This window comes from Prosthecobacter sp., from assembly GCF_049294395.1.
Taxonomy (GTDB): Bacteria; Verrucomicrobiota; Verrucomicrobiia; order Verrucomicrobiales; family Verrucomicrobiaceae; genus Prosthecobacter.
Genome location: NZ_JBAQCR010000122.1, coordinates 1 through 57,671, shown reverse-complemented (window position 1 = coordinate 57,671; position 57,671 = coordinate 1). Strand labels below are relative to the sequence as shown.

General features: G+C 57.7%; 50 protein-coding genes and 1 tRNA gene (1 of these 51 running past the window's edge). 29 read left to right on the top strand and 22 right to left on the bottom strand.

The features are described 5' to 3' along the window. The 3 genes from WAW39_RS07905 to WAW39_RS07895 all read right to left on the bottom strand — a co-directional run. Window positions 1–283 carry the 5' portion of a hypothetical protein gene (locus tag WAW39_RS07905; protein ID WP_422317529.1) on the bottom strand. The gene continues 296 nt to the left of window position 1, outside the view, so only the first 283 of its 579 coding nucleotides appear in the window; its start codon is at window positions 281–283; its stop codon lies beyond the left edge, outside the window. Between the two features lie 82 nt (window positions 284–365). Beyond that, window positions 366–2,585, bottom strand: a complete 2,220-nt coding sequence (locus WAW39_RS07900; protein ID WP_422317527.1) for a DUF1549 and DUF1553 domain-containing protein — start codon at window positions 2,583–2,585, stop codon at window positions 366–368. Window positions 2,586–2,655: 70 nt separating this feature from the next. After that, window positions 2,656–3,222, bottom strand: coding sequence for a single-stranded DNA-binding protein (locus WAW39_RS07895; RefSeq protein ID WP_422317525.1), 567 nt, complete (start codon window positions 3,220–3,222; stop codon window positions 2,656–2,658). A gap of 87 nt (window positions 3,223–3,309) precedes the next feature. Between WAW39_RS07895 and WAW39_RS07890 the strand changes: the two genes are divergently transcribed. Then, on the top strand, window positions 3,310–4,203 hold the full coding sequence (locus WAW39_RS07890) for a tyrosine recombinase (protein ID WP_422317523.1): 894 nt from the start codon (window positions 3,310–3,312) through the stop codon (window positions 4,201–4,203). Here WAW39_RS07890 and WAW39_RS07885 read toward each other — a convergent pair. After that, window positions 4,188–5,090, bottom strand: a complete 903-nt coding sequence (locus WAW39_RS07885) for a phosphatidylserine decarboxylase (RefSeq protein ID WP_422317521.1) — start codon at window positions 5,088–5,090, stop codon at window positions 4,188–4,190. The genes WAW39_RS07890 and WAW39_RS07885 overlap by 16 nt on opposite strands. Before the next feature lie 103 nt (window positions 5,091–5,193). Here WAW39_RS07885 and WAW39_RS07880 point away from each other — a divergent pair, with 103 nt between their 5' ends. Then, window positions 5,194–7,080 (top strand): hypothetical protein, encoded by a 1,887-nt coding sequence (locus WAW39_RS07880; protein WP_422317519.1) that lies wholly within the window; start codon window positions 5,194–5,196, stop codon window positions 7,078–7,080. A 122-nt stretch (window positions 7,081–7,202) separates the two neighbouring features. On the opposite strand, the gene folP is transcribed toward WAW39_RS07880, so the two are convergent. Both folP and WAW39_RS07870 read right to left on the bottom strand, forming a co-directional pair. Continuing rightward, entirely contained in the window at window positions 7,203–8,024 is an 822-nt protein-coding gene (folP, locus tag WAW39_RS07875) for a dihydropteroate synthase (RefSeq protein ID WP_422317517.1), read from the bottom strand. Window positions 8,025–8,047: 23 nt separating this feature from the next. Then, window positions 8,048–8,860, bottom strand: a complete 813-nt coding sequence (locus WAW39_RS07870; RefSeq protein ID WP_422317515.1) for a histidinol-phosphatase HisJ family protein — start codon at window positions 8,858–8,860, stop codon at window positions 8,048–8,050. A gap of 69 nt (window positions 8,861–8,929) precedes the next feature. Between WAW39_RS07870 and WAW39_RS07865 the strand changes: the two genes are divergently transcribed. Both WAW39_RS07865 and WAW39_RS07860 read left to right on the top strand, forming a co-directional pair. After that, entirely contained in the window at window positions 8,930–9,583 is a 654-nt protein-coding gene (locus WAW39_RS07865; protein WP_422317513.1) for an HAD family hydrolase, read from the top strand. A gap of 58 nt (window positions 9,584–9,641) precedes the next feature. Further along, window positions 9,642–10,529, top strand: a complete 888-nt coding sequence (locus WAW39_RS07860; protein WP_422317511.1) for a L,D-transpeptidase family protein — start codon at window positions 9,642–9,644, stop codon at window positions 10,527–10,529. Between the two features lie 445 nt (window positions 10,530–10,974). On the opposite strand, the gene secD is transcribed toward WAW39_RS07860, so the two are convergent. The 3 genes from secD to tgt are packed head-to-tail and all read right to left on the bottom strand — an operon-like array spanning window position 10,975 to window position 14,926. Further along, window positions 10,975–13,392, bottom strand: coding sequence for a protein translocase subunit SecD (secD, locus tag WAW39_RS07855; protein WP_422317509.1), 2,418 nt, complete (start codon window positions 13,390–13,392; stop codon window positions 10,975–10,977). 41 nt (window positions 13,393–13,433) lie between these two features. Then, a complete protein-coding gene (gene yajC / locus WAW39_RS07850; RefSeq protein ID WP_422317507.1) occupies window positions 13,434–13,787 on the bottom strand; it encodes a preprotein translocase subunit YajC in 354 nt (117 codons plus the stop codon). Then, the gene (gene tgt, locus WAW39_RS07845; RefSeq protein WP_422317505.1) at window positions 13,784–14,926 is read right to left on the bottom strand and encodes a tRNA guanosine(34) transglycosylase Tgt; all 1,143 of its coding nucleotides are present in this window, start codon (window positions 14,924–14,926) and stop codon (window positions 13,784–13,786) included. Before tgt ends, yajC begins: the two co-directional genes overlap by 4 nt. Before the next feature lie 431 nt (window positions 14,927–15,357). Between tgt and ychF the strand changes: the two genes are divergently transcribed. Further along, on the top strand, window positions 15,358–16,473 hold the full coding sequence (gene ychF / locus WAW39_RS07840; RefSeq protein ID WP_422317503.1) for a redox-regulated ATPase YchF: 1,116 nt from the start codon (window positions 15,358–15,360) through the stop codon (window positions 16,471–16,473). A gap of 39 nt (window positions 16,474–16,512) precedes the next feature. On the opposite strand, the gene WAW39_RS07835 is transcribed toward ychF, so the two are convergent. Then, a complete protein-coding gene (locus tag WAW39_RS07835; protein WP_422317501.1) occupies window positions 16,513–17,040 on the bottom strand; it encodes a hypothetical protein in 528 nt (175 codons plus the stop codon). A gap of 182 nt (window positions 17,041–17,222) precedes the next feature. On the opposite strand from WAW39_RS07835, the gene WAW39_RS07830 reads away from it, so the two are divergent. Then, entirely contained in the window at window positions 17,223–18,602 is a 1,380-nt protein-coding gene (locus tag WAW39_RS07830) for a DUF1501 domain-containing protein (RefSeq protein WP_422317499.1), read from the top strand. A gap of 42 nt (window positions 18,603–18,644) precedes the next feature. Beyond that, window positions 18,645–20,837, top strand: coding sequence for a DUF1549 domain-containing protein (locus WAW39_RS07825; protein ID WP_422317497.1), 2,193 nt, complete (start codon window positions 18,645–18,647; stop codon window positions 20,835–20,837). Here WAW39_RS07825 and WAW39_RS07820 read toward each other — a convergent pair. Continuing rightward, entirely contained in the window at window positions 20,831–21,151 is a 321-nt protein-coding gene (locus WAW39_RS07820) for a type II toxin-antitoxin system RelE/ParE family toxin (RefSeq protein WP_422317495.1), read from the bottom strand. The two genes, WAW39_RS07825 and WAW39_RS07820, sit on opposite strands and share 7 nt — an antisense overlap. Then, window positions 21,148–21,372 (bottom strand): addiction module protein, encoded by a 225-nt coding sequence (locus WAW39_RS07815; RefSeq protein ID WP_422317493.1) that lies wholly within the window; start codon window positions 21,370–21,372, stop codon window positions 21,148–21,150. The genes WAW39_RS07820 and WAW39_RS07815 overlap by 4 nt, the downstream gene beginning before the upstream one ends. A gap of 93 nt (window positions 21,373–21,465) precedes the next feature. Between WAW39_RS07815 and WAW39_RS07810 the strand changes: the two genes are divergently transcribed. The 5 genes from WAW39_RS07810 (at window position 21,466) to WAW39_RS07790 (ending at window position 27,435) form a co-directional block, all read left to right on the top strand. Continuing rightward, window positions 21,466–25,044 carry a c-type cytochrome domain-containing protein gene (locus WAW39_RS07810; RefSeq protein WP_422317491.1) on the top strand — a complete coding sequence of 1,193 codons (3,579 nt, stop codon included), beginning with the start codon at window positions 21,466–21,468 and terminating at the stop codon, window positions 25,042–25,044. A 99-nt stretch (window positions 25,045–25,143) separates the two neighbouring features. After that, window positions 25,144–25,383 carry an addiction module protein gene (locus tag WAW39_RS07805; RefSeq protein WP_422317489.1) on the top strand — a complete coding sequence of 80 codons (240 nt, stop codon included), beginning with the start codon at window positions 25,144–25,146 and terminating at the stop codon, window positions 25,381–25,383. Further along, window positions 25,380–25,667, top strand: coding sequence for a type II toxin-antitoxin system RelE/ParE family toxin (locus WAW39_RS07800; RefSeq protein ID WP_422317487.1), 288 nt, complete (start codon window positions 25,380–25,382; stop codon window positions 25,665–25,667). The genes WAW39_RS07805 and WAW39_RS07800 overlap by 4 nt, the downstream gene beginning before the upstream one ends. 55 nt (window positions 25,668–25,722) lie before the next feature. Next, window positions 25,723–27,096, top strand: coding sequence for a Gfo/Idh/MocA family protein (locus WAW39_RS07795; protein WP_422317485.1), 1,374 nt, complete (start codon window positions 25,723–25,725; stop codon window positions 27,094–27,096). A gap of 102 nt (window positions 27,097–27,198) precedes the next feature. Continuing rightward, the gene (locus WAW39_RS07790) at window positions 27,199–27,435 is read left to right on the top strand and encodes a hypothetical protein (RefSeq protein WP_294398876.1); all 237 of its coding nucleotides are present in this window, start codon (window positions 27,199–27,201) and stop codon (window positions 27,433–27,435) included. Window positions 27,436–27,442: 7 nt separating this feature from the next. Here WAW39_RS07790 and WAW39_RS07785 read toward each other — a convergent pair whose 3' ends face one another. Continuing rightward, window positions 27,443–28,678 (bottom strand): glycoside hydrolase family 71/99-like protein, encoded by a 1,236-nt coding sequence (locus WAW39_RS07785; RefSeq protein ID WP_422317483.1) that lies wholly within the window; start codon window positions 28,676–28,678, stop codon window positions 27,443–27,445. A gap of 52 nt (window positions 28,679–28,730) precedes the next feature. On the opposite strand from WAW39_RS07785, the gene WAW39_RS07780 reads away from it, so the two are divergent. The 4 genes from WAW39_RS07780 to WAW39_RS07765 all read left to right on the top strand — a co-directional run bounded on the left by WAW39_RS07780 (window position 28,731) and on the right by WAW39_RS07765 (window position 32,225). Further along, window positions 28,731–29,780: a serine hydrolase domain-containing protein gene (locus tag WAW39_RS07780; protein WP_422317481.1), complete on the top strand. Its 1,050-nt coding sequence runs from the start codon at window positions 28,731–28,733 to the stop codon at window positions 29,778–29,780. A 73-nt stretch (window positions 29,781–29,853) separates the two neighbouring features. Beyond that, on the top strand, window positions 29,854–30,294 hold the full coding sequence (locus WAW39_RS07775) for a RidA family protein (protein ID WP_294398867.1): 441 nt from the start codon (window positions 29,854–29,856) through the stop codon (window positions 30,292–30,294). 66 nt (window positions 30,295–30,360) lie between these two features. Next, complete coding sequence (gene miaB / locus WAW39_RS07770) at window positions 30,361–31,719, top strand: tRNA (N6-isopentenyl adenosine(37)-C2)-methylthiotransferase MiaB (RefSeq protein WP_422317477.1); 1,359 nt, start codon at window positions 30,361–30,363, stop codon at window positions 31,717–31,719. After that, window positions 31,716–32,225, top strand: coding sequence for a GNAT family N-acetyltransferase (locus WAW39_RS07765; RefSeq protein ID WP_422317475.1), 510 nt, complete (start codon window positions 31,716–31,718; stop codon window positions 32,223–32,225). The genes miaB and WAW39_RS07765 overlap by 4 nt, the downstream gene beginning before the upstream one ends. On the opposite strand, the gene WAW39_RS07760 is transcribed toward WAW39_RS07765, so the two are convergent. Next, complete coding sequence (locus WAW39_RS07760; RefSeq protein WP_422317473.1) at window positions 32,222–33,148, bottom strand: FHA domain-containing protein; 927 nt, start codon at window positions 33,146–33,148, stop codon at window positions 32,222–32,224. The two genes, WAW39_RS07765 and WAW39_RS07760, sit on opposite strands and share 4 nt — an antisense overlap. A gap of 201 nt (window positions 33,149–33,349) precedes the next feature. Between WAW39_RS07760 and WAW39_RS07755 the strand changes: the two genes are divergently transcribed. Continuing rightward, window positions 33,350–34,078 carry a hypothetical protein gene (locus WAW39_RS07755; RefSeq protein ID WP_422317471.1) on the top strand — a complete coding sequence of 243 codons (729 nt, stop codon included), beginning with the start codon at window positions 33,350–33,352 and terminating at the stop codon, window positions 34,076–34,078. A gap of 52 nt (window positions 34,079–34,130) precedes the next feature. Beyond that, window positions 34,131–37,649: a DNA polymerase III subunit alpha gene (gene dnaE, locus WAW39_RS07750; protein WP_422317469.1), complete on the top strand. Its 3,519-nt coding sequence runs from the start codon at window positions 34,131–34,133 to the stop codon at window positions 37,647–37,649. A 609-nt stretch (window positions 37,650–38,258) separates the two neighbouring features. Here dnaE and WAW39_RS07745 read toward each other — a convergent pair. After that, window positions 38,259–38,912: a SanA/YdcF family protein gene (locus tag WAW39_RS07745; protein WP_422317467.1), complete on the bottom strand. Its 654-nt coding sequence runs from the start codon at window positions 38,910–38,912 to the stop codon at window positions 38,259–38,261. A gap of 92 nt (window positions 38,913–39,004) precedes the next feature. On the opposite strand from WAW39_RS07745, the gene rlmB reads away from it, so the two are divergent. Both rlmB and WAW39_RS07735 read left to right on the top strand, forming a co-directional pair. Continuing rightward, window positions 39,005–39,583 (top strand): 23S rRNA (guanosine(2251)-2'-O)-methyltransferase RlmB, encoded by a 579-nt coding sequence (gene rlmB, locus WAW39_RS07740; RefSeq protein WP_422317465.1) that lies wholly within the window; start codon window positions 39,005–39,007, stop codon window positions 39,581–39,583. Continuing rightward, a complete protein-coding gene (locus WAW39_RS07735; protein ID WP_422317463.1) occupies window positions 39,580–40,314 on the top strand; it encodes an NAD-dependent deacylase in 735 nt (244 codons plus the stop codon). Before rlmB ends, WAW39_RS07735 begins: the two co-directional genes overlap by 4 nt. Here WAW39_RS07735 and WAW39_RS07730 read toward each other — a convergent pair. The 3 genes from WAW39_RS07730 to WAW39_RS07720 all read right to left on the bottom strand — a co-directional run bounded on the left by WAW39_RS07730 (window position 40,303) and on the right by WAW39_RS07720 (window position 43,434). Continuing rightward, complete coding sequence (locus WAW39_RS07730) at window positions 40,303–41,094, bottom strand: intradiol ring-cleavage dioxygenase (RefSeq protein ID WP_422317461.1); 792 nt, start codon at window positions 41,092–41,094, stop codon at window positions 40,303–40,305. The genes WAW39_RS07735 and WAW39_RS07730 overlap by 12 nt on opposite strands. Window positions 41,095–41,220: 126 nt before the next feature. Continuing rightward, a complete protein-coding gene (locus WAW39_RS07725; protein ID WP_422317459.1) occupies window positions 41,221–42,951 on the bottom strand; it encodes an endo-1,4-beta-xylanase in 1,731 nt (576 codons plus the stop codon). Between the two features lie 66 nt (window positions 42,952–43,017). Next, window positions 43,018–43,434, bottom strand: coding sequence for a c-type cytochrome domain-containing protein (locus WAW39_RS07720; RefSeq protein WP_422317457.1), 417 nt, complete (start codon window positions 43,432–43,434; stop codon window positions 43,018–43,020). 113 nt (window positions 43,435–43,547) lie between these two features. On the opposite strand from WAW39_RS07720, the gene WAW39_RS07715 reads away from it, so the two are divergent. From WAW39_RS07715 to WAW39_RS07705, 3 genes are read left to right on the top strand one after another with little or no spacing between them, the layout of a single operon-like run. Beyond that, on the top strand, window positions 43,548–43,892 hold the full coding sequence (locus WAW39_RS07715) for a nucleotide pyrophosphohydrolase (RefSeq protein WP_422317455.1): 345 nt from the start codon (window positions 43,548–43,550) through the stop codon (window positions 43,890–43,892). Continuing rightward, on the top strand, window positions 43,889–44,929 hold the full coding sequence (gene rsmH / locus WAW39_RS07710; RefSeq protein WP_422317453.1) for a 16S rRNA (cytosine(1402)-N(4))-methyltransferase RsmH: 1,041 nt from the start codon (window positions 43,889–43,891) through the stop codon (window positions 44,927–44,929). The genes WAW39_RS07715 and rsmH overlap by 4 nt, the downstream gene beginning before the upstream one ends. Window positions 44,930–44,963: 34 nt before the next feature. Continuing rightward, complete coding sequence (locus WAW39_RS07705; protein WP_422317451.1) at window positions 44,964–48,137, top strand: LamG domain-containing protein; 3,174 nt, start codon at window positions 44,964–44,966, stop codon at window positions 48,135–48,137. A 399-nt stretch (window positions 48,138–48,536) separates the two neighbouring features. Here the strand turns inward: WAW39_RS07705 and WAW39_RS07700 are convergent. After that, window positions 48,537–48,611, bottom strand: a tRNA-Val gene (locus WAW39_RS07700). Window positions 48,612–48,704: 93 nt separating this feature from the next. On the opposite strand from WAW39_RS07700, the gene WAW39_RS07695 reads away from it, so the two are divergent. The 3 genes from WAW39_RS07695 to WAW39_RS07685 all read left to right on the top strand — a co-directional run bounded on the left by WAW39_RS07695 (window position 48,705) and on the right by WAW39_RS07685 (window position 51,553). After that, window positions 48,705–49,772, top strand: coding sequence for a tyrosine-type recombinase/integrase (locus tag WAW39_RS07695; protein WP_422317449.1), 1,068 nt, complete (start codon window positions 48,705–48,707; stop codon window positions 49,770–49,772). A 526-nt stretch (window positions 49,773–50,298) separates the two neighbouring features. Further along, the gene (locus tag WAW39_RS07690; RefSeq protein WP_422317447.1) at window positions 50,299–50,736 is read left to right on the top strand and encodes a hypothetical protein; all 438 of its coding nucleotides are present in this window, start codon (window positions 50,299–50,301) and stop codon (window positions 50,734–50,736) included. 298 nt (window positions 50,737–51,034) lie between these two features. Further along, window positions 51,035–51,553: a hypothetical protein gene (locus WAW39_RS07685; protein WP_422317445.1), complete on the top strand. Its 519-nt coding sequence runs from the start codon at window positions 51,035–51,037 to the stop codon at window positions 51,551–51,553. Between the two features lie 70 nt (window positions 51,554–51,623). Here the strand turns inward: WAW39_RS07685 and WAW39_RS07680 are convergent, their stop codons facing one another. Both WAW39_RS07680 and WAW39_RS07675 read right to left on the bottom strand, forming a co-directional pair. Next, window positions 51,624–52,397 (bottom strand): lipocalin family protein, encoded by a 774-nt coding sequence (locus tag WAW39_RS07680; protein WP_422317443.1) that lies wholly within the window; start codon window positions 52,395–52,397, stop codon window positions 51,624–51,626. Window positions 52,398–52,531: 134 nt separating this feature from the next. Beyond that, entirely contained in the window at window positions 52,532–52,735 is a 204-nt protein-coding gene (locus WAW39_RS07675; protein WP_422317441.1) for a hypothetical protein, read from the bottom strand. A 623-nt stretch (window positions 52,736–53,358) separates the two neighbouring features. Here WAW39_RS07675 and WAW39_RS07670 point away from each other — a divergent pair. From WAW39_RS07670 to WAW39_RS07660, 3 genes are read left to right on the top strand one after another with little or no spacing between them, the layout of a single operon-like run. Next, window positions 53,359–54,000, top strand: coding sequence for a TIR domain-containing protein (locus WAW39_RS07670; RefSeq protein ID WP_422317439.1), 642 nt, complete (start codon window positions 53,359–53,361; stop codon window positions 53,998–54,000). Window positions 54,001–54,009: 9 nt separating this feature from the next. After that, window positions 54,010–54,561, top strand: a complete 552-nt coding sequence (locus tag WAW39_RS07665) for a toll/interleukin-1 receptor domain-containing protein (protein ID WP_422317437.1) — start codon at window positions 54,010–54,012, stop codon at window positions 54,559–54,561. A 17-nt stretch (window positions 54,562–54,578) separates the two neighbouring features. Further along, window positions 54,579–56,618: a hypothetical protein gene (locus WAW39_RS07660; protein WP_422317435.1), complete on the top strand. Its 2,040-nt coding sequence runs from the start codon at window positions 54,579–54,581 to the stop codon at window positions 56,616–56,618. 139 nt (window positions 56,619–56,757) lie between these two features. Here WAW39_RS07660 and WAW39_RS07655 read toward each other — a convergent pair whose 3' ends face one another. Further along, window positions 56,758–57,534, bottom strand: a complete 777-nt coding sequence (locus tag WAW39_RS07655; protein WP_422317433.1) for a DUF932 domain-containing protein — start codon at window positions 57,532–57,534, stop codon at window positions 56,758–56,760. Window positions 57,535–57,671 lie beyond the last annotated feature (137 nt).

Sequence of the window (57,671 nt, the reverse complement as noted above, 5' to 3'; positions counted from 1 at the left end):
GCTTCATCTGGGCAAAGGGCACATAGCTGAAGGCACGGCTGTCATCCAACGCACGCTCCACTCCGCGACGCACCGCCTGATGCACACGCAGTTCCTCGGGGGTTTCAGATTTGAAATGGGTCAGCGGACGATCGCCCGGATGACTCCCGGTGGGCCCGATGCCGATGGCCCCCGTGCGCACATTTTGAAGACGGCCGAGATTGCCTTCCGTGCAGGAAGACAGAGCTGCTGCGGCGAGCAGACTGGCGAGGAGGAGGGCGACGCGTTGACGGATGAAAGACATGAGGCGTTATGCCACGAAGCCCCTGCTTTGTCATGCGGTAACGGTCCAGCTCAAGTCGTCATCCAGACACGAAGCGGCGTGCTCATCGGGCAAGCAAAAACTCCTTCGCATTCACCAGACTCCAGGTGATGTCCTCCAGCGCGAGTCGCCGGTCTTTGGCGGAGGCGAGAAGGGCTTCCATGACCTTGGCTTCGTCGGCGGTGGGGGCACGGGTCAGGAGGGCCCAGTAGAGATCGCGGGTGACGGCGCCGTTGTCGGGATTCTTGAGCAGCGAGCTGAGCCGGTTGTATTTCTGCGAGACGACGTTGCTGACGATGGGGCCGCTGATGAACTGGAAAATCTGACCGATGGAGGTGTCCGCAGCGCGTTCACATTCGCAGCTCAGCTCGCGTTTCGGGCGGCCAAATTGGGCGAGGAAGGCCTCTGGAGACGTGGGATTGGGACTCCCACGGCCATTGTCGGGGCCGGGAATCTGGCTGGCACGCGTGCCGCGGCCCCAGCCATTAAAATCCGGCGTGACACGCATCGAAGAGTAGAGCGAATCAATCAGCTGCTCGGCGCTGAGGCGGCGGGGCAGGTGGTGCGAGTAGTTGATGAGATCGACGGCGTTCGTCTCGTTCGGCGTGCTGTCCAGCTGGTAGGTGCGGCTCAGCATGATGGTGCGAATGAGGTGCCGCAGATCAAAACCGCTGCGGATGAAATCCTGGGCGAGTTCTTCGAGCAGCTGCGGATGGCTGGCGGGATTGGTGAGACGCATGTCATCCACGGGATCGACCAGACCACGACCCATGAGATGATACCAGATGCGGTTGGCCTGTGCTTTGGCAAACAGAGGATGCTGTGCGCTGGTGAGCCAGTTGGCCGCAGCCTGGAGTTCATCCTCCTTCTCGGCGAGCTTGGGCATGTCCGCACCTAGGAACCGGGCCTTGGCCTTGTCTCCGGTGCGCGGGTTTTCGATGTTCAGCTTGGCATTGAGAAAGACCACCTGCTCTCCGTTGAACTCATGTTTGTCGTTTTTATCACGAGGTTTGATGTCGCCGATGATCTTGTAGTCCACCTGCGCAAAGACGGCGGACCAGTTGTAGTAGTCGTCCTGCGTCCAGCGGTCAAAGGGGTGGTTGTGGCACTGCGCACACTGAAGGCGGGTGCCGAGAAACACCTGCGCCGCCGTGGTGGCACGCAGCTCCGGCGTACGGTTGGCTCGGTAAAAATTCGTCTCGGGCTCGTGATAGGTGCTGCCACGGGAGGCAAGCATGGCGCGCACCATTTCATTGATCGGGCGGTTTCGAGTGATGCCATCTCGAATCCAGTCGTGAAAGGCCTGCACCCCGGTTTTGTCCAGCGTGCGTGATTCGACCTTGAGGACATCGGACCACTTGAGCGTCCAGTAATCGGCGAACTCCGGCCGCACCATCAGGCGGTCAATCAAGCGCGCTCGCTTGTCGCGGTGCGTGTCGGCCTCAAAGGCGCGCGCTTCATCCGCAGGCGGGATCATGCCGCAAAGATCAAGCCAGGCACGGCGAATGAAGACCTCGTCACTGCATACCGCGCTGGGGTTCATGCGCAGGGTCTTGAGCTTGTTGAAGACGTGCGAGTCGATGTAGTTGTCACGGCGCGGCTTGCTCCACACAAAGGCCGGATTCGCTTTCACAAATGTCAGCCGCACGGGCACCGATTGATTCAGGAAGCGCACCAGCACTCCCGGTTCGCCAAACTGCAGGCGCTTCACCAGCCCGCTCTTGCTCACATCCACGAGTCCGTTTTGTAGCGGCTCATAGATCGCGCGGTCAGTGATGTCGCGCTGCGTGCCGTCAGCAAACGTTGCCCGCACGGTGATCTGCACCTTGTCCTGCGGCTCGTCCAAAACGAGCTCGGTGGGAGTGACAGCGAGCTTGGTCACTTTCGGTGCCGTGCTGTCATCACGCGGCAGACCCGCGGCGATCCAGCTCCGCAGCACCTGGTATTCCCAGGCCTTGGGATCGAGCTTCTTGCCGCCTTCGTGGGCGATCTGATTCGCACCTTTGACCAGGATCAGGCTGCGCTCCGGCGCGAAGACATCCACGCGGCGGCCTGAGGCGTCTCGGGCGAGCGCTTTGAAATCGAGATCAGGATCCTGTCCGCGCAGCGAAAGCTTGAAGCCGCCTTTGCCCGTCGCATTGCCATGGCAGGTGCCCAGATTGCAGCCCGCTTTGGAAATGGCGGCCATCACCTCATTGCGAAAGGACACAGTCTCGGCGGCAGACGCCGCCGACAAAGCGACGGCGCTGAGCGCAAAAACCAAGCTGGAGACAGAGCAATTCACAGGGCCGCAAATAACGGCTCAGGAGCAGGTTCTCTTCCAATCAAGCAGGGCAAAACGCCGGCTTCATTTCTCAAAACGGAATGTCGTCGTCTTCCATGCCGTCGGTGATCGGGCCTTCACCGAAGTCATCGTTCTGCGGCGGCGGAGCAGGGCGCTGGGCCGGGCGTTGCTGCTGGGCAGGTGCTGGGCGCTGGGCCGGACGGGCTGCGGGACGGTTGTAACCGCCGCCACCACCTCCTCCTCCGCCACCGGAGTAGCCACCTTCGTCATCGCCACCACCGCCGGCTGGAGCACGGTCACCACCAGGGCTGCCGAGGAATTGCATCTGCTCGCCCACGACGCGCATGCGGGTGCGCTTCTGGCCGGTTTGCTTGTCTTCCCAGGAATCCATCTGCAGGCGGCCTTCGATGAAGACCGGGCGGCCTTTCTTCAGATACTTGCCCGCCAGCTCGGCCATCTTGGCCCAGAGGACCACGTCCACAAAGGTGACTTCCTCCACCTTCTCACCACTGTCGGAGGTGTACACGCGGTTCACGGCGAGCCCGATGTCGCACACCGCGCTGCCTTTGGGCGTGTAGCGCACTTCGGGGTCGCGGGTCAGATTGCCGATGAGCATGACTTTGTTGTAGGAGGCCATAATGAGGCATCTTTGCCGCCCGCCGCGCCTGAGGGCAAGAATTTTGTCATTCTCGTGACGTGCAAATCCGTGCAACTCTAGACGCCGATGCTGGAACTTATCGATGGCTTCATCCTCCACCTGGCGACCGAGCGGGGTCTGTCCACGAACTATCAGCTCCTGGTCCGCCGGGTTCTGGAGGCGTTTGCCTCGTGGTTCAAGGCCAGGCACGACTCCGCCAGCGCGGCTGCCGTGACGACGGAGCACGTGAGCGGCTTTCTGGCCCAGAGAAAAAAAGACGGCATCGCGGCGTCCTCGGCCCGGGTCGAACTCATCGCCGTCAAAATCTTCTTCCGCTGGCTCACCGCGCGCAAACACATCCCCTCTGACCCTGCGGACCCGATTCTGCCTCCCCGCCAGGAAAAGCACCTGCCGGACTCCCTGAACGAGCAGGACGTGCGCAAGCTCGTCGAATCTGTGAACGGCACCGCCCCGTTGGACCGGCGGGATCGGGCCATCCTGGAGCTGTTTTATGCCAGCGGTGTGCGGTTGTCGGAGCTGGCCGATGCCCGGCTGGAAAACCTCAGCCTCGAAGAGGGCTGGATTCGCGTCACGGGGAAGGGCTCCAAGACCCGTCTCTCACCCGTGGGCGGTGCAGCGCGCGAGGCCATTGCTGCCTACGTGGAGCATGCACGCCCTGAGCTGGTGGGGCCAAAATCCCAGAGCCACATCTTCATCTCACGCAACGGCACTCGACTGACCACCGCACGCATCCAGCAGATCGTGAAGGAACGCGCCGCGCTCTGCGGCATGGATCCTGCCCGTGTGCATCCGCATCTGCTGCGCCACAGCTTTGCCACGCATTTGCTGAACAACGGTGCCGACCTGCGCGTGATCCAGGAAATGCTCGGCCATGCGGACATCTCCACCACGCAGATTTACACCCACGTGGATCAGGCACGGCTCAAGGACGTGCACCGGCGCTTTCACCCGCGGGCGTGAGCCACCACATCGCCCATGCGGGCATAGACTTCGCGCCCAGCTTGGCTGTGCTTGATCAAATCGTCCGAAAACTGGATTTTACCCGGCTCAAAGATCGTGATGAAGCAGGAGCCTCCGAAGCGGAAGTAGCCTTTTTCAGCCCCTTTTTCGACGGCGGCACCCGGCGTATAAGTTTGCACGATGGAGCCCACGCAGGTGGCGCCGACTTCCAGTAGCAGCACATCCCCGAGGGCGGGAGTCCGCAGCACCGTAATCTCCCGCTTGTTTTCCCAGTGGATGCTGGCCCGGCTGCGCAGGGCGATGGGACTCACCGAATACAGCGGGCCATTGATCAGGCGGGCGGCTCCAGGAGTGCCGGCGCAGGGAAAATGAAAGCGGTGGTAGTCCACCGGGCACAGGCGGGAAATCAGCATGCTGCCGCGGGCAAAGCGCTCGGAGAGCGCGGCATCGCGCAGCAGGGCAGGGAGGTCAAAGCGGGTGCCTTTGATGAAAAAATCGGTGCAATGGGCGATGTCTGGCAGCACAAAATGGCGGCCGTCCGCAGGGAAAGTGATGACATCGTCGCCCGGAGCAACCGGCCGTGCCTGCGGCTTGAGCTTGCGGTAAAAAAATTCGTTGAAAGTGCGGAATGACTCCGGGGCATCGGCGAATTCGCTGACGTCCAGCCCGTACGTGGCCAGGAAGGGGGCTATTTTTGCCCGGCTGGCCGGGGCGTCCATGCGGCTGCCGTACCAGCGGGAAAAAGCCGCCCGTTTGACCAGCGCATGCAGCGGCAGGGCGCCCAGCGGGCTTTCGTAGGTAAAGCGCAGAAAACCCTCCCCATACACCGCCTCCGTTTCGAGTTGGCCGGTGAGGCGATTGTAAAAAGTGATGGGTTCGGCTGGCATGGGACTTGTTCACATAATGCCATGCCAAGAAAACGCCACACGAACAAAACTGGCGACAAACACGATTCGAGGCATAGTCGCGGCCCCTTCCAGCCTGAAAAGTATGACCGAACCAGAAGCCAGCACCGACAACCAGACGCCAAAGCCAAGCGGCCTGGTTGACCTTTCCGATTTGAAACTGATGCCCGCGTGGGTCGGCGAATTCGGCAAAGAAGATAAAATCAAACAACGCTATGCCGATGCAGAAGACCGTCCGCAGCGCGGTGGTCGTGATGACCGCCGTGGCGGTGGTGGTGGATTTGGCGGTCGTGATGATCGCCGTGGCCCACCTCCGCGCCGTGATGGTCCTGGCGGCGCTGGTCCGCGTCCAGCAGGTACCGGTGGCGGATTCCGTCCCGGTGGTCAGGGCGGCCCGCCTCGTCGTGATGGTCCTGGTGATGATCGTCGTGGTCCACCGCGTCGTTTTGGTGATCGTGATCGCGCAGGCCCGCCACAGCGTGAGTGGGTCGAGATCCCGAAGGATGTGCAGGTTATCATTTTCCCAGAAGACAAGGCGGTGGATGCACTCGCCGCACACGTGCGCCAGACAGGCCACGCATTCAGCATGTTTGATGCCGCACGCCTCGTGCTCGCAGGTGGTGACCGCTTCATGGTGCGCTTCCGCTGCGCCGAAGAACGTCCCACTGGCTTCTACCATGTGCCTGCGGACGGCAGCCTCTTCCTCTCCCGTGATGAAGCTCTCAATCATGTGCTGCGCAGCGCCGCACTGGATGAGTTTTATCGTGTGGAAGAGATCGAACTCGAAGCGCCGAAGGGCGAGTTTGCCTCCGTGGCCGTCTGTGGCATGAGCGGCGAACTCATCGCTCCGCCGAGCCATCACAGCTATCAAACCGGTGTCCTCAGGCTGCACCGTGAGCGCTTCTCGAACATGCCGCTCGAAGATTTCAAACGCCGCATCCGTGTGGAGTCCAATCCGGAGCTCGTCGCGAAGTGGAAGGAAAACATGAGCAAGGGCCGCCGCTGGGTGTGCCTGAAGGGCGAAGTGCCCGAGGGCGGCGAGCCGCTCGCGCTCACTTCCCGTGCCGACATGGAGGCGCACTTCCGCCGCACCTTCGCCAACGATGCCGTCATCGAAGTCCGTGACGCCACCGTGCCGGGGAATATCGACAAGCAGAAGCTTGCTCATATTTTCTTCATCATGATGCGCCAGTCCGTGGATGCAGCGCGCAAGCACCTCTTTGAAATCTCGCAGAAGCTCGGTGCCGGTCTGGAACGCCGTGGCATGAAATTGTTCAAGCGTCGTGCCGGCAAGCAGTTCGTCTGCCGCGTGAAGCCTCGTGCGATCGAGCCCAGCATGGTCTTCTCAGACCGCCTCGCGCAGGTCGTGGAAAAGCTCAAGGCCAACAACGGCATGCCCATGCAGAAGCTGGTGGAGTCGATCGTTCCCTCCCCGGAAGCCCCCGAAGGCACCGCCCCGGATGCGCCGAAGCATCCCACGGAAGAGCAGATTGCCGTCATCAAGGACATCCGCTGGCTCGCGAATGAAGGCTACGTCATCGAATACAGCGACGGCATGGTCTTCCTCGGTGTGCAGGGGGAACCGGCCGCTGCAAAGAAGGAAGCTCCCGCTGCCAAGGCATCTGCGAAAGCCGTTGCTCCTGACGCAGAAGCTGCTGCAGAAACGACTGCTGAAGCAGAGCATGAAGCATCTGAACCCGCGCTGACAGAAGCCCCGGTCGAAGAGTCCATGGCTGAAGCAGAACTGGCAGAGCAGGCTGAAGCTGCCCTCGCGGGCTCCCCAGAGGAAGCACCTGCTGCAGCACCCGTTGAAGAAGCTCCTGCAGAGGAAACTTCCCAGCCTGCTGAACCAGAACTGACAGAAGCCCCGGTCGAAGAGTCCATGGCGGAAGCCGAGCTCGCAGAGCAGGCTGAAACCGCCCTGGCAGAATCTTCGGTGGAAGAGCCTGCCAAGGAAGAAGGCGCTGCCTGATTCCTCCATCGGCCAAGGTTCACGCGTGCTTGTAGGATGGGTGTGGCGACAGCCCGCCCGTCCAAGAGCGTGTGGAGAAGCTGTGTAGCTCGGCGCCTGCCAGAGCGCCAAGCACACCCTGCCTACGCACAGCGGCTGCTTTCAACTGCCCACAGCATCTTCACCGTCTGCACCGCAGCTTTGACGTGATGAACCCGGAAAATCTGCGCGCCACGCTGCATGCCTGCGGCGATGCAGGCCTGAGTGCCCGCATCGCGTTCCAGAGCTGGAATGCCAAGCACATCGCCGATGACCGTCTTGCGTGACACCGGCAGCAGGATGGGCCGCTCGAAGCGGTGGAGTCGCTTAAGCTCGCGATAGATCAAAAGATTGTCGTCCTTCTGTTTGGCAAAATCGATTCCGGGATCCAGCACGATGTTTTCACGCGGCAGTCCCACGCTCTCCGCCAGCACCAGACGCTGCTCAAAGAAGTGGTCCAGCGTGTCCATGATGCTGTCATACTTCACATGCGTGTGCGGCACCTTTGGCTGGCCGACGCTGTGCATGATGAGCAGCCCGGCGTTGTGCTCCGCACAGAGCTTGGCGTTGAACGCATCCGGCAGGCCGCTGATGTCATTGATGAGGTCGCCCCCATGCGGCAGCACTTCAGCGATGACGTCGCTGCGCCAGGTGTTGATGGAAAGCAGCGGCGCATGAAAGCGCGAACTGAGCTCCGGCCACTTTTCGAGGAAAGGCAGCAGCCGGTCGATCTCCTCGGACACGCTGATCGCCTCGCGGTTGGTCCGTGCGCTCTCCGCACCGATGTCGATGATGTCCGCACCATCCTGAAGCTGCTGCTTCGCCTGCGCCAGCGCCTGGCCCGGATCCAGCGTGCCGTCGCCGCAGAAGGAGTCATCATTGATGTTCACGATTCCCATCACCAGCGGGCGGCGGGGAAATTCCATGCGGTGCTGTCGTGCCTGCCAGATCATAACGGCCATGCCTCCGGCAGCGGGACCACTTTTCTCTGACGTTTCTCAAACCGCACGCTCGTCGTGTATCCGACGCTCCGCACCAGATCGAGCGCCTTGTTGAAATCCACGCCGACATCCGTGGGCAGATGTGCGTCTGAATTAATCACAATGGGCACCTTCGCTGCAAAAGCCATCTCCAGCATCTCGCGCGCGGGATAGATCTCGCGCACGTCCTTGCGCAGGCCGGCGGTGCTGACTTCGAGGATGCCGCTGGTATCCACAAGCGCCTGGATCACCGGCCCGTAATAAGGCCGCAGATCACCCTCAGGCCGCAGTCCGAAGCGTTTGGCCAGGTCGGGGTGCGCATGGAAATCGAACTGCTTGGTGCGGATCATCTGCTCATAGAGCTTCCAGTACATGCCCCACATGTGCTCGATGTCAGACGCCGTCTTCCACCGTGAGACATGCTTCGGATCATCCACGGCGATGCCGTCATGGATGTAATGCACACTGCCGATGAGGTAGTCCCAGTCGGCGATGCCCGCCGTCTCATCGATCCACTTCTGATACCCTTCGATGTGGTCGCATTCCAGCGCGAGCCGGATCGGGTACCCCGGCAGCGCCGCACGCGCCTCTTCCACCAGCTCAAAGTAGCGCGGCAGGTCGGAGCGCAGCATGCGCCAGTCGTCATACTTCTCCGGCATCGGGTTGTGGTCAGACAGGCCGATCTCCCCAAGGCCGATGCTCTGCGCATGCCGCGCGTAATCGACGGGATTTCCCTCGGCATGCAGGCAAAGCGGCGTGTGCGTGTGGTAATCAGTGAGCATTAGAGTTTTTCGCTGCATTGGGCGCTCTGGCAAGTTGATCGCAGCGACATTTCGCGGCATGAAGGATTCATGCCCACCCTCAAAGCCTTCATTTTCGACCTCGACGGCACCTTGATTGACTCGCTCGCAGACATTGCCGAATCGATCAACCGGATGCTGGATGCCCGAGGGTATCCGCGCTGCGAAAAAGAAGTGTTCAAGCAGATGGTGGGGGACGGCATGGAAAAGCTCGTCGAGCGCGCATTGCCCCAGGCGGTGCGGAGCGATGAGCTGATCAAAGTCTGCGTCGAGGAATATCGGGCGCAGTACGATCTGCTATGGCAGGCCCAGACCCGGCCCTATGAAGGCATCGTGGAGATGCTGGCAGAACTGCAGCGCCGTGGCCTGAAACTGGGCGTGATTTCGAACAAAGCGCATCGCTTCACCGTGCCAATGACCGAGCATTTCTTTGGCACGGGAGTGTTTGACCACATCCTGGGACAGCGCGCCGAAGTCCCGCGCAAGCCGGATGCCGCCGGTGCGCACGAGATGGCGTCCTTCCTTGGCTTGCAGACCAACGAAATGGCCTACGTCGGAGATTCCGGCATCGACATGCAGTTTGCGAAGAACAGCGGCATGCGCGCCGTGGGAGTGCGCTGGGGCTTTCGCAGCGAGGCAGAGCTGATCGAGTGTGGCGAGGACCTGCTCATTTCACGTCCTGCAGAATTGTTCGATCTTTCCTGAAAATATTGTTTCCGCTGGTACTTGAGCGCAGGAAGCAGTTCCCTTAGGGTGAAACATCGTGAAATTGAAAAACTCCCTTCCTCCGCTGCGCGCCACATGGGTGCTTGGCATGCTGCTGCTGGCTGCTTCCTGCCAGTCTTCCCGTAAAAAGCCCGCCCCCCCACCGGAACCGGTGAAAGCCGAATGGAAGTATCCGGGTGAATGGACCGGTGGCAGCAAGCCCATCACTAGCATGGTCATGAATGTGGATGTGCAACGTGTGACCCTGTACAACGGCAGGGACGTTGTTGGCTGGACTTATTGTGCCAGCGGTATCCCCACCTTCCCAACACCCACCGGCGAGTTCAAGATCTTGGAGAAAATTAAGGACAAGGTCTCGAATCTCTACGGCAAGGGCTTCGACAAGAACGGCAAGGTGGTGAACTCGGACTTCAAGCAGGGCCGGGATTTGCTGCCGGAGGGTGGCCACTTTGAAGCCGCCAAGATGACCTACTTCATGCGCCTCACCGGCGACGGTGTCGGCATGCACATCGGGCCGATTCCAAAGCCCGGACGCCGGGCCTCGCATGGTTGCATCCGCCTTCCTTCCAAGATGGCACCGATTCTGTTCGAACACACCGCGGTCGGCACACCAGTGACGATCACGGGCAACGGACCTGACTATCAGACCTATCTCAAACAATCCGCTGAAAAGGCGAAGGCAAATGCCGCAAAGCTCGCAGCTTCGAAGAAGAAAGCCGCTGAAGCCGCCGCCGCAGCTACGGCCGTCACGACGCTGGCTCCTGATGATCCCAATGGTCCCAAGGGTGGAGTGACACCACCTGCGGAAACGACGCCTCCTGGCACAACTCCTCCGCTTGGAGCCCCTCCCGGCACCCCCGCTCCACCACCGCTCGAAGTGAAACCTGCGGAACCGGCCAACCCAGCGCCGCCAGCGAACAACTAAGCGAACGACAAGCTCAACAAACAAGAGGGGGCGGCAGGAATGCCGCCCTCTTTTTTGTGCTTAACTGTCCATCGAAAAACTTACTCGAGTGGATGCCAGAGCATGGCTCGCAAGGAGGAGGGGATCATCCTGATCCCCCTTTGGCATGAATAAACAAGGGCCAGCCTGAAGGGATCATGATGCCGCCACTTCAAGCACCGAGAAGAGCGTGATCTTGAACAATGGCTTGAGTCCAAGAATAAGGCCATGCCGGACGCAGGCGAGCATTGAATGGGAGTACATTTCTCCCCAGCCTGCAGGCAGCGTTTGCTCCCTGATTTCTTATTCCGGACCAATGAAAACCTGCTGGTCTCGATTCACCTCCTTCAGCAAGGCAGGCGCAAAACGCCTGCCTTGCCATGGAGATTGATGATGGGAACCGAAACGAAAACCTTTCGAATTCCGATTACTTCTTGCCGGCAGCCACGGTCGCAGCGGCGATGGCCTGCTGCGCTTTGAGCTGCTCGATCTGTGCATCCAGCACCTGGTGCTTGAGGCTGGTACCGCTCCTCTTGGCGTACCACAGCACCAGCGGGGAGGCGATGAAGATGGAAGAGTAGGTGCCAAGCAGCACACCGATGGTGATCGGCATGGCGAACTCAAGCATGGCAGGATTGCCGAGGAAGAGCAGCACGATCATCGGCGCCAGGGCGGTTGGGCCGGTGAGGAGCGTACGAGAGAGGGTCTTGCAGATGGCCTCGTTCATCATGTCACGCATGCTGCCGCCCGTGCCCTTCTGAATGGTTTCACGGATACGGTCAAACACCACGATGGTGTCATTGATGGAGTAACCGGCGATGGTGAGCAGCGCGCCCACGTGGATGATGCTGAGCTCCTGGCCAAACAGCACGCACAAGCCGGGCACCATGAGCACGTCATGGAAGAGAGCGACGATGGCACCGACGGCGAAGGCAAACTCATACCGCATCAGCAGGTACACAAAGATCGCGATCAGCGCGGCGAACATGGCCCACATGGATTGCTTGGCGAGTTCGGAGCCGATCACGGAACCCACCGTTGCGATGCTGGTGCCGGCGACGGTGTCTTTGTTCCATTTGCCGGTGATCGCATGCTGGATCACCGCTCCGCTGTTCTCTTCGCAGCGGATGCTCAGGTTTTCTGTGCCGCCCGCGCTTTTGCGCTGGATGTAATAGCTGCCGAGGGGTTTGCCGTCGTCCTGCTTGAGTCCTTTGAAAAGGGCGTCGAAATCGGTGTCGGGGATGTCCTTGCCCTTGGCCAGCGTCACGTCGACACGGCTGCCACCGCGGAAGTCGATGCCGAAGCTTGCGCCGCCCTTATAAGCAAGAGTGCCAAACGAAATCGCGGTGACGACGAGTGAGGCAATGATGAATTTGGGAGCCGAGGACAGGATGTCGAAAACCTTGTCCGGGATGATTTTGGTCGTGTGAATTTTCTTCAGGATGTTCTTGTCCACCACCCACATGAAGATCACGCGGGTGACGATCAGCGCGCCGATCATCGAGGAGATCAGACCGATCATCAGCGTGACAGCGAAGCCTTTGACCAGACCGCCGGAAATGAGGAACAAAATCAGTGCTGAGATGAGCGTGGTGATGTTGGAGTCAGCAATGGCGGAAAAAGCCTTGTCATAGGCGGCTTCCAGCGCGGCGGCGAAAGTCTTGCCCGCCTCCATTTCCTCACGAAGTCGTTCATAGATCAGCACGTTAGCATCCACCGCCATGCCGATCGTCAGCACGACACCAGCAATGCCAGGCATGGTGAGCGTAAAGCCAAACAACGCCATCGCACCGAACAGGATCGCGATGTTGATGACCAGACCGACAATCGCCACGAGACCGGCGAGACGGTAGATGAACATCATGAAGCAGGTGGTGATGATCAGAGCGGCGACGCCGATCCACTTGCCCTGATCAATGGAAGACTGGCCGTAAGCAGAGGACACCGAGCTCTCAGACAGGATCTTCATCGGGTTCTGCAGCGGGTTGCTCAGCAGCGTGGCCAACGTGTCAGCCTCCTGTTGGGAAAAGCCCTTGCCGCCGCCACCAGAGATTTCCGCCCTGCCACCAAACTGTTTGGCTTGCAGCCGGGGTGCGGAGTGGATTTGGCCGTCCACGATGATGGCCATTTCTTTCTGATAATGCACTGCCGCCAGTTCATCAAACATCTTGGCTCCAGCACTGTCGAACTGGAGTGACACCTTGTTGCCTTCGGCATCGACGGTGCGGAAGGCCTTGGAAACATATTTTCCTTCGATATCAGCCGAATCGCGGACAAGTTCAGACCGGTTGATCACCGTGCCATCTTTACCCGTGATAGGAGTGCTGTAGAACATTTCGATCCAGCCCGGCTCCTTGATGCCGCCGCGCGCCTTGATCTGTTCCAGCTTGGCCTGGCTGTCTGGGTGAACCCGGCGGAACTCGAGGTGCGCCACGGTCTGAATCTTTTCGCGCACTTCCTTGATCTCCACTTCGGTGATGCCGGGCATCTGAATCACGATCCGGTCAGCTCCTTCAGGCTGCATGGTGAGATCCTTCGAGGCGTCAGCATTCAGACGTTTTTCAAGAATCGCGATCGCCTGCTGCACATCGCTGCTGGTCACTGCCTTGGGGCTGCCGTCATCATTCTTGCCTGGAGCAAGCTGAACGATGAACTCGCTGCCGCCCTGAAGGTCGATGCCCAGCTGGAGTTTCATCGCCTCGATCGTATAGATGGCCGAGAAGGCGGTGAGGATGATGAGGAGCGTGCCCACGCGCCGCTTGGTCGTATGCACGGCGGTGCCGACATAGACGAGCAGCATCATTAACAGGGAAGCACCGACAAAAAAGGTGGCGAAGGGATTCATGGACAGGTTGGCAGGTGGGTTGGGAAAATCAAAAGGGCCGCTTACGCTTCGGTCGCTTCAACGACGTCGGACTTTTTCGTCACGGCGGCGATCTTGACGCGCTCAAACTCGACTTTGACATTGTCGGCGATCTTGACCATCACAGTGCGGTCTTTCACGCTGGTGATAATGCCGTGCACGCCGCTTTCCATGATGACGTGGTCGCTCACGCCCACGCTGGCGATCAGCTTCTGGTGCTCCTTCATGCGCTTCTGCTGTGGACGGAAGATGACGAAATACATCACCACGATCATGAGGATCGGCAGCATCATCGGGCTGCCAAGGAGGCCGCCTTGGGCCCCAGCAGGTGCGGCCTGGGCCAGAAGAAGGGTGTTTTCGAGAGGGATGGAGATCATGATTCGGGAGCTGCGGTGGTGGACTTATATTTCGCGACGACCTCAGCCCGGAACTCGGCGAAACAACCCTGATCGATCGCTTGACGTGCCCTGGACGTGAGGGACGCGTAGAAATGCAGGTTATGCAGAGAAATCAACCGCAAACCCAGAATCTCCTGTGCCTGCACCAAATGGCGGATGTACGCCCTTGAAAAGCCCTGGCACAGCGGATGGGTGTCTTCGGAAATGGGGCGGAAGTCCTTGGCGTAGCAGGCATTCCGCAGGTTCATCAGCCCCTCATGGGTGAAGGCGGCGCCATTTCGCGCCAGCCGTGTGGGCAGCACACAGTCAAACATGTCGATCCCGCGTGCGATCAGCTCGATCACCTGCGGCGGCGTGCCCAGCCCCATGGCATATCGGGCCTGATTCGCGGGAAGATGCGGCGTCACCCACTCGGCGATGCGCATCATGTCCTCCTCCGGCTCGCCCACGCTCAGTCCGCCGATGGCGTAGCCGTCAAAACCCATCGCCACCAGCTCCCGGGCAGATTTTTCGCGCAGTTCTTTGTAGACACTCCCCTGCACGATCCCGAAGTGCTGCTGTGCCCCTCCACCAGTCTGCGGCCGGTGTTCATCAATCCAGGTCCGGCAGCGTTTGGCCCAGCGCAGGGTCAGATCGAGGCTTTTTTCAGCCTCCTTGGCCTCACAGGGATACGGCGTGCATTCATCAAACAACATCGCCACGTCCGAGCCCAGCGTCGCCTGAATCTCCATCGAGGTCTCCGGGCCGATGAACATCGGCGTGCCGTCGAGGTGGTTTTGGAAGTGGCAGCCCTCCTCTTTGATTTTCCGCAGCTTCGCCAGCGAGAACACTTGGAATCCGCCGCTGTCCGTCAAAATCGGCCGGTCCCAGTTCGCGAACTTATGCAGCCCGCCAGCCGCCTGCATGATCTCCATGCCGGGGCGTACAAAGAGGTGGTAGGTGTTCCCCAGGATGATCTGCGAGTTCAGCGCCTTCAGCTCTTCCGGGTGCATGGCCTTTACCGTGCCCTGAGTCCCCACAGGCATGAACACCGGCGTCTCCACCACGCCATGGGGCGTCGTCAGCCGCCCGCGGCGGGCGTGGGACGAAGGATCGGTGGCAAGAAGCTCAAAAGACATGGTGGGACCACAAAAAGGGCGCGGACACTCGTCGATGTGGCGGAAAGAGCAAGCATGGTGCGTTGTTCGCCAAAAACTTCAGGAGGATCCCCATCAGTATTGACGCACAAACTTAGATTTTACCGAAATTTCGTTTTTGGTCTGTGTCTGGTTGTTTTTGGCTCTTCCGCATGGGCCCAGCAGATGGCCCCCGCTGTGGAGCAGACGATCCGTGAGGCGATGCGCCTCGGCACGCGTTCCGGCCAGGGGCAGGCGGCACAACTCTCCTGCAGCCAGCAGCAACGCAGGAGCTATCACAAACATCAGCACCGGTAACCTGCAGATTCAAAATACCTCCAGCACCGCAGGCGTGTCCCCGCCCCGATTAGTTCTACTGGGTTTGCAGCGCGAGCTTGCGCTCCTACCCGCATACCGCTAATCTCGCCGCCCTTATGCTCAGAGCCGGTATTGTAGGCCTTCCTAACGTTGGCAAATCCACCCTTTTTAACGCTGTCACCCGCACCCGCAAGGCGGAGGCAGCCAACTATCCATTCTGCACCATCGAGCCGAACACCGGCGTCGTCACCGTGCCGGATGAGCGCCTCGCCGTGCTCTCGAAGATCTCCGGGTCCTCGAAACTGGTGCCTGCCGCCATCGAGTTCGTGGACATTGCCGGTCTCGTCAAAGGCGCGAGCCAGGGCGAAGGCCTGGGCAACAAATTCCTCAGCCACATCCGCGAAGTGGACGCCATCGTCCATGTGGTGCGCTGCTTTGAAAATGGCGACATCACCCACGTCAGCGGCACGATTGACCCCGTGCGTGACATCGAAGTCATCAATACCGAGTTGATCCTCGCCGACATGGACGCCATCCAGCGCCGCAAGGACAAGGCCGAAAAGAATGCGAAAAGAGGCGAAAAAGACGCGAAAGCCGAACTCGCCATCTGCGAAAGGCTGATCCCGCATTTCGACGCCGGCAAACCCGCCGTGACGCTCGAAATGACCGAGGAGGAGCGTAAGCTGGTGAAATCCTTCTTCCTGCTCAGCTCCAAGCCATGCATCTTCGCCTGCAACGTCGCCGAGAACGATCTCGCGACCGCTTCAAACGATCCTGACAACCATCCCTTCGTTGGCAAGGTGCGTGAATACGTAAAGCATGCCCACGAGGCCAGCGCCGTCGTCGTCAGCGCTGCCATCGAAAGCGAGTTGATCGACCTCAGCGACGAAGAAGCCAAAGCCTACCTCTCCGACATCGGCGTGACGGACAGCGGCGTCTCTCGCCTGATCAAGGGCGTCTATGACCTCCTCGGCCTGCAGACCTACCTGACCACCGGCGAGAAGGAAACCCGCGCCTGGACCATCACCAAGGGCATGAAGGCCCCGCAGGCCGCCGGCGTCATCCATGGCGACTTCGAACGCGGCTTCATCGCCGGCGAGATCGTCCATTTCAACGACCTCGTCGAACTCGGCTCCAATGCGAAGGCAAAGGAAAAGGGCAAGTGGCGCATCGAAGGCAAAGAATACGTCATGCGCGACGGCGACGTCGTCGAATGGCGCTTCAACGTCTGAAGCGCTGTTGGCGTGCAGCCCGCAGCCCAGTTTTCTGCCTTACTCTGTCCAAGAGCGCCCCTGGCCTGTTCGGAAGGAGCGTTCCAGACTGCCATAGAGCGTATTCAATCGGGCTTCATCCTTGAGTACAAACTCGACAGTATGAGCGTGGGTGGACACTGGGTAGTTCTTCACCACTTTCGGGGTGACCAGATCGGGTGAAACGCGGCCGGCCGCCTGCTCAAATAGTCCCTTCGCCTTTTCCAAGGCTTGAGTCCCGGCACCCAGGGTGCTGCTGCCGGTATCCGGCTTGTAAGGCTCCAGAAAGTAAAAGCGCACGATTTGGGCGGAGTTGAGCGTCAGGTTGATCTCCACCACGCGGGCCACGCCGTCGGAGATGTACTCGTGTTTGGAAAGGGCGATGATTTGATTGGCACGCACGATGTAGTTGCCCCCCTTGAACTTCCCCTGCCACAGACCATCCTGCGTCGTGGTGTCCTGCTGAGGTGTCTGGCCGCTGGGAGTGGTGGTTTGCGCTTGCAGAGGAATCGTCAGAAGCAACGAAAGGAGGATGAAGAGTGCTTTCATGAGAATGGGAGGAGGGAAGACTAGCACGAGTGCCGCATGAAAGAACAACCCTTTCTTTGCTCGAATGTTTCTTCCGAACGTGGCTAGGGGGCCGGAAAGGCCCATCTTCGAAAGCGGCATCATCCATTCAGTTTCAGCCTCGGACTGCGTATTAGTAAGCAGTTCACCCCCCCACGCGCACCATGTTCAAGTTCTCCGGCCAAGGCTCCATCACCAATTGCGACGGCATTTCGCGTCGAGATTTCCTGCAGGCAGGCGCCCTCGGCGCCATCGGGCTGACCATGCCCGGTTTTGCCAAATTGAAGGCCGAGGGCAAGGTGGACTCCAAAAAGAGCAACAAGGCCTGCATCATGATCTTCAATCTCGGTGCACCGAGCCAGCAGGATCTCTGGGACATGAAGCCCGATGCGCCAAGCGAGATTCGCGGCCCCTTCAAACCCATCCGTACCAAGAGCAATGCTTTCGAGATCTCCGAAATCCTGCCTCTGCACGCCAAGATCGCGGACAAGTTCAGCCTCGTCCGCTCCTGCTACCACACCGCGGCCGCAGTGCATGACACCGGGCACCAGATGATGCAGACGGGCCGGCTTTTCACAGGCGGGGTCAATACTCCCCATGTCGGCAGCGCCCTCGAGTTCCTGCAAGGCCGCCGCAGCGATCTGCCCGCGCATGTCATTCTGCCGGAATCCATGGGCCCTACCGGTGGCAACATGCCGCACGGCCAGGACGCTGGATTCCTCGGCAAAGCCTACGATCCCTTCGTGCTGAACGCTGACCCTGCGGTCAAAGATTTCAAAGTGCCCGATCTCCTGCCACCGAAGGAAATCGGCGAGGTGCGCCTCGAACGCCGCCGCGAACTGCGTGAGCTGGTGGACAGCAGCGTGCGCAATTTTGAATACAGCGAGCAGGCCAAACTCATGGATTCCAATTTCGAATCCGCCTACCGCATCATGACCAGCACGCAGGCCCGCGAGGCCTTCGACCTTACCAAGGAGCCGCTCAAAGTCCGCGAGCGTTACGGCATGAACCGCTTCGGCCAGAGCTGCCTGCTGGCCCGCCGCCTCGTCGAGCGCGGCGTTCGCTTCGTCACCGTGAACACCTTCATCACCGTGTTTGGTGAAATCACCTGGGACATCCACGGCTCGAAGCCCTTCACCAGCATCGAAGGCATGCGCGACATCGTGGCCCCCATGTATGACCAGGGTTACAGCGCCCTCATCGAGGACTTGTTCCAGCGCGGCATGCTCGACGACACCATGGTCACCTGCCTCGCCGAATTCGGCCGCACGCCCAAGATCAATCCCGCCGGTGGCCGCGACCACTGGCCGAACTGCTGGACCGTCAACTTCGCCGGCGGCGGCATCAAAGGCGGCGAAGTCATCGGCAAATCCGATGACATCGGCGGCTACCCCACCGAGCGCCCCGTCGCCCCGAAAGAAATCGTCGCCACCATCTACCAGTCCCTCGGCATCGATCTCACCACCGAGCTCCCCGGACCGCAGGGCCGTCCGTATCCTGTCGTCGATTTCGGCACCCAAGCCATCAAAGAGCTGTTTGCGTAGAACGGGCTTTCGCCTCCCGCCAACCCTCATCGCGTGTCATTCATGATGTTTCGTTCTTTCATCGCCTTCGCGGCTCTCGCATCGGCTGCTGCCGCCGAAGCCCCATCATTCCGCAACACCATCCAGCCCATCCTCACGCGCTACGGCTGCGCCATGGGCGCGTGTCACGGTGCCGCCGCAGGGCAGGGCGGCTTTCGTCTTTCCTTGCGCGGGTTTGATGACGAAGGGGACTGGATCTCCGTCACGCGCAGCGCGAATGGCCGCCGCCTTACCATGGAAGATCCGGCACGCAGTCTGTTTTTGCTCAAGGCCGTCAAAGCGGTGCCGCACAAGGGCGACAAACGCTTCGAGGTGAACTCCCCGGAGTATAAAGCCATCGCCGACTGGATCGCTGCGGGCGCCCCGGGACCGAAGGCCAGTGATCCGCTCATCGTCGCACTGGATGTGGAGCCGAAGCAACTGGTGACGAAGCCCGGTGTCACGCTGCCGCTCAAAGTCACCGCGAAGTTCAGCGACGGCCACAGCGAGGACGTGACGCGCTGGGCCAAATACAACGGCGTCAACGCCAGCGTCGCCACCGTGGACGAGCATGGTGTCGTCAAAACCACCGGTCGTGGTGAAACAGTCATCAGCGCTTGGTATCTCAGCCGCCTCGCCGTCTCCACTCTAGTGGTGCCGAGCGATGCTGCAGTTGATCAGGCGGCATTTGCTCAGATGAAGCCGCGTAATTTCATCGACGAGCAGGTTCTCACAAAACTTCGCGCCTTGAATATCCCGCCTTCCGGACGTGCGGAAGATCACGAATTTCTGCGCCGTGCCTTTCTCGATACCATCGGCGTTTTGCCCTCCCTGGAAGAAACCCGCACCTTCCTCGCTGACAAAGCCACGAACAAACGCGACCGCCTGATCGAAGCGCTGCTGCAGCGGCCTGAGTTCGTCGATTACTGGTCGCATCGCTGGAGCGATCTGCTGCTCGTCAATGGCGACAAGCTCATGCCGCAGTCCATGTGGGCCTACTACAACTGGATCCGCCGCAACGTCGCTGCGAACACCCCGTGGGACGTCATGGTGCGCGATCTCCTCACAGCCACCGGCAGCACGCTGGAAAACGGCGCGGGCAATTTTTTCATCCTTAACGACGAGCCCACCAAATGCGCCGAGACCATCAGCGTCGCTTTCCTCGGTACCTCCATCGCCTGCGCCAAGTGCCACAACCATCCCATGGAGAAGTGGACGAACAACGAGTACTTCGCCTTTGCCAACATGCTCTCCCGCGTTCGCACGAAAAACGGCGCGCAGGCCGATGAACGCGTCCTTTTCTCCGCCGCCGATGGCGAACTCGTGCAGCCGCTCACCGGTAAGCCGCAGGCTCCGCACCCGCTGGATGTCACGACGGCTGTCTCCATGACTTCCACCGAGGACCGCCGCGTGCCGCTCGCAAAATGGCTCACCAGCGCCGACAACAAACTCTTCCAGCGCGCCATCGTGAACCGCGTGTGGGCCAATTTCTTCGGCTCTGGCCTCGTCGAAGCCGTGGATGATCTGCGCGTGACCAATCCCGCCAGCAACGAGCCGCTCTTTGCCGCCGCATGTGAGCATCTAGTGAAGCAGAAATTCGATCTAAAGGCCCTCATGCGCACCATCCTGCAGAGCGAGACCTATCAGCGCAGCAGCATCACCCTGCCCGAAAACATCACCGATCTCCGCTACGGCTCGCACTACGTCCCACGCCGTCTCAAAGCCGAAGTCCTGCTGGACACCGTGTCCCAGGTCACCGCTGCGCCCACCACCTTCAAGATCGACAAACGCAACGCCAACAAAGGCACCAGCGAAAGCTATCCCATGGGCTTCCGCGCCCTGCAGCTGCCAGACAGCAACATCGCCAGCTACTTCTTGAAGAGCTTTGGTCGCGCCGACCGCGTCAACACCTGCGAATGCGAACGCACCAATGAACCCAGCATGGCCCAGGCCCTGCACATCTCCAACGGCGACACCCTCAACCAAAAGCTCGCCCAAAAAGACAACCGCCTCGATGCGCTGCTCGCCAGCAAGCTCAGCAACGAGAAGATCGTCGAAGAAGCCTACCTCATCTCCCTCGCCCGTCTCCCCACTGAGCGCGAAATCACCAAGACCACCGCGATGCTTGCCACCGCCAAACCCGAAGACCGCCGTACCACCCTGGAAGACATCTTCTGGAGCCTGATGGGCTCGAAGGAGTTTTTGTTCAATCACTGATTGCCTGGATCACGCTCGCTGAGCGTGCTCCTCAAATCCTCGGGATTTTTAGCTGTATGCCAAAGCAACGTCACCACCACCCAGTCATCCTGAATGCGAAAGTAGATCGCATACGGGAATGGTTTGGCGAAAACTCGGCTGAACTGTTTGTAAATCAGCCGATGGGTTCCTGTGAAACGGAGGATTTCAGGCAGCTGCGATCTGAAAGCAGCCACAAAACGACGGCTCAGATCACGCCCACCTACTCGATCATGCCAGGCAGCAGCATCGTCGATATCATCCCAGACTTCTGGAAGAATGCGGATCTGTTTCATCCATGTCTGGCTTTAACGAGTGCGTCAAACTGCTCCAGTGTCAGAGCCCGGGAAGGATCACGCTCAAACCGGGCCCAGCGGGAATCGAGTTCGCGCTTTTCAGGCTCACTGACTTGCGGCTCATTCATGGATTCACCGATGGACTGCCATAGTGCGTCCACCAGCAGCAGCTTCTCTCCAACTGGAAGTGCCTGGAGTTTGCGGAGTTCACTCTCACTCATGGCGGAAGTATCCCGGCCGGCCGCTATTTTGCAACCCCTCTCTCACCCCATTGATACCGCGCTATGAGCATGATTCGGCAGACTCTTTTTCTGATGGCTTTCATTATCACCGCCCACGCCCAGACCGTGGACTACACCAAGCAGATCGTCCCGCTCTGGGACACCTACTGCATCGACTGCCATGACGACACCGATGCAGATGGCGAGTTCCGCCTGGACACCTTCGCGAACTTGATGAAGGGCGGCAAGGAGGGCGTGGCCATCGTTGCGGGCAAAGCCAATGACAGCATGCTGGTCAAGTTTCTCGAAGGTCATTCGGGCCGCGGTGGCAAGAATGAATTCATGCCACCCGGCAAGCGCGAAAAACTGAAACCCGAGGAGATCGCCCTGATCAAAACTTGGATCGATACCGGTGCCAAGGGTCCGGTGATCGCCGATGCGAAGCCGATGCCGAGGGAGGTCATCACCCCGCAAATCATGCCAACGGTGCCGCTGAAACACGCGATCCAAGCCGTGGCATTTTCGCCGAAAGTACAGCTTATAGCAGTGGGCCGATACGGCGAGGTCGAGCTGCTCAATCCTGTCACTCGGGCCGTGGTGCGAAAGCTCACAGGCTTCAAGGGCAAGGCCAATGCGGTCGCATTTTCACCAGATGGCGCAACAGTCTATGCCGCTGGTGGCGAGGCGGGCATTGTGGGCATCGTGAAGAGCTGGAAGACCAGCGATGGCACTCCCTTGCAGTCATTCGAAGGTCATCTCGATGCTGCTTATGCTCTCGCTGTTTCGCCCGATGGTAAGATGATCGCCACAGGAGCCTACGATCAAAAGATCCGCCTGTGGGATGTTGTGACGGGCAAGGAACTCGCCCTGCTCAAAGGCCACAACGGCGCAGTCAATGGCCTCTCATTCCGCCCGGATGGCAAAGTGCTCGCGAGCGCCAGCGCCGACCGCACGGTGAAGCTTTGGAGCATTCCGGGTGGCCAGCGTCTCGACACGCTCTCGCAGCCTACGAAGGAGCAGACCAGCGTCGTCTTCAGCGCCGATGGCAAGCACCTCTTCGCCGCAGGCGGTGACAACCGCATCCGCCAATGGCAGATCAGCGCCGATGCCAAGGAGGGCACCAACAAGATCATCACCAGCCGGTTTGCCCATGAAGGTGGCATCCTGAATCTCGCGCTGTCCATCGACGGCCAGTTGCTCGCCTCCACCTCCACCGACAAGTCGCTCAAGATTTGGAATACCGCCGATCTCACGGAAAAGATCCCTTTGGAGAAACAGCCTGACTGGTCATCCGCACTCGCCTTCACCGACAAAGCACAACTCGTGGCCGGTCGCGTGGATGGCAGCCTCAGCGTCTATGAATCCACCACCGGCAAGACGGTGATGGCCCCTGCGCCTACGAAGCCTGCCATGGTCGCAAAGCCCGAACTCACTCGCGTCACCCCACGCGCCGCACACATTGGTGGCGAACTGTTGCTGACCTTTGCTGGCAAAGGCTTCACTCAAGATACGCAGGTCATGGCTTCGCATCCCGGACTGAAAGTGCAGCTCATCAAAACCTCGGTCAAACCCACCACGGCCCGCGTCAAAATCACCGCCAGCACCGAAGTGCCACGCGGCGCATACGAAGTCTGGCTCAAGAGCACAGCCGGAGAATCCGCACGGATGAAAATCTCTGCCGATGATCTTGCCCCCACCATCACGCAGGCGGCTGATTTCAAAGCGGCACCCGTTAGCGTCCTCTCACTGCCCACCAGCCTCTGGGGCACACTCACCGAGATCGGCCAGCATGACGCTTATCGTTTCAAAGCCAAAGCAGGCGAAGAGCTCGTCTTTGATCTCGCCGTCGCACAGATCGGCAGCATGGCGAAATCACCGGCGATCGAAATCATTGATGATAACCGCACCGTGCTCGCTGTGAATCGCGGTCTCGACAGCGGCAGCGATCCCTTCCTCGCATGGAAAGCGCCTGCGGATGGTGATTACATCGTGCTCGTGAGCAACACCACCATGGATGGCAGCGCTGATCACGCCTACCGCCTCACCCTCGGCGCAGTACCTTACGTGACCGCTTGGTCGCCGCTCTTTGCCCAGATTGGTAAAGCGACAAAAGTCACCCTCATCGGTCATCACCTCGCTGACAAAGCCACCGTGATGATGAAGCCCGACAAGGAAGGCCAGATGAATGTGCCGCTCGATGCCAAGGCCTTGCGCTTCCGCTCCATGCCCGCGCTGCGTGTGACCGCTCTGGCGCAAATCGAAGAAGTGGAAAGCAATGATGACATCTCCAAGGCACAAAACGTCACCGCGCCCATCACAGTGAATGCGCGCCTTGCTCAGGCGCAAGACAGCGATTGCTTCGCCTTCGAAGCAAAAAAAGGCCAGGAGTGGATCATCGAGACTCTGGCCGATCTGGCGGGTTCGCCAGCCGATACGAAACTGGAAGTCCTGCATGCCGACGGCAAACCCGTGCAGCGCATCCTGCTCCAAGCCGTGCGCGACAGCTACAACAACTTCCGCAGTGTCGATGCCAACAACCCCGACATTCGTTTGCAAAACTGGGAGGAGATGGAGCTGAACGAGTTCGCCTATTTCAATGGCGACGTGATGAAGATCATCCGCATGCCGCGCGGCCCGGATGGCGGCTGTTTCTTCTACACCACGGGTGGCAAACGCCGCGCCTACTTTGACACCACGGCGAATTCACACTCGCTCGACGAGCCCTGCTACATCGTCGAGCCCAAGCCCATCGGCAGCCAAATCGTGCCGAACGGCCTGCCTGTCTTCACTCTCAACTACACCAACGACGACAGCGGTGACCGCAAGCTCGGCAGCGACTCCTGCCTTACCTTCACCGCACCTGCGGATGGTCGTTACATCATCAAAGTCTCTGACACCCGCGCCTGGGGTGGTGAGCGCTATGTCTATGCTCTTTCCATCCGCCAGCCGATGCCGGACTTCAGCGTAAAGCTCGCCGGCATGAACCCCACCGTCATGCCCGGTGCCTCCGTCGGTTTCTCCTTCCGCGCAGATCGCACGGATGGTCACGATGATCCCATCCAGATCGAAGTCACCGGCCTGCCCGCCGGTTATTATGCCTCCTCACCGCTTCTGATCGAAGCCGGGCACGATCTGATCAGCGGCAGCCTCCACGCCGCGCCAGATGCCGCTGCAAACTCCGACTGGAGCAAACTCAAGATCACCGCGAAATCCAAAGCCCTCACACATGACGCCGGCACCTTGGGCAAAGTCACACTCGGTGCCGCACCGAAGTTCATCATCGTCATGGAGCCCGATGCAGGCGGCAAGCCCGTCATGCGCGAACTCAAAGACGAAACCAAGCCCCTCGAAATCACCCTCGCCCCCGGTCAAACCGTGAAAGCCTGGATTCGCGCCGTGCGCATGGGCAACGATGGCATCCTCAGCCTTGACGTGCATGGCCTGCCTCACGGCGTCATCGTCGATGACATCGGCCTCAACGGCGTGCAGATCCGCGAAAAAGAAAACGAGCGCCCCATCTTCTTCCGCGCCGCCAACTGGGTCAAAGACCAGGACAAACTCATCCACGCCGCCCTCAGCTCCGCCCGCAACGAACACGACAGCGCCGGATTGCAGACGAGCTTTCCGATCCTGATGAAGATCCGGAAGCCCGTGGGTGTGGCGGGGAGGTGACTAGCTCCATGAACAATATCATTGAGGCTGTTGATTGGAAAGAGGCCTGTTGCATGCGGGGTTAAATGGAGCACTTTTAAAAGTACCGTTCAGCAAGCCATGGTCACGACACTCACCCTTGATTCCTTCATTGCCGAAGCCATGCAATTCGGTCCCGACAGCCGTCTTGAACTAGCCGAACGTCTCGTGGCCAGCGTCCCGGCCGATGCCGAGATTGAATCCGCTCAGCTTGATGAGGTGCATTGGCGTATGGAGGAGGTTAATGCAGGTCGGATGGCTGTGATTGACGGTGAGGATGCGCTCCGGCAGGTTCGTGGAGCCGTTCTTGGAAGGGCATGAAATACGTTTTTACCTTGGCGGCTCTGACGGAGTATCATGAAGCCGCAGAATGGTATCGCGAAAGGAGTTTGTTTGCCGCCGACCGGTTTATTGGAGAGGTCGAGGTTGCAGTTGGTGACATTTGCAAAGATCCCCAGCGATACCAGCAGGTTCGTGGAGGCTTTCAGGTGTTTCGTCTGCGTCGATTTCCATTCAAGATCATCTATCACCATGCGGATGATCTGGTGACCATTTACGCCGTGTTTCATGAGCGCCGCCGCCCCGATGCCTGGCGTGATCGTTAGCGGGTCTGTGTTCTGGATGCGAGATGAGGTCAAAACTCCTCGTTTCTAAAGACTCATGAACCGCCGCCATTTCCTCCAGCAATCCCTCGCCGCCACCGCGTCCCTATCCGCGCCCGCCATCCTGAGCGCACGGTCCCCGAACTCCATGTTCCAGGTGGCCTCGATCGGCGTCGGCGGGATGGGAGCAGTGACAATGATGAGCGTGCTGCAGCACTCCAAAGTGCGGCTGGTGGGCATGTGCGATGTGGATGCGAAGACACTCGAACTCGCTCGCGGCGGCAATGCAACCCGGCGGAAAGAACTCCAAGACCCAGATGCCGCCAAGCGACTGGAAGGCGCGGCACCCTTTCGTGATTACCGCGAGATGATCGCCAAGCTGGGCGACAGCATCGACGCGGTGACGATCGGCACGCCGGACCACATGCATGCGGCCATGGCAGTGACGGCGCTGCGGGCCAAAAAACACGTCTACCTCCAGAAGCCGCTCACCCATCACATCCACGAGGCGCGGATTCTCGGTGCCGAGGCCACAAAGGCTGGAGTCACCACCCAGATGGGCACGCAGGGCCATTCCAGCATCGAAACCTCGCTCGCCGTCGATCTCATCAAGAGCGGTGCCATCGGCAAGGTGAAGGAAATCATCTGCTGGGAGAACAAAAAAGCCAATTGGTGGCCCAAAGTCACCGAACGCAAAGCGCAGGCCGATCCGGTGCCGACGAATCTTGATTGGAACCTGTGGCTTGGCGTGGCCGATGAAGTGCCATTTCTTGACGGCGCCTATCATCCCTCCATGTGGCGCTCATGGGTCGATTTCGGCGTCGGCATGATGGGCGACATGGGCTGCCATTATTTCGATGTCGTCTTTGCCTGCCTTGGCCTCGCCGCACCCACCCGCGTCCGTTGTCTCGATGCAGGCAGCAAGGGCGATCTCTATGCGCAGAAGCGCCATCTGGAACTCGAGTTCCCCGGCACACCCCTCACGGCGGGCGACAAGATCAAGATGACCTGGACCGACGGTGGCTATCCGTATGACCCCCGCGTCATCAAGCCCAGCGTGCTCACCAAAGACACCCCCAGCGGCATCTTCTTCATCGGCGAAAACGGCAGCATCTTCAAGCCGCACAGCCAGCGCCCTTGGCTGTTGCCAGAGGAAAAATTCACCGGCTTCGCTTATCCGAAAACCCGCATCGCCAACCATTACACCGATTGGGTGGATGCCTGCATCAAAGGCGAAAAAGCCGCCGCCGATCTGCCCACCTACGGCTGCCCCGTGACGGAGGCGGTGCTCCTCGGCGTCCTCGCTGAGCGCAATCCCGGCGGCTGGATCGAATGGGACGCCGCCGCTGGCCAGGTGACAAACCAGCCCGCACTCAATGCCCAGCTCACGCGCAAATACCGCGATGGCTGGAGCGTCGCCGGACTGGGCTGAGGGTGTCTGAACATCCTCAAAGCAAGCACAAAAAAGAGTGTAAGTTGTTTATCAGCGGCGTTGCACTCGGCCAATGTCGTCGTAGCATCGTAGAGTTATTTAATGAGCGCGCATGAGCACAAACCAGACTCACGTCTGAAGCAGGCCGAGAAGATCGCCACCCATCCGGAGCAGTACAAAGTCTGCGAAGGCTGTGGATCCATCGTGGTCACGCGCGCCATCACCTGCCCGAGCTGCCACGCCTACCTCTTTGACGCCACCTCCGTGCGCGTGATTGCGCAGGCCAAGGAGCTCGCGCTGCGTGCCGCGAATTCGGTGCTGGCCTCGGATTTGTCGTAAATCCGGCTCAGCGCTTGGGCATCGCATCCGTTGTCTCACCACGCAGCAGTTTGCCCAGCATGCCCGTGAGCCACAGATAGTGATCGTTCGGCAGCTGAGGCTCCGCGAGGAAGCGGCTTTCACCCACAGGCGGATGATTGTCGGTTTTGAAAATGGCCGTTCCTTCATCCAGTTCGTCAAACATGGCCACGTAGAGCATCTGCGCCCCGGCCCGCTTGGCCGCAGTCGCCTGTGACCAAAGGAACTGACCGCCAAGACGTGGGATCGCGTCAAACTTGGCTTCCTGATTGCGTGACTTCGAGAGGTTGGTCCAGCTAAAGCCCGGGAAGAGGACCGGCAGGAAATCAACCTTGTGCTCGGCACACCATGCGATGTCCGGCTTTAGAATTTTGTCCTCACGGCTGGTGGCGTCCTGCGGCGTGCCGTAGCGTCCCACCGCCCAGGGACTGACGATGTCGGCACGGGCGATGAGTGCATGCAGCTGAGGGGCTTTGATGCAGTCATGATCCAGCGTGCGCCAGTAGTAGGGCACGCCCAGCATGATGGCGCAGCCGCCGAATTCAGGATCATCACGCAGGAAGGAGATCAGGCGTGCCCACTCTTCGAGCATCGGCGCACGGTCATTAAACCCAAGGCCCCACAGTGCCACGAGGGGCTTGCCATGGTGTTTGAAATAGCTGGAGCCCTTGGAGTCCAGACGCTTCTCGGTGATGAGGCGCTTCCAGTCGTCGATCACCAGTTGAATGCCATCCTCCTTGATGCCGCTGAGGTCATACATCAGTGTCAGGCCGCGCCCGTTGGCCTGTGCCGCAGACTGACAGTGCGCGAGCACCTGATCCATCGGCTCACGGAAGCGTTTGTCGCGTGTGGTCGCGGCAAAGCGCTGCACAAAGGCCCCATCAATGCCGTAGTCGCGCATCCATTTGAAATGAAGCTGAACGACGGCTGGAGTGACCGAGCTGAAGACCTCGGCGGTGCTGCCATCGGCATGCTTGAACGGCGTCGTCACACGGGCCTCCTTTGGCAGTTCACTCACATCCGGCCACAGCTCGATGTGCGAGTGCCCCGGCTCGAAGGTTTTGCCTGCGGCGTAATGGTGCCAGCCATTGTTGCTGCCATCACTCTCACACCGGAACCAGCCCTGATAGCCGCAGACGACTTTGCCCGTGAGCGTGCTCGTATCCACGGTCTGGGCATGGGCGCTGAGGGCGAGGAGGGCGGGCAGAATGAGAAACCGGAGCATGCGGGATGTTTTCATTGACGTCAGCTGGGCGTCAAGGTGTGATGTAGGCCGCATGAAACGACGCGCCTTTGTGACTTCGCTGGCCGCATGGCCGATGGCTGCTGCGGCGGCCCCCACGTCCGAAGAGTCAAAGATCCGCGCCATCGCCGAAGCATTTCTGCGCGAGCACGGCATCCAAGGCATGAGCATCGCCTATGGCAAAGAAGGAAAAATCGACTTCGAGGCAGGCTATGGCTTTGCCGATACGGATGGCACCGAGGTCGTCACCCCGCAGCATCGCTTCCGCATCGCCAGCATCTCCAAACCGATCACGGCCACCGCAGTGATGATGTGCATCGAAAAAGGAATGCTGCAGCCCGACAGCAAGGTCTTCGGTCCTCAGGGCACCCTGGGTGGAGATTACAGCGGAGACGTGGCAGCGGTCACCGTGGATCACCTTCTCACCCACACCAGCGGCGGCTGGGCGAACGACAAGAATGACCCCATGTTTAAAAATCCGCAGATGAAGCACTCGGAACTCATCGCCTGGACGCTGGCCAATCAGAAACAAACCCACAAGCCGGGAGAACACTTCGCCTATTCAAACTTCGGTTACTGCGTCCTGGGCCGCGTGCTGGAAAAAGTACTGAAGCTGCCGTACGACAAACTGATCACACAAGAGGTGCTGACAAAATGCGGCATCACCAGCATGCAGATCGCCGGCAATACTTTGGCGGAACGGCAGTCGCAAGAGGTGATGTATCTCACCGCCAAACCGGGTGCGGCTTACAGCATGAACGTCACCCGCATGGACTCGCACGGCGGCTGGATCGCCACCGCCAGCGATCTGGTCCGCTTCGCCTCACAGCTCCCAACGTTGCTCAACCCAGATTCAATTCGTGCCATGACCACGCATGGAATCAGTGAGAGCTACGCGCGCGGCTGGAACGTGAACAAGGTGCCCAACTGGTGGCACACCGGATCGCTTCCCGGCACCACCACGATCATGGTCCACACCGCCAAGGGCTTCTGCTGGGCCGGTTTGCTCAATGGGCGCAGCGAAGGCCTCGGCCTCGCCTTGGACAAGCTGATGTGGCAGATGGGCGGTGTGGTGAAGGCATGACATCTGTGTTTGCAACTGTTTGCCAGTTTTCGTTTTCCCAGTTCGTATTTTGCGTTCATTTCTCACCTCCATCATGACACCCCAGCAAAAAGCAGAATCCCTCGGCCTCGTTTTCACCAAGCAGCCACCCGCCTACCTGAACCTCTGCATCCGCAGCGGCAATCAGCTCCTCACCTCCGGCCATGTGAGCGATCTCAAGGGCAAGCTCGGCGCCGGGGTCTCGACCGAAGACGGCTACAAGGCCGCCAAGAACTGCGCAGAAAAGGTGCTGCGTTCCGTTTGGGACACCCACGGCACGCTGGACGGCCTCAAAGTCCTCAAGGTGCTCGGCTGCGTGAACTCCACTCTGGAATACACCGACCAGCACCTCGTCATCAACGGCTGCTCCGACCTGCTGCACGAGATTTTCGGCAAGGAAGGCGACGGCTACCACGCCCGCAGCGCCCTGGGCTTCGCCCAGCTCCCCACCGGCGCGGCCGTGGAAGTCGAGGCGATCTTTGAGATCAAGGCCTGACCCGGACGGGGCCAAAGCGCCTTGAGGTTGTCTTTTGGCCGGGGTTGGGTATTCTCCCAACCCCCAATGCCACGCGTCCACATCAAAACCTACGGCTGCCAGATGAACGAACGCGACACCGAACAGGTGTCGCAGATGTTCGTCGAGCGCGGCTACACCATGACCGCTCGTGACGAGGACGCGGACGTGGTGCTCATCAACACCTGCTCCGTGCGCGATCAGGCGGAGCAGAAAGCGCTGGGAAAGATGGGCATGGTGCGGCGGCGGCGCACCCCCCTCGTCACCGGTTTCATGGGCTGCATGGCGCAGAGCCGCGGCAGCGAGCTGGTGAACAAGGCAAACGTGGATCTCGTCGTCGGCACGCAGAAGTACCATCGCGTGGTGGACTACGTGGACGAGATCATCCGCGCCAAAGAAGCGAAGCAGATGGACGACGAGCGCTTTTCCATCGTCGATGTGGAGGAGGAAGCCGCCTCTCAGAACACCATCCGTGATCACACGCTGAAGGAAAAGCAGGCCAGCGCCTTCGTCAGCATCATGCAGGGCTGCAACATGAAGTGCACCTTCTGCATCGTGCCCTACACCCGCGGCGGCGAGCGCGGCAGACCCATCGCAGACATCGTCGAAGAAGTGAAACGCCTCGCGGATCGTGGCGTGAAAGAAGTCACCCTCCTCGGCCAGATCGTGAACCTCTACGGCAGGCATGAATTTCCTGCGGTGGACGGCAAAAGCCCCTTTGTGCAGCTTTTGGAAGCCGTGCATGAGGTGCCCGGCATCAAGCGCATTCGCTTCACCAGTCCGCACCCGATTGGCTACAAAAAGGACCTCATCGAAGCCTTCACCTACCTGCCGAAACTCGCCGAGCACGTGCATCTGCCCGTGCAAAGCGGCAGCGATGCCATCCTGAAGCGCATGCACCGCCCTTACACTGCGGCCAAATTCACCGAACTCGTCCAGCGCATTCGCGAGGCACGCCCGGACATCGCGGTGACCACGGATGTGATCGTAGGCTTCCCCGGCGAAACCGAAGAGAACTACTTGGAAACACGGCAGATGTTTGAAACCATCGGCTTCGACAACGCCTTCGTCTTCCGTTATTCCAAACGCCGTGGCACACCCGCAGCGGAGATGGAAGAAGCCATTCAGGTGCCTGAACGCGTCAAAGAAGAGCGCAATCAAGATCTGCTCTCGCTGGTAAATCGCATCGCCTTGCCGATGTATGACAAGCTCGTGGGCAAAGAGGTCGAAATCCTCTGCGAAGGCCCCAGCAAGACGAACGACCAGCGCCTCACCGGCCGCACGGGCTCCAACCGCATCGTGGTTTTCGACGGCAATCCCGAGCGCCACACAGGCGAAATCTTCAAGGTCCGCGTCGCTGAAGCCGGACACTTCACCTTGTTTGGCGATCCCGTGCTGCATGCATGAGCGCAGCGCTGCAGATCGAGCTGCGTCCGCTCACTCGTGAGCATGCGCCCGCGTTTTGCCAGCTGGTCATAGCCTTGGCCGAGTTCGAAAAGCTCCCTCCTCCTGACGAGGCTGCTCAGGCACGCCTTGTCGAGGATGCGCTGGGCGCAAAGCCGCGCATCGAAGTCTGGCTCGCGTTTGTAAACGAGGACGCGGCGCCCTGCGGCTACATGATTCTCGTGGAGACCTATTCAAGCTTTCTCGCGCTGCCGACCCTCTATCTCGAAGACCTCTTTGTCCTCCCCGAGCGCCGCAAAGCCGGCGTGGGCGGCGCCTTGCTCAAAAAGGTGGTAAGCCTCGCGCATGAGCGCGGCTGCGGCCGCGTGGAATGGACGGCGCTCGACTGGAACGTGAACGCCCAGCAAGTCTATGAGCAGCGCATCGGTGCCAAACGCATGAGCGAGTGGCTGCTCTACCGCATGACGCGCGCAGACATGCAGCGCCTCATCGACCACGACGCGTCCTAGAACGACATCGTCGGCACGTCGATCAGCGAATAGACCTCCACAGGATCAGGCTGCCCCTTCACCGGATGAATGCCGGCGTTTTGGTAGAGTTGCAGACCTTCCGGCCAGCCATTCAGAAAAGGCGCTCCAGCCAGAACCGGCACCTGCAGCTTGCGGGTCAGGCTCTCAATGCGGAAAGTCACGTTCACCGCTTCGCCCACGGCGGTGTTCACTCCACGTCCCATGGCACCCAGAGCAACATCACCAATGTTCAGGCCGATGTGGCAATGAACCTCCAGGTTCATGTTCTCCTTCAGCCATTTGCGCTTCGGAGATTCACTGGAATCCGGGCTGCTCAGGATCTTGGCGGCCTCGGTGGCCTTGATGCGGGAACTGATGTCATCTCCCGGCCAGTAGGCAAAGACACCGTCGCCGATGAACTTGTCGATGATGGCATCGCGGGTTTTCAGAACTTTTTCGCACTGCGCATACCACTCACGCAGCATGGCGGCCACTTCCTCAGCGCTGAGCTGGGAGGAAATGGTGGTAAAGTTGCGCAAATCGCCCACGAGCAGGGTGGCGCGCACGGTCTTGACCGGCAGCGCGATGGTATGCAGCGACTGCGTGCTGACGTTGCCGGACTCGCTCGGCGGCCGTTCTTCGTCCTGGCTGTCGAAAATAAAGGTGCTGGTGCCAAATTGTACCCGATCACCATGCCGCAGAGCCCGCGCCGTGGTCACAGCCACATCGTTGACGAAACTCCCGTTGGCGCTGCCAAGATCGGAAACCCAGAACAGCTGTCCATCCCTTCGGATCGTGGCGTGCTGGCGTGAGACACCACCGTCCACCAGCCTGATGCTGGCATCAGGGCTGCGCCCGACCAGATTGAAGTCCTCGAGAGTGATCTCGAGTTCTTTCTCCAGTGATTTGAGTGTGGCGCCCATGTGAGTGGTTAAAGGGAAATGCTCTTTTGAAGCAATTTCCACGCCGCAAGTCAAGCGCGGTCGTCTTCTTGCTACAAGGTTTTTCGCAGGTTCTTTCGAAAGCGTTGCGGCATCCCGAAAATCAACTCTTAATTTCGGCCGGGTTAATACCTTGGCACGACGATATATTTGCCATTGCCGCAGGCATCTCCACCATGGCTGATGCATCGGTTTTTTAGCAGACGAATCCTCGGCGTCTTTCTGATTTTTTGGGCGGTCGCCAGCACCGTGCGTGCGCATGTGGTGCCCAATATGACTGTCGAGGCGGAATTCGACTCCGCAGGCGGCTGCACGCTGCGCATCAATGTCGATCCACGCACCTTTCTCGCCTCCGATCCCACCTCCCTGCCACCCGTTCCGGCCTCATGGTACCTGGAGCAGACGCCCGATCAGGTGGCCGCGACCCATGAAAAAGCGCAGGAATACCTCACCCGTTCACTGGGGTTGCTGTTTGATGGGAAAAAAGCCGTCCTGCCCGCCTGCAAAATTCGAGCCATGGACGGTGCTGACAACACCCCCCTCAAGGCAGACACCCAGGAAGTTCACATCCTCGCCACCGCCAGCGGCCAGCTGCCGGCGAATTCCACCACCTTCCAGGTCGATTTTGCCAAAGATGCCAATACCAGCCTCATCCTGCTGCACTCCATGGCAGGAAAGACCGAACTTCGTCCCCAGGTGATATTCCCGGGAGAGACAAGCCGTCCCTTCCAGCTTCATTTGGCTGCAGCTCCTGACAGCCCACCCGGCGCCCCGGCATCCAAGGGCAATAACATCTATCTGATCATCGCGATCTCCGTGGCTTGCATCGTGATCATCACCGGCTGGCTGCTGCTCAGCCACTACCGCCACCACCACCGCGCGCATCGAAAGCCCGGAGCTGGAAAAATGTGAAAAACTACCTCTTTCATGCCTTCGAAGCGGGGTTAATCCTGTCCCCCGCCGCATGTCAGATTCCTTCGTCCATCTCCATCTCCACACCGAATACTCGCTGCTAGACGGCGCTGTGCGCATCGATGCGCTTATGAAACGCGTGAAGGAGTTGAACATGCCTGCCGTGGCCATGACCGACCATGGCAATCTCTACGGCGCCATCGACTTCTACATGGCCGCCAAGAAGGCCAAGGTGAAGAGCATCATCGGCTGCGAGGCCTATCTCGCACCCGGCTCCATGATGGACAAAAACGAAGTGCCGGGCCGCAAGCGCTCCTCACATCTCACGCTGCTCGCCTCCAGCAACGAAGGCTTCGAGAATCTCTCCAAGCTGATCACCAAGGGCCACCTCGACGGCCAGTGGTACAAACCCCGCGTGGATAAAGACGCCCTGCGTGAGCACGCCAAGGGCCTCATCTGCCTCAGCGGCTGCATCAACGGCGAAATCAACGAACTCCTCCTCTCCGACCGCAAGGACGAGGCGGAAAAAAGCCTGCTGGAGTTCCGCGACATCTTCGGCCCCGAAAACTTCTACCTCGAAATCCAGGACCACAACATGGAGGCCCAGCGCAAAAGCGCACGGCAGATGATCGAGTGGGGCAAGCAGTACGATCTGAAGACCGTCGCCACCAACGACGTCCACTTCCTCAATCGCAGCGATCACGAGTCCCACGACATCATGATCTGCATCGGCACGGGCGCGAGCATCTACGATCAGAACCGTATGACCTACTCCCCGGAGGTCTATTTCAAGACCGCCGAGGAAATGCGCGCCCTGTTCTCCGAGGTGCCCGAGGCCTGCGATGCCACGCTCGAAATCGCCGAACGCTGCGATCTCAAGATCCACCTCGATTCCACCAGCATCGAGCGCTACCCGCAGTACCCCATGCCCGACGGCGGGGATCGCAATGAATACCTGCGCAAGCTGACGATGGACGGCCTCGAACTTCGCTATGGCCGCGACCGCGCGCTCAATGACGAGGTGCTCCACCAGCGTATGGAAGTGGAGCTCGCCCTGCTGAAGGAGAAAAACTTCACCAGCTACTTCCTCATCGTCTGGGACTTCATCAATTGGGCCCGTAAGCACGACATCCCCGTCGGCCCCGGTCGTGGTTCCGCCGCTGGTTCGCTCGTCGCCTTCTGCCTCGGCATTACGGACATCGATCCGCTCCGCTTCGAACTCGTGTTCGAACGATTCCTCAATCCCGAGCGTGTCAGCCCTCCCGATATCGATATCGACTTCTGCCAGACGCGTCGTCCTGAGGTCATTCAGTACGTCCGCGAAAAATACGGCGACCTCAGCGTCTGCCATATCATCACCTTCGGCACCATGGGGGCCAAGTCGGTCATCCGCGACGTCGGTCGCGTCATGGGCTGGAGCTACGGCGACAGCGACGCGCTGTCGAAGATGATTCCGAACGAGTTGAACATCGACCTGGAGGAGTCGGTGAAGAAAAACCCCGATCTCGCCGCGAAGCTCGAGTCCGACGGTAATGCGCAGGAACTCTGGCGGCATGCCACCTTCCTTGAAGGTCTCACCCGCGGCACGGGCGTTCACGCCGCCGGTGTCGTCATCGGTGATCGCCGCCTCGACAACTTCATCGCCCTCACGCGCGACAAGGAAGACGCCATCCTCTCGCAGTATGCCATGAAGCCACTCACTGAGCTCGGCATGCTCAAGATGGACTTCCTCGGTCTCAAAACGCTGACGGTGATCCACGAAGCCGAGTACTGGATCCACAAGCGCGTCCCCGGCTTCAGAGTGGCCAATGCACCCCTCGAAGACACCAAGACCTTCGATCTCATCAAACGCGGCGAAACGGTCGCCGTCTTCCAGATGGAATCTGGAGGCATGGTCAACACCTGCAAACAGCTCGGTCCCGACACCATCGAGGAAATCATCGCTATTCTGGCGCTGTATCGCCCCGGCCCGATGCAGTTTATTCCAGACTACATCAAGCGTAAGAAGGGTGAGGAGAAGGTGGACTATCCACATCCGCTGCTGGAGAAGATCTCCAAGGAGACCTACGGCATTCTGGTCTATCAGGAGCAGGTCATGCAGGCCGCGAACTTGCTCGCCGGCTTCTCCCTCGGACAAGCTGACTTGCTCCGCCGAGCGATGGGTAAAAAGGACGCCGCCGAGATGGCCCGCCAGCGTCTCATATTCGTGGAAGGCTGCCTCAAGACGAACGACATCCAGGCCAAGCTCGCGAACTCCATCTTCGACTTGCTCGAAAAATTCGCGCAGTACGGCTTCAACAAGTCTCACTCCGCCGCCTACGGAATCGTCACGTACCGCACCGCCTACCTGAAGGCCAACTTCCCCGTCGAGTTCATGGCGGCCGTGCTCAGCTATGAAATCAGCAATCCCGACAAGATCGCCAATTTCGTCAGCGAGTGCTTCGAAATGGGCATCAAGGTGCTGCCGCCTGACGTCAACAAGTCCTCCCTCAAGTTTGCTCCTGAGCGGTTCGAAACCGAAGAAGCAGAGCCAAACGCCATCCGCTACGGCCTCAGCGCCATCAAGAATGTCGGTGAAGGCGCCATGGAGGCCGCCATTGCCGAGCGTGAAAAGAACGGCCTCTACACCAGTCTTGAAGACTTCGCCGCACGCCTCGACAACCGCGCGGTGAACAAGAAGCTCATGGAGTCCCTCGTCAAAGCGGGCGCTTTTGACTTCACCAAAGAGCCGCGCGCCGTGATGTTCGCCAAGCTCGAGCAGGTGCTCGCTTCCGCAGCCTCCATGCAGAAGGACAAAAAAGCAGGCCAGGGCGGCCTCTTTGATGACTTCGAACTCGCGCAGCCCAAATCCAAGAAAAACGAAGCCTCGGCGCCCTCCATCGTGTGGAGTGCGGATGAGGTTCTCGCCTTTGAAAAAGAACTTCTCGGCTTCTACGTCAGCGGCCATCCGCTGGACAGCTACCGCGGCCATTTCGATTCGCCCAAGATCATCAAAATCGCCTCCATTGCGGACATCGATACCAAGGAAAAAGCGAGCTCGCACTCCATCGCCGGCATCCTCAGCCAGCTCGAAGTGCGCTACTCCAAGAAGGACAACCGCCCCTTCGCCACCTTCAAGTTTGAAGACTTCACCGGCCAGATCGAGATGATGTGCTGGAGCGATGACTACGAAAAAACGAAGGATGTTCTGGCCAATGGCGCCGTGCTCGGTCTCCGCATTCGTGTCAGCAAAGATCAAAAGACCGACGGCAACCGCGTCACCATGAACAGTGCCACGCCGCTCAAGCCCAAGGCTGCGAAACCGCGCAACGCCGGTGACCCCGATCCTTCCGAGCCGCCACCCCCGAAGCCGCCTGCTCCGCCGAAACCGTATGTCTTGAGGCTCAACACCAAGCAGCATGACGTCACCGACCTCGAACGCATTCAGGAAGTGCTTCTCGCCTATCCCGGCACACTGCCTGTTTTCCTCGAAATCTCCCAGAACGGCCACAAAGCCCGCCTCGAACTCGATGAAAGCTTCCGCGTCACTCCCAGTCCCGATCTGCGTCGTGCGCTCACGGTCTGGTTGTGATTTAGCGCTCCGCAAAACTCTTTTCCCGTTCGACCGAGACAGCTCCATTTGGAGTGCGGTTGCGTAGCGAGGAACGAGCGCAGCTACCGCTTTCGCCGGTCTCGGTGACTCACCCCTGCCGGAAAATCTTCGAATGCGGGAGCCTGTGAGCCTTCACAAGCTCCACAGCTCATACCATGAGCCATTGAAACCGGGTCTGCATGCGCGGCGCGTGCAGCAGGGCTGGTAGGGCCCCGCTGTGTCGGGGCCGAAGTTTCGGGTCTGCGGCGTCGCAGGCGTTGAAAAAGGTGCGCCGTCCTTGGAATGTCGAAAGGGGGGCGGGCCTCGATGGAGTTCAGGCGCATTTCACCACAGCGCTCCCAGACTCCTTTTCAACTGTTGATGGCATCACTCACACCACGAGACACGCGAAAAACAGCAGCACTTCGTAGCCGCCACAAAACGCTACGCAGAAGCTCTGCGAACGCGTCAGCGCTCTGGAGGAGAGGGATCGTCCCGATCCCTCACGCTCTCACAACGTCCAGCGTGTACGAACATCTCAAGCGCACCGGGTGGCGATCAAGATGATCATCCCTCCATCAGCAGACCAGCCTTTGCCGGGTCATGGTATTATTCCAACGGCACGATCACCTTCTCACCAAGAAACCTCGGCTGGGTGCCGAGCACATTCACATCCAGCACCGCTTTGACGCAGGCCAGTTTCTCCCGCAAAAAAGTCTTCACAGAAAGTGTCACGGGCACATCCTTGGCATCCATGCCGTAAGCTTCGATTCCAAACGCCTGCGCCAGATAAATGGCCCGCGCATTGTGAAATCGCTGTGAAACAAAAATCACGCGCTGCTGACCAAAGACCTCTTTGGCCCGCACCACCGAATCCAGCGTGCGGAATCCGGCATAGTCGCACACCACCTTCTCCGCCGGCACTCCCATCTGCATCAGCACTCGCTTCATGTCCGTGGGCTCATCATAGCCTTGTGCACCGTTGTCACCGCTAACGATCAGTGCCTTCACCCTGCCTGCTTTAAACAAAGCCGCCGCAGCCTCCATGCGTGGGAGAAAGAAGAGATTGGCCCTGCCGTCAGCAAGTCTTGCTGACGTGCCCAGCACCACCGCCACAGGCGCAGAGGGCACCCCCTCCACCGCATCAAAGCACCGGCCTTCCGCGCTTCCCTCGACCCACCACTCGCAGCCAAACACGAAGCCAAGCCCCGCCACGGCCAAAACAGCGAGCCACACCCACCAGCGCTTGAGGATTGTCTTCATGCCAAACTCCTCCCGCCAGTTCACACAGCCTGCAAGCTGCCGCTTCTATCATTTTGCCAAACCCCCATTCACGGCACACTATCGGGAAACACATGCGCCCCAACCGTCCCGAACAACCCGTCGCCCGCCAGAACCGCCACTCCCGTTCTGACAACCACGTGCGTGTCTATGAAGAAGGAGACATTCCCGCCATTCTCGAAGGCAAGACCAGCCCCCTCGTCCTGATCCTCGACTGCGTTCAGGACCCGCACAATCTCGGCGCCTGCCTTCGCACTGCTGATGCCGCAGGTGTCTGCGCCGTGATCATGCCCAAGGACAAAACCGCACCCATCACCGAGACCGTCGTCCGCGTGGCCTGTGGCGGTGCGGAAAACATCCCCCTCATCCGCGTCACCAACCTCGTCCGCGCCATGGACAAGCTCAAAGAGCTCGGCATCTGGCTCGTCGGCACTGCCGATGAAGCCACGAAGAGCCTCTACGATCTCGATCTCAAAGGCGGCATCGGCATCGTCATGGGCGCTGAAGGCCCCGGTATGCGCCGCCTCACCAGCGAGCACTGCGACTTCCTCGTCAAGATTCCCATGGGCGGCAAAGTCGAATGCCTCAATGTCTCCGTCGCCACCGGCGTGTGTTTGTTTGAATGCGTCCGGCAGCGTCAGCCGAAAAAATGAGTGCGGAGCGAAACATCGTCGTGCTCACCGGCGCGGGCATGTCCGCCGAATCCGGCGTGCCGACGTTTCGCGGAGCAGATGGACTTTGGGAAGGTCATCGCATTGAGGAGGTGGCCTCGCCCGAAGGTTTCGCACGCGATCCCGAACTCGTTCATCACTTTTACAACCTGCGTCGTGCCGCGCTGAGCACTGTGGAGCCCAATGCAGGTCATCTCGCTCTCGCCCGTCTGGAGCGCGAATGGCAGGGCGGGTTTCTCCTCGTCACCCAAAACGTGGACGATCTGCATGAACGCGCTGGCAGTGAAAAACTCATCCACATGCACGGCGAGCTCCTCAAGGCCCGCTGTGAACTCTGCGGCGCTGTACTGTCCTGGACCAAAGACTTGTCATCCGGCACACGCTGCCGTGCCTGTGGCGAGATCGGCGGCATGCGCCCGCACATTGTCTGGTTTGGCGAAATGCCCTTCGAGATGGAGACCATCATGAACGCCTTGAAGAGCGCAGATATTTTTCTCTGCATCGGCACATCCGGCTTGGTCTATCCCGCCGCTGGCTTTGCACAGATAGCTGCGCAAAACCGTTCCTGCCGCCTCGTGGAATTCAACATCGAAAGCACCGAGATCTCACGCCAGTTCCGTGAGCGCGTCATCGGCCCTGTGTCTGTTGAGCTGCCCAAGTTCGTGGACCAGCTTCTGTCTGACACGCACAGGCAGGCCTGGTTAGAACGGTGATGGGCCCAGGACCAGATCTTGGATATCCCGATCACCCATTGCCGCACTTTCACGACGGCGCGGCGGTGGCCCTCCCGGACCTCCGGGACCACGACCTCGTTGATCCGGCTCTTCGGGCGTGTGACCAATCACAATGTCCCAGGTGGCGGCGAGTTCCCTGCTCTCGGCGCTCATGGGTTTGAACTCGCGAATGACGGAGAGACGCTGCTGCTCCGTGCCCATGCTGCGCAGAATGCCGTCTCGGTCATTCTGCGGAATGCCTGCGATGAACAGCTGCGTGGTCAGCATGCTTTTTTCGTTCTGCTTCACGCGGACGTGGTAGTGCAGCGTGCGGCCCGTGTATAGGCCGGGCAGAATGGTCCGGAAGCGATATTCACCCTTGGTGTTCGTTTCGATTTTCCCATAGCCCTGAAACTGCGGATCGCGCTCCTTGCCTTGCTGCGTGCCCCGGCTGTGAATGTAGCAGCCGTTGTTGTCAGACTGCCAGAGTTCGATCACCGCATCTTCAATCGGCTTGCCATCCACATTCAGCAGCCGTCCACCGAACTCTGTCACGACCCCGCTCGCAGGGGCTTTCCCACCGATGATCATCGTGAGATCATTGTCCTGATCCAGTGGCAGGTGGTCAGGATAATACGGCCCTTCCGTCGCGCGCGGCGTCAGTGTGAGCGCCTCGGCATACACACTGCCGGTAATGATCCCGCCGGTGGTCAGCAGCAGGCTGTGCAGCAGACGGCGACGGCTGAGCGGGATGTGAAAGGGGGGAATCGTGGTGTTCATGAGCGGGGTTTTGTTTTCCGTCAAACCCACCCATCCCGTGTTGGTTGCGCATGAAAAAAGATTCAGCGCGAATCGGCGCTGACCGCAGCTGCAAGATTCCGCACCACCATATTCGCGGAACTTGTTTCACCAGGTCGGCTTGGCAATGACCGGCTTGTGGCCTGTCGCCTGCACTTCATACCAGCCCGGAAATCCGCGCCATTTTACCCTGCCTTGGGCATTCGTTTTCAAAGTGACATCAGTGTGCCATTTGCGACCAATCCATTCCTCCAGCACTTCGCCGCGCTTGCGGATGCTCCAGTCCTTGTTCCAGGAAGCTGCCGCAGGCTTCCAGTGGGAGCCTTCCCAAAAACCCCAGATCAGAAAGCTGGTGTAAGCCGGATGGCTGAACACCGCGATGAGCACATCCCGCGTGTAATCAGCCGCCAGTTCCTCATCCTCCGTGGTCACGATGTCATACTCGGTGATGCACTGATGCGGCACCACCTCGGCAAAGCGATCCGTCACCGCCAGCAGATGCTCCGGAGACGGCAGGTAGCTCTCATCAAAATGCGCCTGATTGCCCAGTCCATAGACGGTGAGCCCCGCTTTGTTCAGTGCCTCAATGTAAGTGAAAGTGTCATCACATTGCGGCCCCGGACGGAACACCTGATCCTCATTCACACAAAAAGGCAGCTTGGTCAGGGATCTTGCCAGTTTGAAAACGTCACGGTCAAGCTGCTCCAGACCGGGGCGCTTGTTCAGCATGTCCGCTCCGTTCCAGGCGATGGGGTGGTTGATCACATCCCACTCAATCACGCGGTCTTTCACAAACTCCAGCCGCTCCTTCACACTGGCGAGCGTGCGCTCTCGAATGACCGTGCTGTCTTTGATGTCGTGCAGATTGAACGGTGTGGCCACCTGCATCAGGTAGTGTCCCCGCACAGGAATGTGGCGCTCCGCGAGCCAGGCAAAGGCTTGGTCCAGCTCCGCATTCCGTTGAGCTTTGCGTTTCTCATCCAAATCCGGCGACCAGTTGCCATCCTTCAAATCATTCTCAAACACCACGATGCTGAAGAGCCGGTCAATGATTTCGCGGTAGCGCTTGTCGTCCTCGCTTTCACCGCTGAAACGCTTGGCCACCACCGCTGTTCCAAACTCGAAGGCATGACGATGCAGCGTGAGTTTCACCTCCGTGTTGGTCGCCGGTTTGCCGTCTTCACCCGTGACAATCATGGAGAGATCTGCCTTGCGGTGCTGTTCGATGCGTTCAAGTGCCGCCTTGCGCCAGGGTGCATCCGGTTCACGGCCAGGATAGCTTCGCTTGGTCATCTTGGCCCGAGGAAAACGGCTGACATCGGTGCTGGCCGGATACTTGAGCACGCGAATGCTTTCGACCTCGATGCTCTGCTCCTTGTGTCCGCACAGCAGCACGACGGCAGCCGTGCCAGCCTGAATCGCATCGCTGGAAACAAAAGTCACCGGCTGCTCCGTCCACTCACGATGGATGTCCACGCCGACACTGTCGCCAAACGAAGTGTAAGGTTCTTTACGCAACTGCAACTTCGTCTGAACCTCCCCTGATACCGCATTGCCGACGACCCGCGCCTTGATGATCGCCAGCACCCGCTCATCCTTCGCGATGCCCTCGGCCACTGAAGCCGTAAACTGCGCCGCGTAGGCCTTGGCCGCATCCGGCTGTGTGATGGTGATGCGCTTCCCTCGCTCCAGATTCTCAGCTTTTCCGGCTGCATTGGAAGCAGAAGCCTCCAAAGGCGATCCGCCACGAATATCCGTCCCTCCAGGCGGAATCTCCAGCGCATGCAGTCGGCAGACCGTGGTGAATAGGAGGACCGGCAGGAAGCTCAGGCGTTTCATGGTGGAGGCGCACCTACCCCCGATTAAGCACTATTCAAGCCGGGAGCCGTCTGTCCTGCCCACCTGCTACTTTTTGGATTTCTTATGCTCTGGCGTCATGGCGCCTTCTTTGCCATCCGGCCAGTTGGCGCCTTCGGTGATCCATTGGCGAATGAGGTTCACTTCATCCTTTGGAATGCGATGTCCGGTGGCCGGCATGGCCTTTACGTCTTTCGGTGGCAGGGTCAGCACGAGATACAGCATGCTTTTTTCTGCATTCTTCGGCACAATCACCGGCCCGGCTTTGCGTTTTTTGAAAGCTAGTGCACGTGTTTGCAAATTGAGCTCTCCCAGCAGTGTCTCCGAGTTGTGACACTCGACGCAACGATCGGCCAGGATTGGTTTGATCTGTGTCACAAAATCCACCGGAGCATCTCCGGCGGCTTGAAGGGTGGTGCAGGCGGCGAGGCAGGCGACGAGCGCGAATTGGCGGTGAATATTCATATGGATGAGCATCTACAATCTACGTCGCGGTGTCCAGCACGTCTTGCGACTGAATGAGCGCATCTTGTCGCCTTCCCGGTTGCTCCTGCGTGCGCGTGCCTGCATCATGCTGCATGAGCATCGAACAAATCACCGCCCGCATCTGTGCGTTTCGCGACGCCCGGGACTGGATGCAGTTTCACAGCCCAAAAGAGCTAGCCATCGCCATCACTGCGGAGGCGGGGGAGCTGCTGCAGCACTTTGTCTGGCAGCAGCCGGAGCAGATTGAGCAGAGGGTTCAGGACAAAATGCCGGAACTGAAGGACGAAATGGCCGATGTGGCTATCCTGCTCTTTGAACTCGCGCACAATCTAGGCGTGGATCTCGGTCAGGCGATGCTCGACAAGATTGATCGCAATGAAACGCGCTATCCCGTAGCGAAGGCGCGTGGATCGAACGCCAAGTACAACGAGCTGTGAGCGAAGCCGAAATTCCAACACCGCATCGCCGTCGCCCGCGTTATTCTGGCAAGAATCCGCGACGTTTTGAAGACAAGTACAAGGAGCTCAATCCTGAGCGCTATGCTGAAACCATTGCAAAGGTGCGCGCATCTGGGAAAACGCCTGCAGGTCAGCATGTGCCGATTTTGCTGAGCAAGATTATGCAAATTCTTGCACCCCAGCCCGGCGAACGCGCCGTGGATTGCACGCTGGGCTACGGCGGCCATGCCGGAGCCTTGCTCAAAGCCGTGCAACCGGGCGGCACCCTGCTTGCACTCGATCAAGATCCTTTGGAAATTGTACGCACTGAGGCGCGCTTGCGTGCCAGCGGTTGCGAAGAATCGGCCCTTGTCGTGAAGCGCATGAACTTCGCCGGGCTGCCCCGGGCCCTTGGCGAACTCGGCTGGAGCGATGGTGCGGACGTGCTGCTCGCCGACCTCGGCTGCTCCTCCATGCAGTTCGACAATCCCGCCCGTGGGTTCAGTTTCAAGCACGACGGCCCGCTCGACATGCGCATGAATCCGCAACGCGGTGTCTCTGCACGCGAGTTTCTGCAAAAACTCAGTGCTGAAAAGTTCACTGCCATTCTCAGCGACAATGCGGATGAGCCGCACGCGAAACTGCTCGCTCAGACATTGGCCGAAACCGACCACGCCACCACGCGTTCACTGGCCGAAGCCGTGCGACGAGCGCTGCCGCACCGGGTGAATGAGGAGGACCGTGACGCCACTGTGCGCCGCGTTTTCCAGGCCCTGCGCATCGCCGTGAACGAGGAGTTTACCGCGCTTGACACTTTTTTGCGTCAATTGCCCACCTGTTTGCGCAGTGGTGCACGTGTATGCATTCTCACCTTCCACTCGGGTGAGGACCGCCGCGTGAAGCATCTCTTCCGCGAAGGGCTGCGCAGCGGTATTTTCAGCGCCACCAATGATGAAGTGATTCGTCCCACTTCGCAGGAGACCCGTGACAATCCACGTGCAGCCCCTGCAAAGCTGCGGTGGGCGGTGAAGGCGTGAATTGAAGTGCACTCATGATGCGTATGAGTGAGCCATGTTCCAATCCGTTCGCTTTCTTCTTCTGTTAGGACTTTGTTTTCCATGGGTTGCGCATTCCTCGCTGCAGGAAACCTGGGAGACAGGGTATGCCAAAGAAGACGCCACGGGACCTCATGTGCTGGGATTTTGGAAATTTGATGAAGAGTCCAAGGATGTGACGCTGCATGGGGCGGTCTTGAATCCCAAAGGAAAGTTTGGCGGGGCTTTGGAGTCGTTCCCGGGTTTTCCGGTTGAGGATCAACGACATGCGGCGGTGGTGGCGGTGAAGCCTGTGAAAGGGGCGTTCACGCTGGAGATGTGGATCAAGCCGAAGGCGGCGTTTGAGCCGAGGCTGCGCTGCTTCCTGCTGGACAAGAAGTATGTCGATCACACGGACTACCAGTGGCAGATTGGGGATGCAGATAAGGGCGGATTGCGGCGAATGTGGGTAACTTTGGGATTTGGAGAGCAATCGAAGACGATTTACTCGCTGCCGTTCAAGCTGGAGACGGACGTGTGGCAGCATGTGGCGTTTACGTATGATGGTGCAGGTGATGGAAAATTTTATCGCAACGGGGTGGCTGCGGGTGGTGCAAAGCTGGCAGGTTTTGGCAATGTGATGCAGGGAATGAAACCGTTGAGCATTGGGGACCGGCTGGGGAGCAATTATGGCGGGTTTCCGGGGTTGATCGACGAGGTACGTGTTTGTGAGGGGGTGCTGAGTTTTGAACGCATCTCGATGCAGATTGTGGCAGGGCGCAGTGTGTGGCGGCGGATGGAGACGGCGAAGCCGGTGGAGATCGTTTGCACCAATTTGCAACGAGAGGTGCTGAAGGGGGCGCGGCTCAAGGTGAGTCTGGGTGGGACAACGGAGGAGTTTCTTGTGTCGGATCTGGCAATGGGGAAGAGTTTTACGGCCAGATATTTGTTCAACACGGCGCTCAAGGCGGATGACTATGAATTGCGGGCGCGGTTTGAGACGGGTGATTATGCGACTGAACAATCGACGGCTTTGAAAATCGTGGCGCGAGTGCCGGAGCGGATGCCGGTGATCATGTGGGGGGCGAGTGGTGAGGAGATGGAGCGGGTGAAGGATCTTGGCTTCACGCACTTCATTGGATTGGGCGCGGACTACAGTGAGATGTGGCACCAGAAGAAGATTGTGCCGCCGGCGAAGCCGGAGGTGATCGTGAAGAACCGGGCGATGCTTGATCAGGCGCTGGCGAATGGGCTGGAGGTCATTGCGAGTTTGTCTCCGGCTGCGGCGCTGGAGAAGGAGGACAAAAATTTGCGGGTGGGGCGTGATGGGAAGGCTTATGCGCGGCAGGACATCTGTGCATCGCTGCCGGACTTTGCTTCTTTTTTTCAAGTGGTGGGCATGAGTGTGGCGAAGGCGTATGGGGATCATCCGGCGTTCACGACGGCGTTGATTGATACGGAGGTGAGGGACAATACGCAGGTGAGTTTCAATGCGGTGGATGTGGAGGCTTATCAGAAGTTTGCGAAGGCGGAGATTCCTGCGGAGGTGTCGGCCAAGTGGGGCGTGGACTGGACGAAGATGAAGGATTTTCCGGTGGATCGTGTGATCGCGGATGATCATCCTGTTTTGAAATACCTGCGCTGGTTCTGGACGGTGGGGGATGGGTGGAATGGACTGCATACGGCGCTGCACAAGGGGGTGAAGAGCAGCAAGGTGTGGACGTTCTTTGATCCGGCGGTGCGGCAGCCGAGCATCAGCGGGGCGGGTGGTGGTGTGGATGTGATCTCGCACTGGACCTACACTTATCCTGATCCGCTGAAGATCGGGATGTGTGCGGATCAGTTGTTTGCAATGAGTGCAGCGACGGGGAGGAATCAGCGGGTGATGAAGATGACGCAGTTGATCTGGTACCGGTCACAGACGGCACCGATAGGCAGCAAGGCGCCGGGTGAGGTGGTGGCGTGGCAGGATCATGATCCTGATGCGGCGTATATCACGATCGCGCCGATGCATTTGAAGGAGGCGCTGTGGACGAAGATCGCGCGGCCGATTCAGGGCATCATGTATCATGGGTGGCAGTCGCTGGTATCCACGGACAGTCCGGGTGGGTATCGCTTCACGAATTCAAACACTGCGCCGGTGCTCAAGCAGTTGATGCATGATGTGATCGAGCCGCTGGGGCCGTCGCTGATGGCGATTCCGGATGAGCGGAGTGAGGTGGCGTTTTTGGAGAGCTTCACGTCGCAGATGTTTGCGCATCGCGGCAGCTACGGGAACAACACGGACTGGGCGGCGGATGTGTGGCTGGCGCTGCAGCATGCGCATGTGCAGACGGACATCGTGTATGAGGAGACGCTGCTCAAGAATGGGCTGAGCGGTCGCAAGGTGCTCATCATGCCGTATTGCGATGTGCTGACGAAGTCGTTGGTGACGCGGATTCAGGACTGGCAGAAGAAGGGTGGCAAGATTGTGGCGGATGAGTTTTTGTGTCCGGCGCTGAAGGCGGATTTCCTATTGCCGAGTTTCAAGCGGGTGAAGAAGGCGGATGAGGACAAGGCGAAGGTGCTGGAAATGGCGAAGACGGTGGGCGGCTTTGCGCTGCCGCAGAAAGCGATGTGCGACAATCCGGAGATCATCGTGCGCACGCGGAAGTTTGGGGATGCGACCTATGTGTTTGTGGTGAACGACCAACGCGAGTTCGGCAATTACGTGGGACAGCATGGGCTGGTGATGGAGAACGGGGTGCCATCGAGCGGGGTGGTGAGCTTGAAGGTGGAATCGGCGAATGTGTATGAGCTGACGGGGACGCAGTTCATCGTGCCGAAGCGCGGTGCCGACGGTTTGATGAGCTGGCCGGTCGACCTGGGCCCTTGTGACGGGCGCATCTTCATGGTGCTGCCGAAGCCGCTGCTGGGCTTGAAGCTGGAGGTGCCGGAGAACGCGGTGGTGGGGAACAGCGCGAAGATTGCGGTCAGCATCACCACCACGCAGGAAGCACCGACCAAGGCGGTGATTCCGGTGCGGGTGGATGTTCGTGATGCGAGCGGGAAAGCTGCGGAAGGGAGCGGGTTTTATGCCGCTGAGAATGGCATCGTGGAAATCAAACTGGACCTGGCGCCGAATGAAGACCCGGGCACGTGGGAAGTGCGGGTGAAGGAACTGGCGAGCGGGATGGAAGCGCGGAAGTGGATGCGAGTGAAGCGGGAATGACGAATGAACCGGTCTTGGGAGAGCACTCGGTGGGGCACCGAAGGACAGAATTGTGGTAAAATAATTGGGGGTAGAATCATTTCAGAGGCTGGATCTTTAGAGGTGCCTTATCCGCTGTAAGGATGTCCTGATTTGACGCCGCAGATGAAGTGAGAGGGATGGGGAGGTTTGGACGGTTTTTGATTCGGCAAAGGAATGGTGGTCAAAGGAATGGATTCTGAGGGGAGCCTGAGCCGATGCACCGCAGAGATGGGAACGCCGCAGAGATTTTTCAGAAAGGATCTTTGGGGCGGTCCGGGCTTGAGGGCTCAGGAGGTGGGCATGAATCACCGTGTGTTGCTCATGATGGGCATACCGTCTGATGCGGTTTCTTCCGTTTGGCCTCGTTGAGGCGGAAGATGGTGCGCGGAGAGGGATTCGAACCCCCGACCAACTCGGTGTAAACGAGCCGCTCTACCACTGAGCTATCCACGCATTAGTAATTGAAAATCAACGATCTAAACAGGCTTTTCAACTTGATCATTTTCCCCGTTGATACTGGTTTTGTATACTCGTAGAATTCTGGGCATGCAAGGACAGAAAAAGAGAGACCAGAAGGGGGCTTGGAAGAAGGTGGCGCCATGCTTGTATCAGTATCAGAGCAACGGGGTTTATTATGCCGTTGCGCGCCGTGCTGGCAAGCTGATCCGCAAAAGCCTCGAAGTCACAGAGAAGGAGGCCGCCAAAAGGAAGCTGCGTGATTACCTCAACGAGTTGGAAAACAGCGCCCCGGATGCCCACAAAGTCCGCTTGGATGATTACATGAAAGAGTTCCTGTTAGGCAGAACCGGGAAGTCAAAGACCATGAAACGGTATCAGCAGATGGTGACAGAGGTGGTCAAAAGCTGGCCAGGAGGCTCTCGACAGGCACTTCGCAAAGTTGATTTGAGCCAATGCACGCAGTGGCTGAGCAAGTGGAATGGGAAGGTGGCTCAGTATAACCATGCCCGGCAGTGGCTGGCTGCCTTTTTTGACTTCGCGGTTGCAAACAAAAAGCTTACGAGGTCCCCTATGGAGAACAGGAAGTTGGTCAAAGCCATGCGCCGTCCGAAGGTGATTCGCAATGCACCCACGCCGGAGGAATTCGACGCCATTCTGGCCGAAGTCCGCGCCCAGCCGTTCACCGACCATGCGGATGATTCAGGGGATGTGTTGGAGTTCATGGGCAGGGCGGGTGTTGGCCAAGCCGAGACTTCAGGGCTCAAACACGAGCATATCAGTCTTGAGGAAGGGACCATCAAACTGTTCCGCGTCAAAACGCAGTCATCTTTCCAGATCCCAATCTTTCCCAAACTGCATCCACTGCTCAAAAAATTAAAAAAGACAAATCCTGAGGCCTTGCCGTCCGACAAAGTCTTCAAAATTTCTGACCCCAAAAAGGCGCTGGCAACGGCATGCAAGCGTCTCAAATTGCCTAGTTTTTCTCCACGTTCACTGCGTCGGATGTTCGTCATTAGAGCTCTCAAACGCCGTGTGGCGGTGAAAACCATCAGCAAGTGGCAGGGGCATCAGGACGGAGGAGTTTTGATTCTGAAAACGTATTCAGAAACCATTGATCAGGAGGCTCATCAAGAAGATGCCAACTTGCTTGGATAAGGCCAATTTCGTTAAAAACATTCATGGCTCGATGGGCCCGGATTCATCCCAGCGCCCAAATTGCGGTGAAAATATTATTGGCTTCGTTGCCCCCGAATTCCAATGACTCGCAGCAAGGGAAAGCGGTCATTTGGGATCATTTACTGATTTTAACAGAGCCAGAATGCCCTGTACATCTCAATCGCTCAAAGCCATGGTGTGCAGCGTTTAGGCTTGCCAGGAATGCGTTAAATCATGGTTGAGGGACGGAATGAGGCCAAACACGGCGGCACAGGCGGATCATCAAGACGAAGCTGGATGAGGTCTGGGCATCACTTGTCCTTCAGTTTCCTAAAGACTGAGGCCTCAAATCCCACGATCCAGGCCCCTTACTGCGTTACACCCGTGCATCGCAGTTCGTCTGGACTGCTTGAATTTGATCTGGACACACCATGCTTGTCAGTCAAAATAAAGGCCTTTTCTCCAAGGAACAGGAATTCGGTTGAAAGGATCCTTCGTCCGCGAATTCATCAACTCAAACTCAATTATGAAACAACTGTTTACGATTCTCTGTGTGTTCTTTTCGATCACGGTCTGCTCTCAGGCTCGTATTGGCGAGACCCTGGCCGAACTCAAAGCGCGTTATGGCGAGGGAAAATCGATTTCTCCCCGCATTCCACAAACAGAGCAGTATGAGTGGGAAAAGGACGGCTATCTGATTCAGGCGAGTCTGCGCAACAATGTGACCGTGCTAGAATTTTTTCACCGCACCGACAAGGTAATGACTGATGAGGACATTAAGGCCCTGCTGAAGGTGTACCGGAAAGATGTTCGCTTTACGTGGTCTATGCGTGACAACTGCTTCAGAAGCAGTGACAAAAAAATGATGGCTGGCCGACAAGATGGGCATGACGACTGGATTTATGTCCGGGACGTCTCGGCCACGGATGCACTCAGCGGCAAGGACAAGGCGAAGAATCTGTGAACTTGGTTAGCTGAGCATCGCCGTCTCAGGATCCTTGCATTAAACAGGTCAGGGCCGAGTGGCAAATGTTGCAGGAGCAAATCGAGAACCCCTGAATCCTTCTCTCTGAATAGATTACAGCTCTTGGGCCGTGCACTCATGACGGAGGTGTGATCGGTCTGTGCTGAGATCTGTGGACTTTCCCTGCTTTGATGATAACCCATGCGCTCTTCATTCGAGTTGAACAATGCATAATGGCATGCCAGAGATTTGACCGTTAGGCATTATCTCGTCATTTATTATCACCTGCCAATTCATTATGAAATATATCCTCCCGTTTCTGATTTTCGTTTTCGGATTGCAAGCCCAGGCGCAATTGACACCCGCGACTGCACCTGCTGTCAAAGGCAAGTTCTTTGTATCAGTGGACGATGAAGCCGACATTTTTGTTAATGGAGCTCAGTTTCACCATTCCCCCCTTAACGAGTCCGAGTCGCCAGAACTTGAGCTCAAACCCAGCGACCGCATTGTCGTGAAACTAAAGAACACACTCGGAAAAGGTCGCTTTATGCTCTTGTTTATGTCCACCGACAGGAAGCAAATGATCAGCTTTACATCCGGTTCGTTCAAAATTTTGACAGACCCAACGGCAAGCGATTTCACTCCCACCGATTTTGCAGGTTTCAAGAAACAAGCGAAAGCAGTTCAAGGTGAATTCGCAGAACCCTATCTACTACCGTTCAAGAGCAGTTCCAAATGGGTCTGGGGAGAAGTGGATGTTTCCAGCATTGGCTGCGTCGTGACACCCCAGATGTTCAAAGCCAATACCCGAAAATAAAGGCCCCGTGAGTGAAGTTGTGCGGGCTGTCCATCCAACCGAGCAAGGACATCAGCAAAACAGGTCATTATCAGCGGATCCGTTCCCCGTGAATTTTCACCCCAACCTCTCCTCGCGTGCATACTCCATCGAGGGTGTTGTCATCTGTCAGTTTGATCTCCCAATCCCAGGTGTGAACAAGAAGATACTTTCCGCCCTTGTAGCTAAAATTGCCAGTTTCTTTCCAATAGTTGTAAGTGTAGTCCTTATTGAAAGACCATTCAGCTTTGACGTTGTTGCTTTGCGTGATGTTCCATTTGCCAACGATCTTGAGCGGTCCTGCCGGGAGTGGCTTGAGCTGATCCTGTTTGGTTTTAACGATCTGAGCATCCTCGAACCGGCCTTCTTTTGTCAACCGGGCCAGCAGCGGTTCCAGCACCTTGGAATAGGCATCTTTTAAAGGCTGCAATCTGCGATCTCTGTCCTGAGACAGTTTCCCCACAGCTGCACGATAAGCAGAACGCAGCTTTTTCAATCCGCCCTGAGTGTTGGCATCATCCGTCGAAGGCACAGACTTCGTGGTGACGACGGCTTCGATTTCAGCCTTGTAGGCAAGTGCTTCATCAAGCTTTCCTGTCTTCTGTGCAGAAGCACGTGAGTTCTCTAGACTCGCCAAATACTTCGCGTTCAATTCAGAAACCGCATTTTCATAAGGCTGAAGGACTTGTGCCTTTGATTTCAAGTCGTAATCAGCCTGCAAAGGAACCAATTCCGACACCACTCTCTCTTTAGCCTCTTGAGCATGGATACCAGTGACCACATGCATAGATGCAAGAAAAATGAGAAGCGCACGAATCGTTTTCATAAGAAGCTGGATTAATATTTAGAGTTTCAGTGATTCACTTTGCTGGATGGCCGTATTGATTGCGAGATTTTTTTCCGGCAACCCATCTGGCCTCTTAAAACCACTACCCAGCTTCGCAAGGAACTTGTTGCAGCTCACACCTTTACACCCATCGCATCAAGCAGCTTCTTTCCCATTTGCCGTGTTTGATCGTCGGAGGGATTGGATGGAAAAAGACCAGCAAAACGCCCTTCAAAGCTGTCTGCGGGCATGTCCTCAGCGTCACCCAGGTTCCAGAATTTGCCGTTACCGAGACGATTGATATTGCCCTGCGGAGCCTGCCCAATCAACACCACCACTTCTTCCCGGTCATACGATTCAGAGGGTGGCGTTAACGTGTCCGGTGGCGCATCAGCTTTGGCCTTCGTGATTCATGATTACAGAATGAGCACGAAAGCAGAGGCACCATATGAAGCTTGTGCCGTCCATCCCACCGAGCGCATGAAGATGTTGTGAGCCGGGATTACCGCCAAGTTTGGCATCCACGCTGCACAACGCCGTCTGAGACATACCAGTCCCACCATCACCTCAAAGTTTTACTCGAACAAGCCAGCCTCAACGCCTCCTGGGGTTGGGAGGTAGCTTGAGTCGCGGGTGAAGAAGGCGTCCTAATTTCTGCAGATCACAAACACACCGAAGCCGAAAATGATTGGTTCATTGCCCTCATCAAAACATGACATGACGATGAGTAGATGTGCAGCTGAACAGCTTTTTCGCACAAATTTCTTGCCCCTGATGCAACAATCAGCACTATCCCTGATCTGATGGCAGAATTATTAACATGAAGCGGGCATTTAATTTGTATGGAATACGACCTCAACCAACCGAGGTCATATCCTACTACTATCATTTAATGTTCCAGATCAACTAACTCTCTACAGGAAGTGGTGCTGTCATAGCAGCACCTGCATGAAACAAGATCATGACAAGCACAATGGACATGGAAATTGCGACACCTAAGAGAAAAGTCTTTATCAGCTATCACCACCGGCTTGACCAAGCATACAAAGAAAGTCTGCTTCAATTCAACCAGGAGCACGATATTTTCATCGATGCGTCTGTGGACACGGGGGATATTGATGACAATCTCTCAGATCAAACAATTCGCCAAAAGGTTAGAGATGAATACCTCAAAAACTCAACAGTGACTATCTTGCTTGTTGGAACGGAGACTAGGTTCAGAAAGCACATAGATTGGGAATTGTATTCAAGTATGTTTGACGGAGTGGTGAACAAAAAGTCGGGAATTTTGGTGATTAATCTACCGTCCACGAATTGCACGTCGTTTACAGCGAAGCACGAAAACGAAAAAGAGGTCGTCCATCCAGAGTGTGAGTCTTGGACTACTATCAACAACCGAGTCGAATACGAGCGCCGCTATCCACTTATGCCAGATCGCATTATTGATAATCTCATCGCACCAAATGCAAAGATCTCAGTACTGCCATGGGATAAGATAAACGTCCGGCGATTGGCATTCCTCATTGAAGCCACTTTTCAAGGCCGAGAGGAATGTCAATATGACTTGAGTCGGACTATGAGGCGCTCAAACTACAACCCGTAGCCCACTGACATGAAATATTTCAGCAGCACTGAACCCGAGATTATAAACTTCAGCAGAGGGATCATACCTGAAGACTACCTTTTTGAAAAGCGCGCCTCCGTTTTTGCGTCGAGCGTCTTTCTGGCGCACTCCTCAGCAGACAAGGAGGATTTACCAAATGTAATCGGCTTTCTCGAACGCCACGGGGCTAGAGTCTACATCGATAAAGCCGACAAAGACCTCCCTCAGAAAACATCTACCGAAACTGGCTTGAAACTAAAGGAAAGAATTTCACAGTGCTCGAAGTTCATCGTGTTGGTCACTCCAAATAGCAAAAACAGCCGGTGGATTCCTTGGGAACTGGGCATTGCTGATGAAAAGAAGAAGCTGCAGAATGTCGCGTTGCTTCCAGATGTTGGGAACCAAATCAACCCCGAATGGCCACAACAAGAGTATCTAGGCCTTTACCCGAGAATCGTCTTCGGCGCACACAAGAGTTTTGCTAATCCCATTTGGATGGTTTTTAACCACCATGAAAATACCGGAACCGAGCTTGGGCAATGGCTGAGGGGAGAAAGCTAGATCGTTTGCTTATAACCATGAATCCAAGCATCGAAATCGCGGCTCAAAGCTACATCCCTCCGCTCTCGATATTCTTCGTCTGGCATCCTCTAGATCGAGACATAGTTGAACCGATTTTCCAAGAATGCTTCACGTGCCTGCGCCGGGATGTTGATAGGCCGTTTTCGCGATCAGTAAATGTTCCAGTCTTTATCCGAACATGCGAAGTTGGCGGCATTCCTAATGGCATTGAAGTGAATTCAAGGCGGTCCATCATTTTAGCCTTTATTGGAAAGAACTGCATGAGCGACGAGCGGTGGGTCCAATACCTTCAAGCGCTAGCCAAAACCGGAGGGGGCGATGTGGTTCCGATCGCGCTTGATAATACGGCCTTTAATTTTAGCGACGGCATCGCAAATGTGAACTTTATTAGGACATATGAGTTTCCGAAAGAGACATTCAAGGAGCGGACCTACATAGCCATTTTTCACGAAATATACCGCTACGGCCTTAATGAGTCTCGAACCAAACTTGAGCGAGGCAAAGACAGCGCTTTGAAATTGTTCTTGAGCCATGCGAAGGACGGCGCACAGGGGGTGGCGGCAGCGAAAGCTTTGAAACTGCTTATAGAGAATGGGCCGATGCGTGAGTTTTTTGATGCTACCGATATTGCAGCAGGCTACGAATTCGAAGCTGAGATTCTCGCTCACATCGCTGACTCCACTCTACTCGCGATTCATTCAGATTCATATTCCTCGCGCTATTGGTGCCAGCGGGAAATCCTCGCGGCGAAAGACTCAGATCGTCCAATTATCGCAGTCGATCTGATCGGAAAATTTGAAGATCGTCGGTTTCCTTTGGGAGCAAATTTGCCAGCCATCCGAATTCCGGTTGAAGCAGAACATCAGATAAACGAAGTACACCTTCTCTCCATTCTTCAGGCAGCCCTGTTGGAATCGATTCGCTTCTTTTATTCCAGACAAGCTCTCTCTGAGTATCGCACGGCTGGTTGGTTTCCAGCCGATGCATTCCTATCCGCGAGACCCCCAGAAGCCTGCGTTTTGGCTCGCATGGCTGAAAAAATTGATGAAGAAGAGGATAGTTGTTTGGATTTCATCTACCCTGACCCTCCAATTTATGCAGAGGAGGCTAGACACTTCGAGAAGTTCGGACTCAAACCCTTCACGCCACTCACAAGTGTAAAGCTTGATCTATCCACTAAGAAAGTGGGGGTTTCCATTTCAGAACCGCCGGACCTTGAACTACTAAACATTGGTCAAACCTCCCAACATCTCGGACTCTTGATTCAGGACGTAGCCCGTTATGCACTGGGCTACGGAGCCGAGTTGATTTATGGAGGAGACTTGAGGCCAGGAGGGTTTACGGAGTTCTTATTTCAAGAAGGGCATGCATTGCAGAGCAGGCTGAAAAGTGTCAAAGTGCATCTTAGCAATCACATAGCGTGGCCGATCCATCTTGCTGACCCGAATGACCTTCGGAACTGGAAGGCCAAACACCGAAAGGTAGCAACCATGATCGAGCACAACATTCCTGAGGATGTGTGTGACCTCGTTGCTTCTACCACCGAATTCTTGAAACCTTCGGACAAAACGAGTTCATTCGTCTGGAGCAGGTCCCTCACTGAGATGCGGAATGAAATGATTAAAAGCTGTGACTTCCGCATTTCCGCCGGAGGAAGGTTAACGGGTTACAAGGGCAGGATGCCTGGGGTGTTGGAAGAGATTGCCCTTGCTGTCGAGATAGCGAAGCCGGTTTTCCTGATTGGAGGTTTTGGCGGCGTGACTCAAAGCGTATGCCGAATGATTGTCGAGAAAGTAGTGCCAGAAAATTTGAGCTTAGCTTGGCAGTCAGAAAACAATCCTGGACTTAAGGATATGATGCATTTTGCTGCTTCGAGAGGGGTGGACTATGAGAAGCTCTATCTACATTCACTCGATGCAGTAATGAATGCTGAACTTCGAAACGGTTTGAGCAATGAAGAAAATTCGAGGCTTTTTAATTCTCCATTTGCTGATGAAGTAATCCATTTGGTGTTAAAAGGCATCAGCCAACTATAAGGTTTTGAATGGTGTCGGGCCAAAATAGTTATTACTACCTGCCGGATTTGCAACACGGCAACAAGCACATTCCTCGGGTTGGAGCTAAAGAAAAGAGTCCCTGTTCAAGCCAAAGGCGACAACAGAGACTCTTCCCTTCTCACGCACTCAACCCCACATGCGTATCCAGCAACCCATGAAGAGCTTCTGTGCGCTTGGGCAGCTCTGACAGATTTCCATCTTTCAGAGATTCGGTGAACGCATTGAATAGCGACCACACATTCCTCCCTTCAAATGCATCGTGTCTGGGTTCGCGCCATTCACTGAGCACCGGAGGAATCAGTCGGTTGGAACACACCCCGACATCAGTAGCGCGAATGATCAGGTCATGCGCTTCGATGTCACTGATCTCTGCTTCTTTGTAGGCGGCGATGCGTTTGTCTTGATCATGCCATTTGGTGAGCAGGAGACCAATCGAGCGTGACACCAATTGCGGCAGGTCACGAACGATGAACCGGGTGTGTTTGCGAGCGAATTTAATCTCGCCTGAAAACGAGAGATTATCGCAAACGAAGACACTGGCTCCTGCGACAATACCAGCAGGGAACGTTTTGTCGTGGCTGTTACGAAGACCCAGAACCCAGCAATAATCATCACTAGATTTCTGTGCATGGATTTCCATCAGACCAAAATAGCGTTGACCTTCATGCGACAGAGAGTGCGCTTGAGTGCCGATACGCAAGTTTGTGGTCTTCAGGGTGTTTTGAACCTGGCTGATGAGCTGGTGATGCGGGATGGGACACCAGCTATTTGTGGAGCGTGGTGTTTTGACTTTACGCACATCATCCAGTTCGACGTTTTGAGCGCCACAGTGGAGAATGAGGTTGGGTGTTTTACGTGTAGCGATGACCGGGTGAGGATCGAGGTTTGCAATCATGGTGGTGGTGTTTGGGTTTGGGGTTGAAAGCGTCAGGGAAACAGACGCTCGATTCTTTGGATGACAGGAACAGCGAGTTGTTTGGCTGCTAGATCACCCGAGGATGTCCAGTAGCGATCACCAGCCACATTCCTCCA

Coding starts and splice junctions, on each gene's coding strand:
- WAW39_RS07785 (WP_422317483.1), bottom strand. CDS start 28,678: ATGCTCCGGTTTCTCATTCTGCCCGCCCTCCTCGCCCTCAGCGCCCAT.
- WAW39_RS07715 (WP_422317455.1), top strand. CDS start 43,548: ATGAGCATCGAACAAATCACCGCCCGCATCTGTGCGTTTCGCGACGCC.
- WAW39_RS07660 (WP_422317435.1), top strand. CDS start 54,579: ATGAATCCAAGCATCGAAATCGCGGCTCAAAGCTACATCCCTCCGCTC.
- WAW39_RS07655 (WP_422317433.1), bottom strand. CDS start 57,534: ATGATTGCAAACCTCGATCCTCACCCGGTCATCGCTACACGTAAAACA.
- WAW39_RS07680 (WP_422317443.1), bottom strand. CDS start 52,397: ATGAAAACGATTCGTGCGCTTCTCATTTTTCTTGCATCTATGCATGTG.
- WAW39_RS07790 (WP_294398876.1), top strand. CDS start 27,199: ATGAGCGCGCATGAGCACAAACCAGACTCACGTCTGAAGCAGGCCGAG.
- tgt (WP_422317505.1), bottom strand. CDS start 14,926: ATGTCTTTTGAGCTTCTTGCCACCGATCCTTCGTCCCACGCCCGCCGC.
- WAW39_RS07825 (WP_422317497.1), top strand. CDS start 18,645: ATGATGTTTCGTTCTTTCATCGCCTTCGCGGCTCTCGCATCGGCTGCT.
- WAW39_RS07895 (WP_422317525.1), bottom strand. CDS start 3,222: ATGGCCTCCTACAACAAAGTCATGCTCATCGGCAATCTGACCCGCGAC.
- WAW39_RS07870 (WP_422317515.1), bottom strand. CDS start 8,860: ATGCTCACTGATTACCACACGCACACGCCGCTTTGCCTGCATGCCGAG.
- WAW39_RS07720 (WP_422317457.1), bottom strand. CDS start 43,434: ATGAATATTCACCGCCAATTCGCGCTCGTCGCCTGCCTCGCCGCCTGC.
- WAW39_RS07765 (WP_422317475.1), top strand. CDS start 31,716: ATGAGCGCAGCGCTGCAGATCGAGCTGCGTCCGCTCACTCGTGAGCAT.
- WAW39_RS07735 (WP_422317463.1), top strand. CDS start 39,580: ATGAGTGCGGAGCGAAACATCGTCGTGCTCACCGGCGCGGGCATGTCC.
- WAW39_RS07690 (WP_422317447.1), top strand. CDS start 50,299: ATGAAACAACTGTTTACGATTCTCTGTGTGTTCTTTTCGATCACGGTC.
- WAW39_RS07800 (WP_422317487.1), top strand. CDS start 25,380: ATGAAATACGTTTTTACCTTGGCGGCTCTGACGGAGTATCATGAAGCC.
- WAW39_RS07835 (WP_422317501.1), bottom strand. CDS start 17,040: ATGAAAGCACTCTTCATCCTCCTTTCGTTGCTTCTGACGATTCCTCTG.
- WAW39_RS07885 (WP_422317521.1), bottom strand. CDS start 5,090: ATGCCAGCCGAACCCATCACTTTTTACAATCGCCTCACCGGCCAACTC.
- WAW39_RS07685 (WP_422317445.1), top strand. CDS start 51,035: ATGAAATATATCCTCCCGTTTCTGATTTTCGTTTTCGGATTGCAAGCC.
- WAW39_RS07830 (WP_422317499.1), top strand. CDS start 17,223: ATGTTCAAGTTCTCCGGCCAAGGCTCCATCACCAATTGCGACGGCATT.
- WAW39_RS07670 (WP_422317439.1), top strand. CDS start 53,359: ATGACAAGCACAATGGACATGGAAATTGCGACACCTAAGAGAAAAGTC.
- WAW39_RS07695 (WP_422317449.1), top strand. CDS start 48,705: ATGCAAGGACAGAAAAAGAGAGACCAGAAGGGGGCTTGGAAGAAGGTG.
- WAW39_RS07780 (WP_422317481.1), top strand. CDS start 28,731: ATGAAACGACGCGCCTTTGTGACTTCGCTGGCCGCATGGCCGATGGCT.
- WAW39_RS07815 (WP_422317493.1), bottom strand. CDS start 21,372: ATGAGTGAGAGTGAACTCCGCAAACTCCAGGCACTTCCAGTTGGAGAG.
- WAW39_RS07810 (WP_422317491.1), top strand. CDS start 21,466: ATGGCTTTCATTATCACCGCCCACGCCCAGACCGTGGACTACACCAAG.
- WAW39_RS07890 (WP_422317523.1), top strand. CDS start 3,310: ATGCTGGAACTTATCGATGGCTTCATCCTCCACCTGGCGACCGAGCGG.
- folP (WP_422317517.1), bottom strand. CDS start 8,024: ATGGAATTTCCCCGCCGCCCGCTGGTGATGGGAATCGTGAACATCAAT.
- WAW39_RS07795 (WP_422317485.1), top strand. CDS start 25,723: ATGAACCGCCGCCATTTCCTCCAGCAATCCCTCGCCGCCACCGCGTCC.
- WAW39_RS07745 (WP_422317467.1), bottom strand. CDS start 38,912: ATGAAGACAATCCTCAAGCGCTGGTGGGTGTGGCTCGCTGTTTTGGCC.
- ychF (WP_422317503.1), top strand. CDS start 15,358: ATGCTCAGAGCCGGTATTGTAGGCCTTCCTAACGTTGGCAAATCCACC.
- WAW39_RS07755 (WP_422317471.1), top strand. CDS start 33,350: ATGCATCGGTTTTTTAGCAGACGAATCCTCGGCGTCTTTCTGATTTTT.
- WAW39_RS07865 (WP_422317513.1), top strand. CDS start 8,930: ATGCCCACCCTCAAAGCCTTCATTTTCGACCTCGACGGCACCTTGATT.
- WAW39_RS07820 (WP_422317495.1), bottom strand. CDS start 21,151: ATGAAACAGATCCGCATTCTTCCAGAAGTCTGGGATGATATCGACGAT.
- yajC (WP_422317507.1), bottom strand. CDS start 13,787: ATGATCTCCATCCCTCTCGAAAACACCCTTCTTCTGGCCCAGGCCGCA.
- WAW39_RS07705 (WP_422317451.1), top strand. CDS start 44,964: ATGTTCCAATCCGTTCGCTTTCTTCTTCTGTTAGGACTTTGTTTTCCA.
- WAW39_RS07730 (WP_422317461.1), bottom strand. CDS start 41,094: ATGAACACCACGATTCCCCCCTTTCACATCCCGCTCAGCCGTCGCCGT.
- WAW39_RS07775 (WP_294398867.1), top strand. CDS start 29,854: ATGACACCCCAGCAAAAAGCAGAATCCCTCGGCCTCGTTTTCACCAAG.
- WAW39_RS07760 (WP_422317473.1), bottom strand. CDS start 33,148: ATGGGCGCCACACTCAAATCACTGGAGAAAGAACTCGAGATCACTCTC.
- miaB (WP_422317477.1), top strand. CDS start 30,361: ATGCCACGCGTCCACATCAAAACCTACGGCTGCCAGATGAACGAACGC.
- secD (WP_422317509.1), bottom strand. CDS start 13,392: ATGAATCCCTTCGCCACCTTTTTTGTCGGTGCTTCCCTGTTAATGATG.
- dnaE (WP_422317469.1), top strand. CDS start 34,131: ATGTCAGATTCCTTCGTCCATCTCCATCTCCACACCGAATACTCGCTG.
- WAW39_RS07725 (WP_422317459.1), bottom strand. CDS start 42,951: ATGAAACGCCTGAGCTTCCTGCCGGTCCTCCTATTCACCACGGTCTGC.
- WAW39_RS07665 (WP_422317437.1), top strand. CDS start 54,010: ATGAAATATTTCAGCAGCACTGAACCCGAGATTATAAACTTCAGCAGA.
- rlmB (WP_422317465.1), top strand. CDS start 39,005: ATGCGCCCCAACCGTCCCGAACAACCCGTCGCCCGCCAGAACCGCCAC.
- WAW39_RS07805 (WP_422317489.1), top strand. CDS start 25,144: ATGGTCACGACACTCACCCTTGATTCCTTCATTGCCGAAGCCATGCAA.
- WAW39_RS07880 (WP_422317519.1), top strand. CDS start 5,194: ATGACCGAACCAGAAGCCAGCACCGACAACCAGACGCCAAAGCCAAGC.